At 68.6% G+C, this 56,921-nt stretch carries 52 protein-coding genes and 1 pseudogene (2 of these 53 only partly in view); 32 read left to right on the forward strand and 21 right to left on the reverse strand.

All coding sequences use genetic code 11. From position 1 onward, the window contains the following. Positions 1-717, reverse strand: the 5' portion of a protein-coding gene (locus tag U4012_RS04165) for a hypothetical protein (protein ID WP_321796414.1). Its footprint begins 1,596 nt before the window's first position; the window shows 717 of its 2,313 coding nt (coding positions 1-717); the start codon lies at positions 715-717; its stop codon lies beyond the left edge, outside the window. Positions 718-1,273: 556 nt separating this feature from the next. On the opposite strand from U4012_RS04165, the gene U4012_RS04170 reads away from it, so the two are divergent. The 8 genes and pseudogenes from U4012_RS04170 to U4012_RS04205 all read left to right on the forward strand — a co-directional run bounded on the left by U4012_RS04170 (position 1,274) and on the right by U4012_RS04205 (position 7,945). Beyond that, positions 1,274-1,627, forward strand: a complete 354-nt coding sequence (locus U4012_RS04170; RefSeq protein WP_321796416.1) for a DUF4148 domain-containing protein — start codon at positions 1,274-1,276, stop codon at positions 1,625-1,627. Positions 1,628-1,710: 83 nt separating this feature from the next. Continuing rightward, positions 1,711-2,502, forward strand: a complete 792-nt coding sequence (locus tag U4012_RS04175) for an alpha/beta fold hydrolase (protein WP_044849026.1) — start codon at positions 1,711-1,713, stop codon at positions 2,500-2,502. Positions 2,503-2,576: 74 nt separating this feature from the next. Then, positions 2,577-2,786: pseudogene (locus U4012_RS04180) on the forward strand (amidase); the annotation flags it as partial. Between the two features lie 427 nt (positions 2,787-3,213). Then, a complete protein-coding gene (locus U4012_RS04185) occupies positions 3,214-3,684 on the forward strand; it encodes a rhodanese-like domain-containing protein (protein WP_044849009.1) in 471 nt (156 codons plus the stop codon). A gap of 28 nt (positions 3,685-3,712) precedes the next feature. Next, positions 3,713-4,672, forward strand: coding sequence for a serine O-acetyltransferase EpsC (epsC, locus tag U4012_RS04190; RefSeq protein ID WP_044849008.1), 960 nt, complete (start codon positions 3,713-3,715; stop codon positions 4,670-4,672). Then, a complete protein-coding gene (locus tag U4012_RS04195) occupies positions 4,669-4,890 on the forward strand; it encodes a helix-turn-helix domain-containing protein (RefSeq protein WP_044849007.1) in 222 nt (73 codons plus the stop codon). Before epsC ends, U4012_RS04195 begins: the two co-directional genes overlap by 4 nt. A gap of 135 nt (positions 4,891-5,025) precedes the next feature. Continuing rightward, positions 5,026-5,958, forward strand: a complete 933-nt coding sequence (locus U4012_RS04200; protein WP_034205507.1) for a family 2A encapsulin nanocompartment shell protein — start codon at positions 5,026-5,028, stop codon at positions 5,956-5,958. Beyond that, the gene (locus tag U4012_RS04205) at positions 5,933-7,945 is read left to right on the forward strand and encodes a family 2A encapsulin nanocompartment cargo protein cysteine desulfurase (protein WP_321796423.1); all 2,013 of its coding nucleotides are present in this window, start codon (positions 5,933-5,935) and stop codon (positions 7,943-7,945) included. Before U4012_RS04200 ends, U4012_RS04205 begins: the two co-directional genes overlap by 26 nt. A gap of 93 nt (positions 7,946-8,038) precedes the next feature. Here U4012_RS04205 and U4012_RS04210 read toward each other — a convergent pair whose 3' ends face one another. Beyond that, positions 8,039-8,653, reverse strand: coding sequence for a LysE family translocator (locus U4012_RS04210; protein ID WP_044847315.1), 615 nt, complete (start codon positions 8,651-8,653; stop codon positions 8,039-8,041). Between the two features lie 259 nt (positions 8,654-8,912). Here U4012_RS04210 and U4012_RS04215 point away from each other — a divergent pair, with 259 nt between their 5' ends. After that, positions 8,913-10,064 carry a porin gene (locus U4012_RS04215; RefSeq protein ID WP_044847314.1) on the forward strand — a complete coding sequence of 384 codons (1,152 nt, stop codon included), beginning with the start codon at positions 8,913-8,915 and terminating at the stop codon, positions 10,062-10,064. Between the two features lie 109 nt (positions 10,065-10,173). On the opposite strand, the gene groL is transcribed toward U4012_RS04215, so the two are convergent. The 3 genes from groL to U4012_RS04230 form a co-directional block, all read right to left on the reverse strand. Continuing rightward, a complete protein-coding gene (gene groL / locus U4012_RS04220; protein WP_044847313.1) occupies positions 10,174-11,814 on the reverse strand; it encodes a chaperonin GroEL in 1,641 nt (546 codons plus the stop codon). Positions 11,815-11,827: 13 nt separating this feature from the next. Further along, positions 11,828-12,118: a co-chaperone GroES gene (locus tag U4012_RS04225; RefSeq protein ID WP_011356207.1), complete on the reverse strand. Its 291-nt coding sequence runs from the start codon at positions 12,116-12,118 to the stop codon at positions 11,828-11,830. Positions 12,119-12,242: 124 nt separating this feature from the next. Then, a complete protein-coding gene (locus U4012_RS04230) occupies positions 12,243-12,989 on the reverse strand; it encodes a hypothetical protein (RefSeq protein WP_321796428.1) in 747 nt (248 codons plus the stop codon). Between the two features lie 271 nt (positions 12,990-13,260). On the opposite strand from U4012_RS04230, the gene U4012_RS04235 reads away from it, so the two are divergent. The 5 genes from U4012_RS04235 to U4012_RS04255 all read left to right on the forward strand — a co-directional run bounded on the left by U4012_RS04235 (position 13,261) and on the right by U4012_RS04255 (position 18,454). Continuing rightward, complete coding sequence (locus U4012_RS04235) at positions 13,261-15,216, forward strand: arylsulfatase (RefSeq protein WP_321796430.1); 1,956 nt, start codon at positions 13,261-13,263, stop codon at positions 15,214-15,216. A gap of 10 nt (positions 15,217-15,226) precedes the next feature. Further along, positions 15,227-16,276, forward strand: coding sequence for a formylglycine-generating enzyme family protein (locus U4012_RS04240; protein ID WP_321796432.1), 1,050 nt, complete (start codon positions 15,227-15,229; stop codon positions 16,274-16,276). Next, a complete protein-coding gene (locus U4012_RS04245) occupies positions 16,273-17,082 on the forward strand; it encodes a MetQ/NlpA family lipoprotein (protein WP_321796434.1) in 810 nt (269 codons plus the stop codon). The genes U4012_RS04240 and U4012_RS04245 overlap by 4 nt, the downstream gene beginning before the upstream one ends. Beyond that, the gene (locus tag U4012_RS04250) at positions 17,076-18,062 is read left to right on the forward strand and encodes a YkgJ family cysteine cluster protein (protein WP_321796436.1); all 987 of its coding nucleotides are present in this window, start codon (positions 17,076-17,078) and stop codon (positions 18,060-18,062) included. The genes U4012_RS04245 and U4012_RS04250 overlap by 7 nt, the downstream gene beginning before the upstream one ends. A gap of 65 nt (positions 18,063-18,127) precedes the next feature. Further along, on the forward strand, positions 18,128-18,454 hold the full coding sequence (locus U4012_RS04255) for an antibiotic biosynthesis monooxygenase family protein (protein WP_321796438.1): 327 nt from the start codon (positions 18,128-18,130) through the stop codon (positions 18,452-18,454). 62 nt (positions 18,455-18,516) lie between these two features. Here U4012_RS04255 and U4012_RS04260 read toward each other — a convergent pair whose 3' ends face one another. Continuing rightward, the gene (locus U4012_RS04260; protein ID WP_044847290.1) at positions 18,517-19,449 is read right to left on the reverse strand and encodes a LysR family transcriptional regulator; all 933 of its coding nucleotides are present in this window, start codon (positions 19,447-19,449) and stop codon (positions 18,517-18,519) included. A gap of 203 nt (positions 19,450-19,652) precedes the next feature. Here U4012_RS04260 and U4012_RS04265 point away from each other — a divergent pair, with 203 nt between their 5' ends. The 4 genes from U4012_RS04265 to pdeR all read left to right on the forward strand — a co-directional run bounded on the left by U4012_RS04265 (position 19,653) and on the right by pdeR (position 28,447). Then, positions 19,653-20,426 (forward strand): putative hydro-lyase, encoded by a 774-nt coding sequence (locus U4012_RS04265; RefSeq protein ID WP_321796440.1) that lies wholly within the window; start codon positions 19,653-19,655, stop codon positions 20,424-20,426. Between the two features lie 273 nt (positions 20,427-20,699). After that, complete coding sequence (locus U4012_RS04270) at positions 20,700-22,004, forward strand: MFS transporter (protein WP_044847288.1); 1,305 nt, start codon at positions 20,700-20,702, stop codon at positions 22,002-22,004. Positions 22,005-22,134: 130 nt separating this feature from the next. Further along, complete coding sequence (locus U4012_RS04275) at positions 22,135-25,773, forward strand: hydantoinase B/oxoprolinase family protein (protein ID WP_321796442.1); 3,639 nt, start codon at positions 22,135-22,137, stop codon at positions 25,771-25,773. A 670-nt stretch (positions 25,774-26,443) separates the two neighbouring features. Beyond that, positions 26,444-28,447, forward strand: a complete 2,004-nt coding sequence (pdeR, locus tag U4012_RS04280; RefSeq protein WP_044847286.1) for a cyclic di-GMP phosphodiesterase — start codon at positions 26,444-26,446, stop codon at positions 28,445-28,447. 51 nt (positions 28,448-28,498) lie between these two features. On the opposite strand, the gene U4012_RS04285 is transcribed toward pdeR, so the two are convergent. Beyond that, on the reverse strand, positions 28,499-29,362 hold the full coding sequence (locus tag U4012_RS04285; protein ID WP_044847285.1) for a crotonase/enoyl-CoA hydratase family protein: 864 nt from the start codon (positions 29,360-29,362) through the stop codon (positions 28,499-28,501). A gap of 135 nt (positions 29,363-29,497) precedes the next feature. On the opposite strand from U4012_RS04285, the gene U4012_RS04290 reads away from it, so the two are divergent. The 4 genes from U4012_RS04290 to U4012_RS04305 all read left to right on the forward strand — a co-directional run bounded on the left by U4012_RS04290 (position 29,498) and on the right by U4012_RS04305 (position 33,255). Continuing rightward, on the forward strand, positions 29,498-29,815 hold the full coding sequence (locus U4012_RS04290) for a hypothetical protein (protein ID WP_321796446.1): 318 nt from the start codon (positions 29,498-29,500) through the stop codon (positions 29,813-29,815). A gap of 115 nt (positions 29,816-29,930) precedes the next feature. Then, positions 29,931-31,901, forward strand: a complete 1,971-nt coding sequence (locus U4012_RS04295; RefSeq protein ID WP_321796447.1) for an APC family permease — start codon at positions 29,931-29,933, stop codon at positions 31,899-31,901. A 168-nt stretch (positions 31,902-32,069) separates the two neighbouring features. After that, on the forward strand, positions 32,070-33,071 hold the full coding sequence (locus U4012_RS04300) for an OmpA family protein (protein WP_321796449.1): 1,002 nt from the start codon (positions 32,070-32,072) through the stop codon (positions 33,069-33,071). Between the two features lie 58 nt (positions 33,072-33,129). Further along, positions 33,130-33,255 carry a hypothetical protein gene (locus U4012_RS04305; RefSeq protein ID WP_321796664.1) on the forward strand — a complete coding sequence of 42 codons (126 nt, stop codon included), beginning with the start codon at positions 33,130-33,132 and terminating at the stop codon, positions 33,253-33,255. A 135-nt stretch (positions 33,256-33,390) separates the two neighbouring features. Here the strand turns inward: U4012_RS04305 and U4012_RS04310 are convergent, their stop codons facing one another. Both U4012_RS04310 and U4012_RS04315 read right to left on the reverse strand, forming a co-directional pair. Continuing rightward, positions 33,391-33,549 (reverse strand): hypothetical protein, encoded by a 159-nt coding sequence (locus U4012_RS04310; RefSeq protein ID WP_185500344.1) that lies wholly within the window; start codon positions 33,547-33,549, stop codon positions 33,391-33,393. 103 nt (positions 33,550-33,652) lie between these two features. Continuing rightward, complete coding sequence (locus tag U4012_RS04315; RefSeq protein ID WP_321796452.1) at positions 33,653-33,790, reverse strand: hypothetical protein; 138 nt, start codon at positions 33,788-33,790, stop codon at positions 33,653-33,655. A gap of 367 nt (positions 33,791-34,157) precedes the next feature. Between U4012_RS04315 and U4012_RS04320 the strand changes: the two genes are divergently transcribed. Both U4012_RS04320 and U4012_RS04325 read left to right on the forward strand, forming a co-directional pair. Beyond that, positions 34,158-36,068, forward strand: a complete 1,911-nt coding sequence (locus U4012_RS04320) for a DUF3857 and transglutaminase domain-containing protein (RefSeq protein WP_321796454.1) — start codon at positions 34,158-34,160, stop codon at positions 36,066-36,068. A 76-nt stretch (positions 36,069-36,144) separates the two neighbouring features. Then, positions 36,145-36,312 (forward strand): hypothetical protein, encoded by a 168-nt coding sequence (locus U4012_RS04325; RefSeq protein WP_185500345.1) that lies wholly within the window; start codon positions 36,145-36,147, stop codon positions 36,310-36,312. A gap of 93 nt (positions 36,313-36,405) precedes the next feature. On the opposite strand, the gene U4012_RS04330 is transcribed toward U4012_RS04325, so the two are convergent. Then, entirely contained in the window at positions 36,406-37,440 is a 1,035-nt protein-coding gene (locus U4012_RS04330; protein ID WP_257771008.1) for an AraC family transcriptional regulator, read from the reverse strand. A gap of 70 nt (positions 37,441-37,510) precedes the next feature. Between U4012_RS04330 and U4012_RS04335 the strand changes: the two genes are divergently transcribed. Both U4012_RS04335 and U4012_RS04340 read left to right on the forward strand, forming a co-directional pair. Beyond that, positions 37,511-38,722, forward strand: a complete 1,212-nt coding sequence (locus tag U4012_RS04335; RefSeq protein WP_321796459.1) for an MFS transporter — start codon at positions 37,511-37,513, stop codon at positions 38,720-38,722. Between the two features lie 158 nt (positions 38,723-38,880). Further along, entirely contained in the window at positions 38,881-39,075 is a 195-nt protein-coding gene (locus tag U4012_RS04340; protein ID WP_321796461.1) for a hypothetical protein, read from the forward strand. Between the two features lie 18 nt (positions 39,076-39,093). Here the strand turns inward: U4012_RS04340 and U4012_RS04345 are convergent, their stop codons facing one another. After that, a complete protein-coding gene (locus U4012_RS04345; RefSeq protein ID WP_321796463.1) occupies positions 39,094-39,561 on the reverse strand; it encodes a MarR family transcriptional regulator in 468 nt (155 codons plus the stop codon). Between the two features lie 82 nt (positions 39,562-39,643). On the opposite strand from U4012_RS04345, the gene U4012_RS04350 reads away from it, so the two are divergent. Together U4012_RS04350 and U4012_RS04355 are read left to right on the forward strand one after the other, a co-directional pair. Beyond that, a complete protein-coding gene (locus U4012_RS04350; RefSeq protein WP_321796465.1) occupies positions 39,644-40,012 on the forward strand; it encodes a hypothetical protein in 369 nt (122 codons plus the stop codon). 175 nt (positions 40,013-40,187) lie between these two features. Continuing rightward, positions 40,188-40,805 (forward strand): glutathione S-transferase family protein, encoded by a 618-nt coding sequence (locus U4012_RS04355; protein ID WP_321796467.1) that lies wholly within the window; start codon positions 40,188-40,190, stop codon positions 40,803-40,805. Positions 40,806-40,869: 64 nt separating this feature from the next. Here U4012_RS04355 and U4012_RS04360 read toward each other — a convergent pair whose 3' ends face one another. The 4 genes from U4012_RS04360 to U4012_RS04375 all read right to left on the reverse strand — a co-directional run bounded on the left by U4012_RS04360 (position 40,870) and on the right by U4012_RS04375 (position 44,942). Next, complete coding sequence (locus U4012_RS04360; protein WP_321796469.1) at positions 40,870-41,592, reverse strand: HAD-IA family hydrolase; 723 nt, start codon at positions 41,590-41,592, stop codon at positions 40,870-40,872. Positions 41,593-41,621: 29 nt separating this feature from the next. Beyond that, positions 41,622-42,593 carry an ornithine cyclodeaminase family protein gene (locus tag U4012_RS04365; RefSeq protein WP_321796656.1) on the reverse strand — a complete coding sequence of 324 codons (972 nt, stop codon included), beginning with the start codon at positions 42,591-42,593 and terminating at the stop codon, positions 41,622-41,624. Positions 42,594-42,768: 175 nt separating this feature from the next. Further along, entirely contained in the window at positions 42,769-43,902 is a 1,134-nt protein-coding gene (locus tag U4012_RS04370) for a DSD1 family PLP-dependent enzyme (protein ID WP_321796471.1), read from the reverse strand. A 113-nt stretch (positions 43,903-44,015) separates the two neighbouring features. Beyond that, positions 44,016-44,942 (reverse strand): LysR family transcriptional regulator, encoded by a 927-nt coding sequence (locus U4012_RS04375; protein WP_321796473.1) that lies wholly within the window; start codon positions 44,940-44,942, stop codon positions 44,016-44,018. Positions 44,943-45,378: 436 nt separating this feature from the next. Between U4012_RS04375 and U4012_RS04380 the strand changes: the two genes are divergently transcribed. Genes U4012_RS04380 through U4012_RS04390 form a run of 3 tightly spaced genes read left to right on the forward strand, consistent with a single transcriptional unit; the run spans position 45,379 to position 50,587 of the window. After that, positions 45,379-45,969 (forward strand): DUF2760 domain-containing protein, encoded by a 591-nt coding sequence (locus U4012_RS04380; RefSeq protein WP_044845391.1) that lies wholly within the window; start codon positions 45,379-45,381, stop codon positions 45,967-45,969. Beyond that, on the forward strand, positions 45,966-47,807 hold the full coding sequence (locus tag U4012_RS04385) for an Hsp70 family protein (protein WP_321796476.1): 1,842 nt from the start codon (positions 45,966-45,968) through the stop codon (positions 47,805-47,807). Before U4012_RS04380 ends, U4012_RS04385 begins: the two co-directional genes overlap by 4 nt. A gap of 5 nt (positions 47,808-47,812) precedes the next feature. After that, positions 47,813-50,587 (forward strand): Hsp70 family protein, encoded by a 2,775-nt coding sequence (locus U4012_RS04390; protein ID WP_321796478.1) that lies wholly within the window; start codon positions 47,813-47,815, stop codon positions 50,585-50,587. A 152-nt stretch (positions 50,588-50,739) separates the two neighbouring features. On the opposite strand, the gene ctlX is transcribed toward U4012_RS04390, so the two are convergent. Continuing rightward, the gene (gene ctlX, locus U4012_RS04395) at positions 50,740-51,741 is read right to left on the reverse strand and encodes a citrulline utilization hydrolase CtlX (RefSeq protein WP_321796480.1); all 1,002 of its coding nucleotides are present in this window, start codon (positions 51,739-51,741) and stop codon (positions 50,740-50,742) included. Between the two features lie 58 nt (positions 51,742-51,799). After that, positions 51,800-52,879, reverse strand: coding sequence for an ornithine cyclodeaminase (locus U4012_RS04400; RefSeq protein WP_321796482.1), 1,080 nt, complete (start codon positions 52,877-52,879; stop codon positions 51,800-51,802). A 296-nt stretch (positions 52,880-53,175) separates the two neighbouring features. On the opposite strand from U4012_RS04400, the gene U4012_RS04405 reads away from it, so the two are divergent. Then, entirely contained in the window at positions 53,176-53,607 is a 432-nt protein-coding gene (locus U4012_RS04405) for an Lrp/AsnC family transcriptional regulator (protein WP_044845386.1), read from the forward strand. A 60-nt stretch (positions 53,608-53,667) separates the two neighbouring features. On the opposite strand, the gene U4012_RS04410 is transcribed toward U4012_RS04405, so the two are convergent. The 4 genes in view from U4012_RS04410 to U4012_RS04425 are tightly spaced (at most 46 nt apart) and all read right to left on the reverse strand, a layout consistent with a single transcriptional unit that may run on beyond the window. Then, positions 53,668-54,261: a peroxidase-related enzyme gene (locus U4012_RS04410; RefSeq protein WP_124667066.1), complete on the reverse strand. Its 594-nt coding sequence runs from the start codon at positions 54,259-54,261 to the stop codon at positions 53,668-53,670. Beyond that, positions 54,258-54,788, reverse strand: coding sequence for a hypothetical protein (locus U4012_RS04415; RefSeq protein ID WP_321796486.1), 531 nt, complete (start codon positions 54,786-54,788; stop codon positions 54,258-54,260). Before U4012_RS04415 ends, U4012_RS04410 begins: the two co-directional genes overlap by 4 nt. Before the next feature lie 46 nt (positions 54,789-54,834). Then, complete coding sequence (locus U4012_RS04420) at positions 54,835-56,277, reverse strand: NAD(P)/FAD-dependent oxidoreductase (protein ID WP_321796488.1); 1,443 nt, start codon at positions 56,275-56,277, stop codon at positions 54,835-54,837. Beyond that, positions 56,274-56,921: the 3' portion of a LysR family transcriptional regulator gene (locus U4012_RS04425; RefSeq protein WP_321796490.1), read on the reverse strand. The gene runs 375 nt beyond the window's last position; 648 of the gene's 1,023 nt are visible here — the last part of the coding sequence; its start codon lies off the right edge, out of view — the gene reads right to left on this strand; its stop codon occupies positions 56,274-56,276. Before U4012_RS04425 ends, U4012_RS04420 begins: the two co-directional genes overlap by 4 nt.

Genomic DNA, 56,921 nt, shown 5'->3' on the forward strand with positions numbered 1-56,921 from the left:
GCGGATCGACTCGATCAGTCTGGCCAGTCGCAGCGCCGCGAGCACGCCATACGCACGCGGCGGCGCGCGATACAGCGGCCGATTGGTTGGGTTGACGCCTTGCACGGTCATCCACCCCATCGTTCGATCATCCAGCCCGCCGTGCCAAAGATCGGGCAGGCTGGCACAGCCGTTCGTGAACGGGCCGCCGCCCCAATAGTCCTTCTCGTTCAGGAAGATCTTGTCGCCGTACTCCTTCAATTCCGCAGCTGTCGCGCGATAGCCCCAGCGGAAATGAATGACGGGCGAGAACGACGGCTCGGGCTTGATGTAGTTGCCGGACCAGAGCTTCGGATTGAGAAACCCATCCGGCGTCACACTCTCCGTGTACTTCGCGGGCGTCAACTGTCCGGCATCGATACCGTGATACATCATCTGATCGTCCAGACGTCCGAGCCGGCGATTCAGACCGGCGCACAGCCCTTCCTCCGAGGCCTCGAACCATTCGCCCTCCGAGTTCACCCCATGCACGAAGATCACGATACCGGGCAAGGGCAATTGCTTGATGCAGATGAGCGGCGTGTTCTTCGCAAACATCGTCACGCCTTCGCCCCGGCCGACGACGATCGGCGGCGGTGCCGGCCGATATGCGGGCGCGTCCGGCGCAGCCGCGTGCGCGACGGGTTCGTCATTACGCGTTTTCGCTTCCGATCGAGAATCGAAAATTGAATCGGTCATCCAGACTCCTCAACATGCGGGATGCGTTCCACCACCATCGGACCGACACGGAGTGAAAAGATAAGTGTCCGAATCAAGAGGGAAACATGATCAGGCGGCGAGCATACTGAATCGGCGCGCGTGAAAGACGCGGTCGCCCGAAAACTCCGCGCGGAGGCCGTGATAACGGACACGGATTGTCAGAATGTGTTTCAGGCCCGAATCGGTCGCATGGCTTCGTTGTTGACGTAGTGCGTGGCCTTGCGATCCGCTGTCATCCGACAGGCGACCATCCGGCGAATCAGCCTCATGACACAGCTGCGCATGACATCGCGTCCGTACTTGGAAGCGCTCGAATCGCTATCGTCCGTATGTACGTGGCGATGCTGGCGAATTTGTATCGCACTGTATCTATCGAGGCTCCGGAAACATCGGATTGCACTGAAGGCGGGTTTCGGAAACAAGCCGGATACGTGAGCGGGTTCTACTGTCGACATGCAGCAAACGTTCGGTGCCAAGCGTTCGCACCGGATGCCGAGTGATCGATACCCCCCACCTTCCTTCAAGGAGCAATCTCATGAAAGCCGCTCGAATCCTCGCAGTTGCCGTACTCGCTTCGATCCCCGCCTTGTCGTTCGCCGATGCCGGCCACGGCCTCACGCGCGCCGATGTGCGCGCCGACCTCGTCCGGCTCGAGCAGGCCGGCTACAACCCGGCCGGCAGCGACGCGCACTACCCGGACGATATCGCCGCCGCACAGAACGTCATCGCAGCGCAGCAGGTCGCGCGCTCCGACCAGAACGGCCCGTCGAAGTCGCAGGACGACAACGTGGCTGCCGCGTCGGCGCCGGCCTCCCGCTACGCCGCGGCCGACCAGCGCGCCGCACGGAACGCGCGCACGGACGCGGACGATCTGTACGCGCACTCGTGATCCGCGGCCGCGCCCGGGAGACGAGCGGCGCGGCCGCATCGGAAACACTTCAGATGCACAACACGATGAAAAGGAGCATGACGATGGTCGGTTTGACGAAACGGGTTCTGGTGTCCGCGGCGGTGCTCGGCGGGCTGTTCGGTGCGGTCTCGGCGCAGGCGGCGCCCAAGGAAGACCTGAAGGGCACGAACGTCGTGCTGGTGCACGGCGCGTTCGCCGACGGGTCGAGCTGGAACCGCGTGATTCCGCTGCTCGAAGCGCGCGGCCTGCATGTCGTATCGGTGCAGAACCCGCTGAGCTCGCTCGCCGCCGACGCCGCCGCGACGAAGCGCGCGATCGACGAGCAGAAGGGGCCCGTCGTGCTGGTCGGCCATTCGTGGGCCGGTGTCGTGATCAGCGATGCAGGCAACGACGACAAGGTGAAGTCGCTCGTCTACGTCGCCGCGTTCGCGCCGGACAACGGCCAGTCGATCGCCGACGTCACGCAGGGGCTGCCGGCACCGTCGTGGGCCGGCGAGTTGCGCAACGATGCGGGCGGTTTCGCGACGCTGTCGGACAAGGCGATCGCACAGGATTTCGCGCCGGACCTGCCGCCCGCGCAGCAACGTGTCGTCGCGGCGACGCAGGGGCCGTGGTACGGTGGCTGCATTTCGGAGAAGGTCGCGCAGGCCGCGTGGCATGCGAAGCCGTCGTCGTTCGTCGTCGCGACGCAGGACCGGATGATCGATCCGAAGCTGCAGGAGGCGATGGCGAAGCGGATCGGCGCGACGGTCACGCGTGTGAACGGCAGCCACGTCGCGATGCTGAGCCAGCCGAAAGCCGTGGCCGACGCGATCATCGCGGCCGCGGAACGTGCGAAGCAGGATGCGCAGTGAGTGAAGGCGGCGGCGCGGCGTGCTTGACGCGCGGCGCCGTCGGTGATTGTGAAGTCCCTTGACGAGAAGAATTCATGACGCAGCAACTCTGGCAACTGTCGGCGACCGAAATCGCGCAGCGCGAGCAGCAACGTGAAGTGTCCGCGCGGGAAGTGGCGGATGCCGCGCTGGCCCGCCTCGAAGCGGTGAACCCGGCGATCAACGCGGTGGTCGAGCATCGTCCCGACGACGTGCGTCGGCAGGCCGACGAGGTGGGTCGCGCGATTGCCCGCGGCGACGATCCGGACCGCTGATGCGGTGACGGGCGTGGTGCGTCGGCGATGCACCGCGCCGGCCGCTTGCCATTCGCCGATTCATCGAAGCGTGCACCGTTCGACCCGGCGCACGATTCCATCGCGGATTCCATCACGACGTGCGGCGCGCGTCACATGCGGCATCGTCCCCGGCTTCGCCGCCGCCGATCCTTTCAAAAACCTTCGATGCGCGACATCGAACGGCCATCGCCCCCCGTCCTCCGCACGAATCCGCCCCAATTGCGCGCGTCTGCTATTGCATTTCACGCGCTGCTGATTAGGAAATGAATTTTTATTGGTTCTGCTTCCCCGAGCGCGCTCGCATAGTGGGGCTGACGGCTATAGACAGCACGCAAGCTGCACCGGCCGCATTCCCGGCATGTTTGATCATACGAATCTGCGAGAACAAGGAAGCGTGATGACGTTTGCATTGGAAGAACGAACCGCCGCCCAGCAGGCGCTCGAAGACGCCCGCGCGGCGGCCGCAGCGGCGGGCACGCCGTACGCGGGCGGCGTGGCGCCGGAAGCCGCGTGGGCGCTCTTTTCCGCCGGCGACGCGTTGCTGGTCGACGTGCGCACCGCGGAAGAACGGAAATTCGTCGGCCACGTGCCGGAGTCGCTGCACGTGCCGTGGGCGACCGGCACGAGCCTGACGCGCAACCCGCGCTTCGTGCGCGAACTGGAAGCAAAGACCGGCAAGGACGCGGTCGTGCTGCTGCTCTGCCGCAGCGGCAACCGCTCCGCGCAGGCGGCCGAGGCCGCGGCCAAAGGCGGCTTCACGCAGGTGTTCAACGTGCTCGAAGGGTTCGAGGGCGACCTCGACGAACAGCAGCATCGCGGCGGCAGCAACGGCTGGCGCCATCGCGGCCTGCCTTGGGCGCAGGACTGAGTCACGGCCGTTACGGGGAGAAGTCAGCATGGCCGCATTCGATATCGACGACATCGTCCAGTCGCTCCAGACCGTGCGCCGCGCGTGGCGCGAGAAGCAGCGCCGCTCGCTCGAACCGGGCGGGCGCGACCTGCCGGCGCGCGAGGCGCTCGCACAGATCATCGGCGCGCTCAAGGGCGTGCTGTTCCCGATGCGGCTCGGGCCGCCCGACCTGCGGCAGGAGAGCGAGAACTTCTATGTGGCCCACGCGCTCGACGCGGCGCTGAACGCGCTGCTTGCGCAGGTGACGCTCGAGCTGCGCTACGCGGCGCGGCAACGCAACGCCGACGCGCAGATCGACGAAGCGGCCGCCACCGCCGTGCAGGCCTTCGCGGCACGCCTGCCCGACATCCGCCGGCTGCTCGACAGCGACGTGCTGGCCGCGTTCCACGGCGATCCGGCGGCGGGCAGCGTCGACGAAGTGCTGCTGTGCTATCCCGGCATTCTCGCGATGATCCACCACCGGCTCGCGCACGAGCTGTACCGGCTCGGGCTGCCGCTGCTCGCGCGGATCATCGCCGAGCAGGCGCATGCGGAAACCGGCATCGACATTCACCCGGGCGCGCGGATCGGCGGCGGCTTCTTCATCGACCACGGCACGGGTGTCGTGATCGGCGAGACCGCGATCATCGGCGAGCGCGTGCGCGTGTACCAGGCCGTCACGCTCGGCGCGAAGCGCTTCCCGCGCGATGCCGCCGGTCATCTGGAGAAGGGGCTCGCGCGCCACCCGATCGTCGAGGACGACGTGGTGATCTATGCGGGCGCAACGATCCTCGGCCGTGTGACGATCGGCCGCGGCGCGGTGATCGGCGGCAACGTGTGGCTCACGCAGGACGTGCCGGCGGGCGCGAACATCACGCAGGCCGTGCTGCGCAGCGAGGCGAATGCCGCGCCGCGCGCGCGAAGCGAGCCGGCCGAGCCGGTGCCCGACGCGCAGGTGACGACATGAGCGACCTGATCCAGCACTTCGGCGCCAACGTGCGCAAGCTGCGCGAGGCGCGCACGTGGTCGCAGGAGCAGCTCGCCGAACACGCGGGGCTGAACCGCTCGTACGTCGGCGAGATTGAGCGCGGCGAGGCGATCGCCTCGATCGTCACCGCCGACAAGATCGCGCGCGCGTTCGACGTGTCGATCTCGACGCTGTTGCCCGGCGTGTCCGTCGCCTGACGCATTCCGCTTCCTTTCCCGTTCGGTGGTGCCGCGTGACGGCTATAGCATGTTGAGCCGGCAGGTGCGTGCTTCCGATAATCACCCAGCGTCATAAGCAATCCCGTTTTTCATCTTAAGAACCCGGAGCCACACATGTCGACCGTTGCAAGCGGCACGGCCGCGCTGAGCGATCACGCCGCCCGCCAACTAGCGAACGCTACCAAGACCGTCCCGCAGCTTTCCACGATTACGCCGCGCTGGCTGACCCATCTGCTGCAGTGGGTGCCGGTCGAGGCCGGCATCTATCGCCTGAACCAGGTGAAGAACCCGGAAGCCGTGCGCGCTGCGTGCACGCAGCTCGAGGACGAAAGCGTGCTGCCGCAGACCTTCGTGCCGTACGAGGAGCAGCCGCGCGAGTATTTCCTGAACGCGGTGAGCACGGTGCTCGACGTGCATACGCGGATCTCCGATCTCTATAGCAGTCCTCACGACCAGATCAAGGAACAGCTGCGCCTGACGATCGAGACGATCAAGGAACTGCAGGAAAGCCAGCTGATCAACAACCCGGACTACGGGCTGCTCGCGAACGTGACCGACGAACAGCGGATTTTCCCGCTGACGGGCGCGCCGACGCCGGACGACCTCGACGAACTGCTGACCAAGGTATGGAAGGAACCGGCGTTCTTCCTCACGCACCCGCTCGCGATTGCCGCGTTCGGCCGCGAATGCACGCGGCGCGGCGTGCCGCCGCCGACGGTCAGCCTGTTCGGCTCGCAGTTCCTCACGTGGCGCGGCATTCCGCTGATCCCGTCGGACAAGGTGCCGGTCGCCGACGGCAAGACCAAGATCCTGCTGCTGCGCGTCGGCGACAAGCGCCAGGGCGTGGTCGGCCTCTATCAGCCGGGCGTCGCGGGCGAGCAGGGGCCGGGCCTGTCGGTGCGCTTCATGGGGATCAACAACCAGGCGATCGCGTCGTACCTGATCTCGCTGTACTGCTCGCTCGCGGTCCATTCGCCGGATGCGCTGGCTGTCCTCGATGACGTCGAAATCGCCAAGTACCATGACTATCCCGACACCTACCGTTAATCCCGGCTCGGCCGGCAGCGACGCGCTCGCGTTGCCGCACGCGCCGCTGCCGGCCGGCCTGCCCGACCCGGCGGCGCTCGCGCGGCTCGCGTCCGAGTTCTTCGCGACGCCGCCCGGGCAGGCCACCGCGCCCGGGCTGTCGGCGGGCAGCGGGGCGGTCGGCGGCGTGCCGTCGGCGCTGCCGGCTGCCGCGCCGATCCTCGCGTCGGTGAGCAATCCGGCGCCGGGCGGCTCGCCGCTCGCGGGGCCGGGCGGCACGGGCACCGGCGTGCCGGGCCTCGCGCTGCCGCAAGGCAAGGCGCCCGGCACGAACCTCGCGCCGTCCGCGCCGACGCACGTGCTGTCGCTCGGCAATCGCGTGCCCGCGCTCGCGCCGCACGCGGCCGCGCAGAACGGGCTGCCCGACAACGCGGTGTCGATCGCGCCCGCGTTCGAGCCGCGCGTCGGCGGCGCGGCGCTCGGCGTGCCGCAGGCGCAGGCGGCGGTGTCGGAGGGCGCGGTGCAGGCCGCGCCGGCCGCGTCGCCGTTTTACTTCACCGACGGCTCGCGGCAGGGCTGGCAGGCGACGCCGCAGGACATCGTCGTGCCGTCGAACGGCCTCGCGTCGCCGGAAGCGTTCGGGCTTCCGGGGGACGATGCGCTGCGCGAACTGCTCGCCGTGCAGCGCGACGTGCCGGTGTCGCGCGCATCGGGCGGCGAGGTGCCGCGTTACTTCATCGACGATACGCGCGCGGCCGAGCCGCAAGGTCAGTTGTATCGCGGCGCACACCCGCCGTTCGACGTGAACGCGATCCGCCGCGATTTCCCGATCCTGCAGGAGCGCGTGAACGGCAAGCAGCTCGTCTGGTTCGACAACGCGGCGACGACGCACAAGCCGCAGGCCGTGATCGACCGACTCGCGTATTTCTATGCGCACGAGAACTCGAACATCCACCGCGCGGCGCATGCATTGGCCGGCCGAGCGACGGATGCGTACGAGCATGCGCGGGAAACGGTGCAGCGCTTTATCGGCGCGTCGTCGCCGGACGAGATCGTGTTCGTGCGCGGCACCACCGAGGCGATCAACCTGATCGCGAAGTCGTGGGGCGTGCAGAACGTCGGCGAAGGCGACGAGATCATCGTGTCGAACCTCGAGCATCACGCGAACATCGTGCCGTGGCAGCAGCTTGCCGCACTCAAAGGCGCGAAGCTGCGCGTGATTCCGGTCGACGATTCGGGGCAGGTGCTGCTCGACGAATACCGGAAGCTGCTCAACGACCGCACCAGGATCGTGTCCGTCACGCAGGTGTCGAACGCGCTCGGCACGGTCGTGCCGGTGAAGGAGATCGTCGAACTCGCGCATCGCGCGGGCGCGAAGGCGCTGGTCGACGGTGCGCAGTCGATCTCGCACATGCGCGTCGACGTGCAGGCGCTCGATGCGGACTTCTTCGTGTTCTCCGGACACAAGATCTACGGGCCGACCGGCATCGGCGTCGTGTACGGCAAGCGCGCGATCCTCGACGACATGCCGCCCTGGCAGGGCGGCGGCAACATGATCGCGGACGTGACGTTCGAGCGCACGGTGTTCCAGCCGCCGCCGAACCGCTTCGAGGCCGGCACCGGCAACATCGCGGATGCGGTGGGGCTCGGCGCGGCGCTCGACTACGTGAGCCGCGTCGGCATCGAGAACATCGCGCGTTACGAGCACGACCTGCTCGCGTATGCGACGAGCGTGCTCGCGCCGGTGCCGGGCGTGCGGCTCGTCGGCACCGCGCGCGACAAGGCGAGCGTGCTGTCGTTCGTGCTGAAGGGCTATGAGACCGAGGAAGTCGGGCAGGCGCTGAACGAAGAGGGCATCGCGGTGCGCTCCGGGCATCACTGCGCGCAGCCGATCCTGCGGCGCTTCGGGCTCGAGGCGACGGTGCGGCCGTCGCTGGCGTTCTACAACACGTGCGATGAGGTCGATGCGCTCGTGAGCGTCGTGAGAAGGCTGGCGGCACGGCGCTGAGGCGCGCGGCGTGCGGAAAGGCCGCTTGCGACTCCCGGCAACGGGGCGTCGCAAGCGGCCTTTTTTCGTGGCGATGCGGCAGCGCGACGGCGCTCAGCGCCCGGCCAGCATGCGCCCGCCGAGCCCCATCAGCAGCAGCCCGGCCGTCGTGTCGAGCACGGCCTTGCGCCGGATCAGCAGCCGGCGCACCGACGGATGCGATGCGAGCAGCGCCATCGCGCAGTACCACGCGCCCGAAATCCCGATCGACAGCACGACGACCGTGAGATCGAGCCACACCGGCGTATGCGCCGGCACCATCAACGCGAAGATGCTGCCGTAGAACGCGACGGATTTCGGGTTCGTCATGCTGACCACGTAGCCCTTCTTCGCGGCCTGCCAGCCGGAGGACGCGGGCGGCGCGGACACGGCGAGCGGCTTGCGTGCGCTCAGCACCATCTTCAGGCCGAGCCAGATCAGGTACGTGGCGCCTGCCAGTCGCAGCGCGGTGTGCACCCAGGCGACGTGGGTCACGAGCAGGCCAAGGCCGGCAATCGCGATCGCGGCCCAGGTGCCCGATGCGGCGGCGAGGCCGAGCCCGGTCATCACGCCGGCGCGGCGCTGTGCGAGCGCGGTGGACGTGACGATCACGAAGTTCGGGCCGGGGCTGGCCACGCTGAGCAGCAGGACGCCGGCGAGCGGCAGCAGGGTGTTGATGGTGGTCGACATGGCGCGGGCGGCGAAGCGGCGGAAGGAGCGTTCATCTTACCCCGGCGTGCCGTCGATGGCGCCGCGCGGTCGTTTCGGCACCGGCCGGCTAGCGTGCATCGCACGCCGCCGTCATTGTTGAGCGCGTTGGAAAGGTGCAATCCGGAATCGGCAATAGGTGTCGCGAATATGACCGATTATTCTCCCGAGCGCAGTACCGTCCGCCAGCCGCAAATGCTGTCGGACTGCTTACAAAATCAATCGCTCAGGGAGGCCTTTCATGAACCGCATCGTCGTATCCGGTGGTGTCGGCGCGGTGTTCGCCGTAGCAGCGGCATCACCCGCCTTTGCGCAGAGTTCCGTCACGTTGTATGGCCTCGTCGATACGGCGATCCGCTATCAGACTAACGCCGGCCCCGACGGCCGGGACCTGGTCGGCATGACGGTCGGCCCGGAAACGCACAGCCGCTGGGGCTTGCGCGGCAGCGAGGATCTCGGCGGCGGCCTCGCGGCGATCTTTCGTCTCGAGAACGGCTTCGAGCTCGGCGACGGCAGGCTGCACGTCGCGAACACGCTGTTCAGCCGGCAGGCGTACGTCGGCCTGGCGAGCGACCGGTACGGCTCGCTGACCTTCGGCAACCAGTACGCGCCGCTGTACGACACGATGGGCGACGTGTTCGACCCGATGACCGTCGGCGACTACTGGCAGGACAGCTGGGCGTACAACGGCATCGGCAACTACCTGACGGTGGCGAACTCGGTGAAGTACAAGTTCTCGACCAACGGCTTCAGCGTCGATGCGATCTACGGGTTCGGCAATCATGCCGGTGCGATGGGTCTCGACAGCACGTACGGTGTCGAGCTGACCTACGCGCAAGGGCCCGCGTCGATCAACGCCGGCTTCCAGCAGACCTCGGTATCGTCCGTGAACGGCAGCGCGGTCAACGGCGCGAAGGTGAACTTCCTGCACGTGAGCGGTGCGTACCAGGTCACGCCGTCCGTGCGCCTGCTGGCCGGCTGGCTGCACGGGCAGGACAAGACGGGCACGACCGACTTCAACATGCAGCAGGCCGGCGCGCCCACGCTCGGTGGCGGCAGCCCGAATCGTATCGACGATACGTTCTACGTCGGCGCGAACTGGCAGGCTACCGCGCCGCTGCTGATCACGGTGGCCGGCTATTACGGCCACGCGCGCAATGCGGAGCGGCTCGATGGCACGCTCGGCTCCGGGATCAACTACTCGGCGACCGTGCTGGCCGAATATGCGCTGTCGAAGCACACCGAGGTATACGGCACGGTCGATTTCGCGCGCGGCAACGGCGCGTTCGCGGCCGACTATCCGGGCGCCACCAACCGGCTCACCGGCAAGGTCGACCAGATCGGCAGGACCAACAACGTCGGGGCCGCGATCGGCCTGCGCCAGATGTTCTGACGACGGCGCGCGCGGCGTTCACACATGAAAAAACGCGTGGCGACCGGTGCCGCCACGCGTCGTGGATCGAAGCGCGGTTGCCCGGTTCGGGCGGCCGCGCACAGCGATGTCAGAAATCGAACCCGGGCCCGCCCGCACCCGGGCCGCCCGGCACCGCGGCCGGCGCCGCATCCTTCGGCGCTTCGAACACGGTCGCGTCGGTCGTCAGCAGCAGCCCCGCGACCGATGCCGCGTTCTGCAGCGCGGTGCGCGTGACCTTGGTCGGATCGAGCACGCCCGACTCGACGAGGTCGCCGTATTCGCCGGTCTGCGCGTTGTAGCCGAAGTTGCCCGTGCCTTCCGCGACCTTCGCGACGACCACGCTCGCTTCCTCACCCGCGTTCGTGACGATCTGGCGCAGCGGTTCCTCGAGCGCGCGCAGCACGATCTTGACGCCCGCGTCCTGGTCGGCGTTCGCGCCCTTGAGTGCGCGGATCGCTTGCCGCACGCGGATCAGCGCGACGCCGCCGCCCGGCACGATGCCTTCCTCGACGGCCGCGCGCGTCGCGTGCAGCGCGTCGTCGACGCGGTCCTTCTTCTCCTTCACTTCGATCTCGGTCGCGCCGCCGACCTTGATCACCGCGACGCCGCCCGCGAGCTTGGCCACGCGTTCCTGCAGCTTTTCACGATCGTAGTCGGAGGTCGCTTCCTCGATCTGCACGCGGATCTGCTTCACGCGCGCCTCGATGTTCTTCGCGTCGCCCGCGCCGTCGATCACGGTCGTGTTTTCCTTGCCGACCTCAATGCGCTTGGCCTGGCCGAGTTCGGCGAGCGTCGCCTTCTCGAGCGTGAGGCCCGTTTCCTCGGCGACGACCTGGCCGCCGGTCAGGATCGCGATGTCTTCCAGCAGCGCCTTGCGGCGATCGCCGAAGCCCGGCGCCTTGACCGCGACCGTCTTCAGGATGCCGCGGATGTTGTTCACGACGAGCGTCGCGAGCGCTTCGCCTTCGACGTCTTCCGCGATGATCAGCAGCGGCCGGCCCGACTTCGCGACCTGCTCCAGCACCGGCAGCAGGTCGCGGATGTTCGAGATCTTCTTGTCGTGCAGCAGGATGTACGGGTTCTCGATCTCGGCGATCTGCTTGTCGGCGTTGTTGATGAAGTACGGCGACAGGTAGCCGCGGTCGAACTGCAGCCCTTCGACGACGTCGAGCTCGTCGGCGAGCGACTTGCCGTCCTCGACGGTGATCACGCCTTCCTTGCCGACGCGGTCGATCGCCTCGGCGATGCGCTGGCCGATCGATTCCTCGCCGTTCGCGGAGATCGTCGCGACCTGCGCGATTTCCTTGCTGGTGGTGGTCGGCTTGCTGATCTTCTTCAGCTCGTCGACGGCCGCTGCCACCGCCTTGTCGATGCCGCGCTTCAGGTCGAGCGGATTGAGCCCTGCCGCGACGTATTTCTGGCCTTCACGCACGATCGCCTGCGCGAGCACGGTGGCCGTCGTCGTGCCGTCGCCGGCGGCGTCGCTGGTGCGCGACGCGACTTCCTTCACGAGCTGCGCACCGATGTTCTGCAGCTTGTCCGCGAGTTCGATTTCCTTCGCGACCGACACGCCGTCCTTGGTGACGACGGGTGCGCCGAAGCTGCGTTCGAGCACGACGTTGCGGCCCTTCGGCCCGAGCGTGACCTTCACCGCGTTCGCGAGAATGTTGACGCCTTCGGTCAGCTTCGCACGTGCGACGTCGCTGAAAATGATTTCCTTCGCTGCCATGATTTGCACTCCGTTATTGATTGACGACCGCGACGATGTCTTCCTCGCGCAGCACGAGGAATTCATTGCCGTCCACCTTGACCGCCTGGCCCGCGTACTTACCGAACAGCACGCGTTCGCCGACCTGCAGGTCGGGCACGATGCGCTGGCCGTCCGCGTCCTTGCGGCCGGGGCCGACGGCGATCACTTCGCCCTGGTCGGGCTTTTCCGCGGCGCTGTCGGGGATCACGATGCCCGAGGCGGTGGTGGTTTCCTGGTCGAGTCGTTTCACGATGACCCGGTCGTGCAAGGGGCGTAGGCTCATCTGTCCGTCCTGTTCTGTTGTGTCGAAATTGGCTGGCACTCTTTAGCAGAGAGTGCTGACGAGTATAAAAACGCGTGGCGGCGCGATCCAATAACGGATTCCGAAATGCATTTGCGTGGATGCGCTATGGACGATCACCCGAAAGCGCTGCTGAACGCTGTGTGTTCTTTTCCGCGTTCTCCAACGTTCGCCGCAACAGCGTCAGTTCGATTAGCTCGAGTTGGTAAGCGAAGCGCGACTGGACGCGCTTCAGCATCATCGAGCCGACGGACAGACCGAAAACCAGCGCGATACCCCAGAGAATCGCCGTATTGCTGAAGTTTCCGGAGACGAATCCGTTCGACAGCGTGTTCCGCAGCCACGGCAATCCGCCCGCATCTTTGATATTGGTGAGCGTGATGGCAAGAAGCGCATAGGCCGCCGTACCTCCGCCGAAGAATGAAACGACGCGTGAGTCGAGGCGCTTCACCTTGAGTTGCAGGCAATGCTGCGCGTATTTCAGTGTGTTGTCGGCATAGTTGTTCAGAAGCCGGGCGCTTTTCTCATCAGTCTCTATCTCGCGAATGAGCGTATCCAGCGCTTCCTGTTTCCAGCGAAACATCTGCATGACGCCGACGATGGGCTCAACGATGAGAGAGAGAAGGCTCAAGACCACGGTGAACGCATAGAGCGCGAAGGCCGGCGTCTTTTGCCACTCTGCAGGCGCCAGTTTGTGCCATGCCACCATCAAGAGGAGCAGCAGGAAACAAATGCCGCCGCCAGCAAGCAGAAGTATCGAGCCCTTCCGCGCTCGCTCAATCGACAATGCTTTTGCCGGCCGGTAAGGCTCGAGCGTAGAGAGGGTTTTCAGTAGTTCCTTGATTTTCAACATGAGGTCTCCGATGAACATTTCACGGTCGGGTGGCATACAGCGTTGTGCTTTCGACCGACAACGATATGCGGTCGCACGCTTTCATCGCGGTATGCGATCGGATTATGCGTTCGGGATTTCATTTCCTATCTCGATATCGGGGATGAGCAGCACGGGCCAGCGTGGGCCGCCGTGCATATTCCTGCTCCCCGTTAGCATGTGACGAATCCGACTTTGGGCGCCGCGCGAGCGCCGCTAAGATCGCCGATCCGTAGATCGAGCGTTCGACAAAATGAAAAAGTCCGCGTCGCCGTTGCATGCCTTCCGTTTCCGTGTCGTCTGCGCCGCGATTGCCGGCGCGTTGTCGCTCGCATCATGCGGGGGCGTCGACAGCGATGCGCCGTCGCAGTCCGCCGCGACACCGCCGCAGGCCGCGAAGCGCCCGAACATCCTGTACATCATGGCCGACGATCTCGGCTATTCCGACATCCACGCATTCGGCGGCGAGATCAACACGCCGAACCTCGACGCGCTCGTCGCGTCGGGCCGCATCCTGTCGAACCACCACACGGGCACCGTCTGCGCGATCACGCGCGCGATGCTGATTTCCGGCACCGATCACCACCTCGTCGGCGAAGGCACGATGGGCGTGCCGACCGACGAGCGGCGCGGGCTGCCCGGCTACGAGGGCTACCTGAACGATCGCGCGCTGTCGTTCGCACAACTACTGAAGGATGCCGGCTATCACACGTACATCGCGGGCAAGTGGCACATCGGATCGGGGATCGTCGGCAGTGCGACGGGCAGCGGGCAGACGCCCGACCAGTGGGGCTTCGAGCGCAGCTACGTGCTGCTCGGCGGCGCGGCGACGAACCATTTCGCGCACGAGCCGGCCGGCTCGTCGAACTACACGGAAGACGGCAGCTACGTGCAGCCGGGCCAGCCCGGACAGGCGGGCGGCGCGGGCGGCAATCCGGCCGTGTTCTACTCGACGGACTTCTATACGCAGAAGCTGATCTCGTACATCGATGCGAACAGGCAGGACGGCAAGCCGTTCTTCGCGTACGCGGCCTACACGTCGCCGCACTGGCCGCTGCAGGTGCCGGACCCGTGGCTGCACAAGTACGCGGGCGTATACGACGCCGGCTACGATGCGATCCGCAACGCGCGGATCGCGCGGCAGAAGGCGCTCGGCCTGATCCCCGCCGACTTCAAGCCGTTCGACGGCCTGCCCGAAACGACGGCCGCATCGCCGGCGACGGCGAACAACGGCACCGCGAACGCGAAGTACATCAGCGCCGTGCATTCCGCCGCCGACGGCTACAGCGACTACGGCACCGGCAAGGTCGACAAGCTGTGGGCGAGCCTGAGCCCGGCCGAGCGCCGCGCGCAGGCGCGCTACATGGAGATCTATGCGGGGATGGTCGAGAACCTCGACTACAACATCGGCCGCTTGATCCAGCACCTGAAGGACATCGGCGAATACGACAACACGTTCATCATGTTCCAGTCGGACAACGGCGCGGAAGGCTGGCCGATCGACTCCGGCGCGGACCCGACGGCGACCGACACCGCGAACGGGCAGGAGCCGGTCTATTCGACGCTCGGCACCGACAACGGCAAGCAGAACGCGCAACGGCTGCAGTACGGGCTGCGCTGGGCCGAAGTGAGCGCGACGCCGTTCCGGCTCACGAAGGGCTATTCGGCCGAAGGCGGCGTGTCGACGCCGACGATCGTGCGGCTGCCGGGGCAGACACGCCAGTTGCCGACGCTGCGCGCGTTCATGCACGTGACCGACAACACGGCGACCTTCCTCGCGGTCGCGGGCGTCACGCCGCCGTCGCAGCCGGCGCCGCCGCTCGTGAACACGCTGACGGGTGTCGACCAGAACAAGGGCAAGGTCGTCTACAACAACCGCTACGTCTATCCGCCGACGGGCCAGTCGCTGCTGCCGGTGCTCACCGGCTCGGCGACGGGCGAGGTGCATACCACGCCGTTCGGCGACGAAGCGTACGGCCGCGCATACCTGCGCAGCGCCGACGGCCGCTGGAAGGCGTTGTGGACCGAGCCGCCGCTCGGGCCGCTCGATGGCCACTGGCAGCTGTACGACCTTGCGGCGGATCGCGGCGAGACGACCGACGTGTCGGCGCAGAACCCGTCGGTCATCAGCACGCTCGTCGACCAGTGGAAGACGTACATGAGCAACGTCGGCGGGGTGGAACCGCTGCGTCCGCGCGGCTACTACTGAGGACGGCACGATGCGGTTCCGCTTCCGGACACTCGGCGCGGCGCTCGCGGCCACGCTCTTCGCGGCTGCGTTCGCCGTCGGCTACGCGAGCCCGTCGGCGTCGCCCGCCGGCGCCTTCGACGACGCGAATCGCGGCCGCCCGCTCGTGCCGCTCGGCTCGGAGCGGCAGTGCGAGCGCTACTCGGGCCTGCCCGCGAAGTGGCGCGACGACCCGAAGGCCGGGATGGTGCACCTGAGCGGCGGCGCGTTCGTGTTCGGCAGCACACGCGGCTATGCGGACGAGCGTCCGGCGGGCGACGGCAAGACGCGCGTCGGCGGCTTCTGGATCGACCAGACCGACGTGACGATCGCGCAGTTCGCCGCGTTCGTGCAGGCGACCGGCTACGTGACCGAGGCCGAGCAGCAGGGCGGCGCGGCCGTGTTTCACGTGCCGACGCGCGACGAGCTGAACGCGCGCGACCTCGCATGGTGGACCTGGGTGAAGGGCGCATCGTGGCGGCAGCCGCGCGGCCCCGGCAGCAGCGTCGACGGGCTCGGCAACCTGCCCGTCACGCTCGTCACGCAGCGCGACGCGCTCGCGTATGCGCGCCGGCTCGGCCGCGATCTGCCGACCGAAGCCGAATGGGAATATGCGGGCAAGGCCGGTCGCGACGACGCGTCGCTCGATGCGGCGCCGCGCGACGCGCAGGGTAAGCCGGCCGCGAACTACTGGCAGGGCGCGTTCCCGGTGCTCGATACGGCCGAGGACGGCCACGCGGGCCTGGCACCGGTCGGCTGTTATGCGGCGAACGGTTTCCACCTGTACGACATGATCGGCAACGCATGGGAATGGACGAAGGACACGTACACGGGCCCGCATCAATCGCACACGAACGGCGACACGGCGGCCGTCGCACCGCCGACGCGCCGGCACGACACGCCGATGGTGATCAAGGGCGGCTCGTTCCTGTGCTCGCGCGATTACTGCGTGCGCTATCGCGCGTCGTCGCGCGAACAGCAGGAAGCGGATCTCGGTGCATCGCATATCGGGTTCCGCACGATTCTGAGGGATGCGTCATGAAGCGGGTGATGCATTGCGTTGCCGCGTCGCTGATCGTTGCATGCGGTGTCGCCACTTCGGGCTGGATCGTTGCGGCCGAATCCGTCACGTCGACGATCCGCGTCGGCGTGACGCGCGGCGTGCATGCGGACATCCTGGACGAGGTGAAGCGTGTCGCCGCCACGCGCGGGCTGAGCGTCGACGTCGTCGAATTCGACGACGCGTCGCGCATCGATACTGCACTCGCCGACGGCAGGATCGACGCGGCGAGCTTCGAGGACGCGCAGCGCCTTGCCGCGACGCGCACGGCGAAAGGTCATGCACTGAACGCCGTCGCGCCGACCGTCACGCTGCCGATGGCGCTCTATTCGCGCAAGATCAGGAGTCTGAACGACCTGCAGCCCGGCTCGACGGTCGCGATCCCGGCCGATTCGCGCGGGATGGCTCGCGCGCTCGTGCTGCTGCAGAACGACACGCTGGTGACGCTGCGCGACCAGGCCGGCCTGCATGCGACGCTGCGCGACGTGACGGGCAACCGGCTCGCGCTGAAGTTCGTCGCGCTGCGCCGCGACCGGCTGCATGCGGCGCTCGACTCGGCCGCGTTCGTCGCGATCGACTACGAGGACGCCGCGCGCGCGGGGCTGCAGCCGGCGCGCGACAGCATCAATCTCGAGGATGCGCGCTCGCCGTATGCGAACGTGCTGACCGTGCGCGACGCCGACCGCACGAAGCCGTGGGTCGCGCAGCTCGTCGCCGCGTATCACTCGCACGACGTCGCGCATTTCATCCTGACGCGCTATCAGGACTCGGTGCGGCGGCCGTGGTAGACGACTATCGCCTCGCGTGCAATGCGTGCGGCCGCTGCTGCAACAGCGCGCCGACGCTGTCGTTGCGTGAACTGTTCCGGCATCGGCACCGCTTCGTCGGCGCGCTGACGATCCATCGTGTGCCGAAGCGGCGCATCGGTGAACGAACGCGCGCGGGCGGACGCGACCATGCGCTCGACGCGGACGACATCGCCGCCTGCGATGCGCTCGCGAACGCGTTGTTCCACCGCGCGCGCGGCGCGAGCGACGAATGGATTGCGCTGACGCTTCAGGGCTACGACTATCCGTCGCTCGGGCGCTGTCCGGCATTGGCCGACGACGGCCGCTGCAGCGTGCATGCGGACAAGCCTTCGATCTGCGGCGCCGTGCCGCTCGATCCGATGCTGCCGGACCGCCTGCAATCCCGCGTGCTCGCCGGGCGGCGCGACGAGACGGCGTGGCTCGGTGCGAATTGCATCGTCGGCGCGGACGGCGGCACGGCTTCCCTCGATATGGCGTCGGCGCTGCCGCTCGTGACGGCAGGGCAGGTCGCGGACCGCGCGGCGCTCGACACGTTTCGCGATGCGCTCGCGTTCGAGCGCGCGGTATGGCGCGACGCGGTATTCGCATCGCTGATCGACGGCGGACCGCAGGTGCGCGCGGCGTTGGCGCGGCTTGCGCCCGGCGGCTACTTGACGATGTCGATCGTGCCGGTGCTGCTGGCCGTCGCATCGGTGTCCGCGCATTGCCGCGCGTTGTGCATCGACTTCATCGACGCGCAGCGCGCGTTGATCGACGCACGTATCGAGGCGGCGCTCGCACGCCGTCGTCTCGACGATCGGCCGGCGACGGCCGAATTGCGCGGCTTTGCGCAGGCACTCGAACGTGCGGGGCACGCACTCGCCGCCATGCCGGCCGCCAAGGCGGGCACGCGCACCGACGCCCCGCGCATCGACGCGTGGCTCGACGATCGGCACGCTTCCACCGCGCTTACCGCGTGACACCGGCGGCACGCCGCGCGTGCCTTACACTTGGCGCTCTTTCAACCGTCTCCGATGGGGCGCGCATGTACGCATCGACCTTCATTTTCCGCGCGGGGGAATACGACGACGAATTCCACCGCCTCGACCGGCAGATCGCCGACATGGCGCGCGCGACGCCCGGCTACCTCGGCGAGGAGACGTGGGAGAACGCCGAGGCGGGGCTGATCCAGAACGTCTACTACTGGGAATCGGAGGCGGCGCTGCGGCAGTTGATGCAGCATCCCGCGCATCTGGAAGCGAAGGCGAAGCACGCGCGCTGGCTGGACGGCTATCGCGTGGTGATCTCGCAGGTGCTGCGCGAATACGGCGACGGCAAGCTTGCGCAGCCGCATGCGCGGCAGCCGGCGTAAGCCGATCGCCGAACGGGCGCGTCAGGCGCCGTGCGTGATCCGCCCGGCATCCCCACACCACATCAAAGCGCCTCGACCAGCAGCCGGTTGCTCTTCTCGCAATACTCGTGACACGCGGCGCGCGCCGCGATCGACGCGCCATGCACGAACTTCGGCGCGTCCGCCCGCCGCGACATCGACACGACGATCGACGGCGGCGACGGCTGCAGCGGCAGCTCGACGACCTCGCCGCTGGCGATCAGCGCATCCACGAACAGCACCGGAATCGCGGCGACGCCGAAGCCGTCGCGTACGAGCTGCACGATCACCGAGATCGACGGCGAGCCGGTGATGCGCGTCTCCGACAGCGGCACGCCATGCGCGTGCGCGAGCGTGCGCACGATGTCCTCGAGCGCGCGGTGCGGCGCGGTACCGCGCCCGTAGGTCAGGATCGGCTGGCGCAGCACCTGCCGCGCGAGGCCGGTGCGCGCAGTCGGCAGCAGCCCCGCGCGCGCGATCCAGCGCACCGGATAGTTCGCGAGCGCGTCACAGACGACCGACGCCTCGTCGCTTCCCTCCACGCGAATGATCAGGTCCAGTTCGCCGGCCATCAGCCGGCGCTGCAGCACGACGCTGACGTCGACGGTCAGGTCGATCTCCAGTTGCGGATAGTCGGCGGCGAGGCGGCGCAGGTAATGCGGCAGCCAGCTGTGCACGACCGTCTCGATCACGCCGAGCCGCAACTTGCCGCGCAGCGCGCTTTCGCCGGCCGCGGCGGCCTGCAGCTCGTGCGTCGCCTCGACGACGGCCTTCGCATAGCCGAGCAGGTACTCGCCGTTCGGCGTGAGCCGGAATTCGCGGCTGTCGCGGTCGACGAGCACGGTCTGCAATTCGTCCTCGAGCGCCTTCAGGCGCTGCGAGATCGCGGCCGGCGTCGCGTGCAGCGCGGCGGCCGTCGTGCGGAAGTTGCGCAGCTTCGCGAGCGTGACGAAGGTTTCGAGGAAACGCGTGTTCATGGCGGTCGGCAAGGCGTTGGGCGCGCAGCTTGCCCCGCTGAAAAAATGAACGGGACTGGGGAAAACCCGGCTTCGTGTAAAGAAATTCTATACACGCGGCGCAAAAAAACTCGTTGGCGACAAAATTTTTTCTTTTCTATTCTTCGCCGTATCCGCTGACGCAACCGTCATTCCGACGACCTATCGATCTGCCCGCGACCATCATGACGCCTTCCGAATTCCGCCAGTCCGTGCGCAACGGCACGTTCCGCAGCCCGACGGCCGGCCAGTGCGGCCCGTTCGCGCAAGCGAATCTCGCGATCCTGCCGAACGCGTACGCGCACGATTTCCTGCGCTTCTGCCAGGCGAACCCGAAGGCGTGCCCGCTGCTGGGCGTCGGGGAACCCGGCGCGTTCCGGCTCGACGTGCTCGGCGAGGATCTCGACATCCGCACCGACGTGCCGAGCTACAACGTCTACCGCGACGGGCGCCTGACCGAGCGGGTCGAATCGCTCGAAGCGCTGTGGCGCGACGATTTCGTCGTGTTCGCGATCGGCTGCTCGTTCTCGTTCGAGGACATGCTGGCGCGCGAAGGGATCGGGCTGCGCCACATCGAGGAGGGGCGCAACGTGCCGATGTACCGTACGACGATTCCGAACCGGCGCGCGGGAATCTTCGGCGGCCAGCTGGTCGTGTCGATGCGGCCGCTGCGCGGCGCCGATGCGATCCGCGCGGTGCAGATCACGAGCCGGTTCCCGGGCGTGCACGGCGCGCCGGTCCATATCGGCCATCCGCAGGAACTGGGCATCGCCGATCTCGGCGCGCCCGATTTCGGCGACGCGGTGACGGTGCGCGACGGCGAACTGCCGGTGTTCTGGGCGTGCGGCGTGACGCCGCAAACCGCGCTGATGGACGCGAAGCTGCCGCTCGCGATCGCGCATACGCCCGGCTACATGCTGATGACCGACATCACGAACGCGTCGCTGGCCGTGTTCTGACCCGACCGACGCCGGCGGCCCGCACGGGCGCCGGTCCGGCCCCGACGCGGCGGCATGCCGCGAGCGCAGACGATCCGCCCGGCCGGAGGGTGATGTGCAGCCGCAGCGCGACGCGCCCAAGCAACACACGACGCAAGCAACGCACGACGCCGACACACCACGCGAACACACGACGCAAGCAACACACGACGCAAGAAGCGCACGACAAACACGACACGCACCACCCGCACCACACGCACGGTCTCGACCGCATATTTCGACAGGAGCTTCACCATGGAAAGCAAGACCCTCGCGGCGCCCGCCGCCGACCCCGCGGGCCCCGCACGCAACGGCCTGTTCGGATGGTATGCGGACGCGCAGCCGCGCGAGCGCCGCGCGTTCTGGAGCTGCAAGGTCGGCTACATGCTCGACGGGATGGATACGCAGATGCTGTCGTTCGTGATCCCGACGCTCGTCGCGACCTGGGGCATCTCGCTCGCGGACGCCGGCTTCATCGGCACGATGACGCTGCTCGCGTCGGCGCTCGGCGGCTGGATCGCGGGCATCCTGTCCGACCGGATCGGCCGCGTGCGCACGCTGCAGCTGACGGTGCTGTGGTTCGCCGTGTTCACCGCGCTGTGCGGGCTCGCGCAGAACTATCACCAGCTGCTCGCGGCGCGCGCGCTGATGGGCTTCGGCTTCGGCGGCGAATGGACGGCCGGCGCGGTGCTGATCGGCGAAGTGATCCGCGCCCGCGATCGCGGCAAGGCGGTCGGCCTCGTGCAGTCGGGCTGGGCGATCGGCTGGGGGCTGTCGGCGCTGCTGTATGCGCTGCTGTTCTCGGTGTTGCCGGCCGAACAGGCCTGGCGCGCGCTGTTCCTCGTCGGCCTCGCGCCGGCGCTGCTGGTGGTCGTGATCCGCCGCTACGTGAAGGAGCCGGACGTCTACGAGAAGGAGAAGGCCACGCAGGCGAAGGTAGCCGACGCGCCGCGCCTCACCGAAATCTTCGCGCCGAAGCTGCTGTCGACGACGCTGCGCGCGGCGCTGCTGACCACCGGCGCGCAGGGCGGCTACTACGCGATCACGACCTGGCTGCCGACCTTCCTGAAGACCGAGCGGCACCTGACCGTGATGGGCACCGGCGGCTATCTCGCGATGATCATCTTCGGCTCGTGGGTCGGCTACCTGACGAGCGCGTACCTGACCGACCGGCTCGGCCGCAAGCCGAACTTCATCCTGTTCGCGCTCGGCTCGATGGTGATCGCGTTCGCCTACACGTCGCCGGTGCTGCACCTCACGAACGCGTCGATGCTGTGGCTCGGCTTCCCGCTCGGTTTCTTCGCATCGGGCATCTTCTCCGGGATGGGGGCGTTCCTCACCGAGCTGTTCCCGACGCGGGTGCGCGGCTCGGGCCAGGGCTTCTGCTACAACGTGGGCCGCGCGATCGGCGCCCTGTTCCCGTTCCTGATCGGCGCGCTGTCGAAGCACTACGGGCTCGGCGCGAGCATCGGGATCTTCGCGGTCGCCGCCTACGGCGTGTTGATCGTCGCCGCGCTGACGCTGCCCGAGACGCGCGGCCGCGAACTCGACGCCGCATAACGCCGCATGGGCGGGCGCCCGCCCGCCGCCTTTCTACCGCTCCCTTTTCATCGAAGCCCTCACGCGGCGCGCGACGCGCGCCGTGCGGCGGCGCTCGTCCTTCGTTCAACGACGCATCGAGTTCATCGCCATGACTGACCGACACACTTTCCCCGTTTCCTCCGACGCCGCGCGCTGGCAATTCTGGATCGACCGCGGCGGCACCTTCACCGACATCGTCGCGCGCCGGCCCGACGGCTCGCTCGTCACGCACAAGCTGCTGTCGGAGAATCCCGAGCAGTATCGCGATGCGGCCGTGGCCGGCATCCGCCACCTGCTCGGCCTCGCCGACGGCGAGCCGATCACGCCCGAGCGTGTCGACATGGTGAAGATGGGCACGACGGTCGCGACCAACGCGCTGCTCGAACGCAAGGGCGAACGCACCGCGCTCGCGACGACGCGCGGCTTTCGCGACGTGCTGCGCATCGCGTACCAGAACCGGCCGCGCCTGTTCGATCTCGACATCGTGCTGCCCGATGCGCTGTACGAGACCGTCGTCGAGGTGGACGAGCGGATCGGCGCGCACGGCGACGTCGTCGTGCCGCTCGACGCGCAACGCGCGGAAGCGGCGTTGCGCCGCGTGTTCGAATCGGGCGTGCAGGCGCTGGCCATCGTGCTGATCCACGGCTATCGCTACACCGCGCACGAGCGCGCGCTGGCGGATCTCGCGCGCCGGATCGGCTTCACGCAGGTGTCGGTGTCGCACGAGGTGTCGCCGCTGATGAAGATGGTGTCGCGCGGCGATACGACCGTGGTCGACGCCTACCTGTCGCCGATCCTGCGCCGCTACGTCGAGCAGGTCGCGCACGAGATGCCCGGCGTGAACCTGCAGTTCATGCAGAGCAGCGGCGGCCTGACACGCGCCGACGCGTTCCAGGGCAAGGACGCGATCCTGTCCGGCCCGGCCGGCGGCATCGTCGGGATGGTGCGCGCCGCGCGCGCGGCCGGCTTCGAGCGCGTGATCGGCTTCGACATGGGCGGCACGTCGACCGACGTGTCGCACTACAACGGCGAATTCGAGCGCGTGTTCGAGACGCAGGTCGCCGGCGTGCGGATGCGCGCGCCGATGATGAGCATCCACACGGTCGCGGCCGGCGGCGGTTCGGTGCTCGGCTTCGACGGCGCGCGGCTGCGCGTCGGGCCCGAATCGGCCGGCGCGAACCCGGGGCCGGCCGCCTACCGGCGCGGCGGCCCGCTGACGGTGACCGACTGCAACGTGATGCTCGGCAAGATCCAGCCCGATCACTTCCCGCGCGTGTTCGGCCCGCATGCGGACCAGCCGCTCGACCGCGACGGCGTGGCCGCGAAATTCGCGGCGCTCGCCGACGAGATTCACGCGGCGACCGGGCGGCGCGACACGCCCGAGGCGCTGGCCGAAGGGTTCCTGGAAATCGCGATCGGCAGCATGGCGAACGCGATCAAGAAGATCTCGGTGCAGCGCGGCCACGACGTGTCGCGCTACGTGCTGACGACGTTCGGCGGCGCGGGCGGCCAGCACGCGTGCGGCGTGGCCGACGCGCTCGGGATGACGCAGGTGTTCGCGCATCCGCTCGCGGGCGTGCTGTCCGCTTACGGGATGGGGCTCGCCGACCAGACCGCGATGCGCGAGCGCGCGGTGGAAGCCGTGTTGTCCGATGAATCGTTGCCGGCGCTGAACGCGGCGCTCGACCGGCTGGCCGACGACGCGGTCGGCGCGCTGCTCGAACAGGGCGTGGCGCCGGAGCGCATCGCGACCGAGCGGCGCGTGCACCTGCGCTACCAGGGCACCGATTCCGCGCTCGACGTGCCGGCCGGCAGCGTCGCCGCGATGCAGCAGGCGTTCGAGGCCGCGTACCGGCAGCGCTATGCGTTCCTGATGCCCGGCACGCCGCTGGTCGCCGAGCTGGCATCGGTCGAGGCGATCGGCCGCTCGGATGCGCCGGTCGAGATCGCGCCGCTCGTGCCGCGCGACGCGGGCGCGGCGCCGCGCGCGCACAGCGCCGTGCGTTTCCATTCCGGCGGGCAATGGAACGACGCGGCGCTGTACGTGCGCGACTCGCTGCTGGCCGGCGACACGATCGACGGCCCGGCGATCGTCGCGGAGAAGAATGGCACGACCGTCGTCGAACCCGGCTGGCGCGCGCAGATGACCGCGCAAGGCAACCTCGTGCTGACGCGCACGACGCCGCTGCCGACGCGCCGCTCGCTCGGCACCGATGCCGATCCGGTGCGGCTCGAGATCTTCAACAACCTGTTCATGTCGATCGCCGAGCAGATGGGGCTGCGGCTGCAGAACACCGCGTATTCGGTGAACATCAAGGAGCGGCTCGACTTCTCGTGCGCGATCTTCGACGGCGACGGCAACCTGATCGCGAACGCGCCGCACATGCCCGTGCATCTCGGCTCGATGGGCGAGAGCATCCGCACGGTGATCGAGCGCAACCGCGGCCGCATGCGCGACGGCGACGTGTTCATGCTGAACGACCCGTATCACGGCGGCACGCACCTGCCGGACGTCACCGTCATCACGCCGGTGTTCGCGGACGGCTCGGACACGCCGCTGTTCTACGTCGGCTCGCGCGGCCACCATGCGGACATCGGCGGCACGACGCCGGGCTCGATGCCGCCCGATTCGACGCACATCGACGAAGAAGGCGTGCTGATCGACAACTGGCAGCTCGTGTCGGCGGGCGTGCTGCGCGATGCCGACACGCGCGCGCTGCTCGCATCGGGCCGCTATCCGGCGCGCAACGTCGAGCAGAACATGGCCGACCTGCGCGCGCAGATCGCGGCGAACCAGAAGGGCGTCGACGAGCTGCGGCGGATGGTCGGGCAGTTCGGCCGCGACGTCGTGCTCGCGTTCATGGGGCACGTGCAGGACAACGCGGAAGAAGCGGTGCGGCGCGTGATCGGCGCGCTGCAGGACGGCGCGTATCGTTATCCGCTCGACAACGGCGCCGAGATTCGCGTCGCGATCCGCGTCGACCGCGCGGCGCGCCGCGCGGAGATCGACTTCACCGGCACGTCCGCGCAGCTCGACAACAACTTCAACGCGCCGAAGGCCGTCTGCATGGCCGCGGTGCTTTACGTGTTCCGCACGCTGGTCGGCGACGACATCCCGCTGAACGCCGGCTGCCTGAAGCCGCTGACGGTGATCGTGCCGGCGCGCTCGATGCTGAACCCCGAGTATCCGGCGGCCGTGGTATCGGGCAACGTCGAGACGTCGTCGGCGATCACCAACGCGCTGTACGGCGCGCTCGGCTGCGTCGCATCGAGCCAGGGGACGATGAACAACTTCACGTTCGGCAATGACCGCTACCAGTACTACGAGACCATCGCCGGCGGCAGCGGCGCGGGCGACGGCTTCGCGGGCGTCGGCGCGGTGCAGACGCACATGACGAACTCGCGGCTGACCGACCCGGAGGTGCTCGAATGGCGCTATCCGGTGCGGCTCGACTCGCATCGGCTGCGCGCGGGTTCCGGCGGCGCCGGGCGCTGGCGCGGCGGCGACGGCGCGGTGCGGCGGATCCGCTTCCTCGAGCCGATGACCGCGTCGATCCTGTCGAACAACCGGATCCACGCGCCGTTCGGCGCGGCGGGCGGCGGGGCCGGCGCGCTCGGCCGCAACACGATCGAGCGGGCGGACGGCACGGTCGAGACGCTCGAGCATATCGGCCGCGCGCAGATGGCGCCGGGCGACGTGTTCGTCGTCGAGACGCCGGGCGGCGGCGGGTACGGCGCGGCGGGCTGAGCGGCAAGGGGGCGCACGGAAAGCGGTGCGGCGGGGCGCTCGCCGCACCGCTTTCTATGGATTCCGGGCCGCGATCGCACCGGTTCCATGCATGCTGCTGCATCGGCTGCGCGGTCCGGCGATCTATTCGCTCGCATCGATAGACGCGATGTTGCAACAGCGCTGGGAATAAGGGCGCGCATTCACGCACGAACGGGCAACGAGAATCCCCGATTCCGCGCGCGGCGCAATGCGATCCGACCCCGCCGCAGCGCCGTGCCGACACATCGCTGCCGGGATGCCTCGATTTCCCGCAAACCGCCGTCCGGCGGGGCGCTCCGGCGATTCCACCGGCCGGGTTCTACGCGTTCGCCACCGGCTTCGCGCCTCCCGCCGATCGCGAAAAATCCGTCATGCCAATCGAGTTCCGATTCCTTGACACCTCGTTCCAAATGTGAGTGCCAATCTTCTTCGTCATTTGATAAGATGGGTTCCATCATTCGTTTGGAAAACCTGCGCGCGAGATGCGCGAACGCCGGTTCGCATTGGTTGGAAACAAGTACGGAACGAGGGCCACTGGCACGGTCATCACGACTGCCCCACCGGGTACGCGCACTGCGCGCGCGGGGATCGGGGGCGGCCGGCTCGCCTCCGTCTACACTGTGCGTTTTTTCTGGATCGGGGCGTGTCCATGGATGACGAAAACGATCGCGCCGTGCTCGAAGCGCATCTCGGTACGCATAGCCCGTGCTGGCGGCTCGGCAGCGACAGCAATGCACTCGAGCTGGCCGCCGTTCGCGGCCTGACCAATGTCGCGGTGGCGCTGACCGGCGAGCAGGCCGCGCGGATCCGCGCGCTCACCGGCGTCACGTCGCACCTCGTGCTCGAACTCGCGCTGTTCGGCGATCCGGTCAGCCTCCATCTGGTCGGCAGGAAGGTCGACACCGCCAATTGGGCCGGCACCGCCTCCGCCTATTCCGATACCGCGTCCGTCGCGGGCGACCTCGCGCACGGGCTCGCGTTCGCCGAGCAGGTCGTGTCCGAGGTGAATTCGCTCGTCGTGATCCTCGACCGCAACGGCATGGTGCAGCGCTTCAACCGCCTGTGCGAGGAAGTGACCGGCAAGCGCGAGGTCGACGTGATCGGCCGCAGCGCGTTCGAGCTGTTCATGAGCCCCGACCAGGGTGCGCAGTCGCGCAGCAACATCACCGGCTTTTTCGCGAGCAACCGGGCGTTCGAGGTCGAGCGCTACATCAACACGGTCAACGGCCCGCGCCTGTTCCAGTTTCGCAACAAGTTCGTGCAGAGCGGCAGCGGCGCCGACGAGCAGTTCCTGATCTGCTCGGGCGTCGACGTCACCGAGGAGCGCAACGCGCAGCAGCGGCTCAGCGAACTCGCGAATTCCGACGTGCTGACCGGCTTGCCGAACCGTCATGCAATCAGCGAGCGCATCCGCGTCGCGCTGGCCGCGGACCGCACCGACGTGCGCGGCCAGGTCGGCATCCTGTTCCTCGATCTCGACAACTTCAAGCGCGTCAACGACCACTACGGGCACATCACCGGCGACCGCCTGCTGCAGGACGTGTCCGCGGTCATCGGCGGCTGCCTGCCGTCCGGCGCGACGCTCGCGCGGCTCGGCGGCGACGAATTCCTGGTGCTGTTCGAGCACGGCACGCGGCCGCTGCTCGAGGCGACCGCGCAGATCATCCTCGAGCGGCTGCGTACGCCGATCCACCTCGGGCTGGTGGAGGTCTACACGAGCTGCTCGATCGGCATCGCGATGTATCCGCAGCACGGCGATTCGCTCGAAACGCTGATCCGCAGCGCCGACACCGCGATGTACGTCGCGAAGGAAGAGGGCAAGCATACGTACCGCGTATTCTCGCTGGAGATGAACCAGAAGGTCGCGAAGTACATGTGGCTCGACACGAACCTGCGCAAGGCGCTCGAGGAAGAGCAGTTCGTGCTGCACTACCAGCCGGTCGTCGACATCGCGACCGGCGACGTGCACGCCGTCGAGGCGCTGATCCGCTGGCAGTCGCCGGATCGCGGGCTCGTCGCGCCGATCGAGTTCATCCGCTTCGCCGAGGAATCGGGGCTGATCGCGCCGCTCGGGCGCTGGGTGATGCGCACCGCGGCCGCGCAGGCCGCCGCGTGGAAGGCGAAGGGACTCGACGTGCGGATCGCGGTGAACGTGTCCGCGCGGCAGTTGCAGGACATGAACATCGTCGATCAGTTCGCGTCGATCCTCGACAGCGCCGGGTTGAAGCCGAGCCTCGTCGACATCGAGCTCACCGAAAGCAGCTTCATCGAGGACGAAGAAGCGGCGCACGAGCTGATGAAGCAGTTCCGCCAGCTCGGCGCGGAGGTTCACCTCGACGATTTCGGCACCGGCTATTCGTCGCTGTCGCAACTGTCGCGGCTGCCGCTCGATTCGATCAAGCTCGATCGCAGCTTCATCACGGGCATCGACCGCAACCCGCGCTCGCAGGCGCTGGTGCGCTCGGTCGTGTCGCTCGCGCGGGCGCTGAGTTTCTCGGTGGTCGCCGAGGGCGTCGAGACGCACGCGGAAGCCGAATTCCTGAAGCAGATCAACGTCGACCACGCGCAGGGTTTCTACTTCGCGCGGCCGATGCCGGCCCAGGCCTTCGAGGCCTGGCTCGCGGAAACGAGAAAGCTCAGGCTGATCGCCTGAGCCTCCCCGCATGACGGGCGCCGCCGCTTGCGCGGCGGCGCGCCGCTCACGTCACACCGTGCGCAGCTTCGACACGCGCCGGTTCTGCAGCATCACCAGGCGCTCCATGTACGCGAGATCCTTCGGCTCGATCGTGAACGCCGCGTGCACCCATTCCTCGGTGATGTCCATCAGCTCGGAACGCGTGAGATGGAACACGCGTTCGCGGGCGCGCAGCATCGCGCGCACGCCGTTCAGCTTCGGCTTCATCACGTCGATGAAGGTGCGTGTCGCGAGATATGCGTCGCCCGCGTCGAACGTCTGGTCGACCAGCCCGCGATCCTCGTACCACTCGGCCGCATGCGCCTCGCCGGACGAGATCAGCGATTCCGCGAGCCCGCGGTCCGCCTTGCGCGCGACCAGCGAATAGCCGCCCATGCCCGGGAACAGGTTGAACGCGATCTCGGGGAAGCCGAGCTTCACGCCCTTCTGCGCGAGCATGTAGTGGTGCGCGAGGGCGGCCTCGAAGCCGCCGCCCAGCGCGCTGCCCTCGACCATCGCGATCGAGATCGCCCCGGTGCCGAAGCCCGTGTAGATCTCGTATACGCCGTCGATGCACGAGCGCGCGTAGGCCATCAGCTGGTCGCGGCGGCCGCTGCGGATCGCGTCGACGAAGAAGCTCAGGTCGCCGCCGACGTTGAACAGCTCGGGGACGAGCGAGCCCGTCACCCAGAAGTCGAACGGCAGGCCCGAGTCGCGAGCGACGCGCGCGAGATGGATGATGTCGGTGACGAGTTGCTGGTTGAAGCACGGCCGCGGCTCCGATCGCAGCATCATCCACATGACGTTGCGGCCTTCTTCGTAGAACGCGGTCAGTTGCGTGAGTTCGCCTGCTTCGTAAAACGGACGGCACGCCGGATGGGATTGGAGTTGCATGGTATGTCCTCGAGAGATGTGGTTTTTCAGAGACCGACGCGGCCGGCGACGTGGAAACCTGCCCCCGCACGGCGCCGGCCGCGAGGCACCGCCATTGTTGCGCGCGCACAAATGTCGAATTGCGGGGAACAACGCATGACGGGGGCGCGGGCGGGCATCGCGTCCGGCGCGAACCGTGCGGGTCATGCGGGCGATGCGAACGATGTGGTCGATGTGATCGCCCGGCGGGAGAACCGTGATGAGAGGTGGGCGGGATCGGGCCGGTGGTCGTCCGGGGCGGTGAAGGCGGTGAAGGCGGTGAAGGCGGCGAATGCGGCGAACGCGGCGAACGCGGCAAGGGCGGCTGCGATGACGATGCCGTGCGCGATCCGCGCGATCCGCGCGATCGGCCGGCGGGCGGTACGGGCACGCCGCTTCGGCCGACGCGCGGCGTGCCGGCCGCTTACGCGGTGAAAGCGACGCCGTGCCGCCGACCACGTCTCATGGATTGTGCGGACTGGTGCAGCGGCCGGGCGTCGGCTAGCTTTAGAAGATGACGCCGCCGCGCCCGGCGTCCCGGGAGGGGACCGTGACCGCATTCCAGAAGATGTGGCAGCTGCTCGTCGGAAAGCCGCTGGACCCGCTCGATCCGCGCACGCGCCATGCGATCGCGGTGACGCCGTTGCTGGCCTGGGTCGGACTCGGCGCGGACGGCCTGTCGTCGTCGTGCTACGGCCCGGAGGAGGCGTTCCTCGCGCTCGCGCACCACACGCCGCTTGCGCTGTTCCTCGCCTGCGCCACCGCGGCGACCGTATTCATCATCGCGCTCGGCTACAACCAGGTGATCGAGCTGTTCCCGACCGGCGGCGGCGGCTATCGCGTCGCGACCTCGCTGCTCGGGTCGAAGCCGGGGCTCGTGTCGGGCGCGGCGCTGCTGGTCGACTACGTGCTGACCGTCGCGACGTCGCTCGCGAGCGGTGTCGACGCGTTCTTCAGCCTGCTGCCGGTCAGTGCGCAGGCGTTCAAGCTCACGACCGAGATCGTGCTGATCCTGCTGATGACCGGGCTCAACTTCCGCGGGATGCGCGAATCGATCATGGTGCTGCTGCCGATCTTCATCGGCTTCGTCGTGCTGCATTTCGGGCTGATCGTGTACGGCGTCGCGGTGCACGGCAGCGCGCTGGCGACGATCGTGCCCGACGCGGTGCACGAGGCGCACGGGATGTCGCAATCGCTCGGCGTGTTCGTGATGCTCGCATTGCTGATGCGCGCGTTCTCGCTCGGCGGCGGCACCTATACCGGCCTCGAGGCCGTGTCGAACAACGTGAACATGCTCGCCGATCCGCGCGTGCCGAACGGCAAGGCGACGATGTGGTACATGTCGACGTCGCTCGCGTTCACGGCCGGCGGCATCATCCTGCTTTACATGCTGTGGCACGCACGGCCCATCGAAGGCGAGACGCTCAACGCGGTCGTGTTCGGCAGCGTGATCGATCATCTCGGGCTCGGCTCCGCGTTCGCGCGCCACGCGCTGCTCGCGGCGGTGCTCGCGTTCGAGGCAGGGCTGCTGCTGGTCGGCGCGCAGACGGGTTTTCTCGACGGGCCGGCGGTGCTGTCGAACATGGCGTCGGACTCGTGGGTGCCGCGCCATTTCCGCGACCTGTCGACGCGCCTCGTGCGGCAGAACGGCATCATCGTCGTCGGCCTGTCGGGCCTGCTGATCCTGCTGTGGACGCACGGCAGCGTCGACGTGCTCGTCGTGCTGTACAGCATCAACGTGTTCCTCACGTTCAGCATGTCGCTGCTGGGGCTATGCACGTACTGGTGGCGCCATCGCAGCGAGCGCGGCTGGTTCAAGCACTTCTTCCTGTCGGCGCTCGGGTTCAGCGTGACGTCGACGGTGCTCGTCATCACGCTGGTCGAGAAGTTCACGGCCGGCGGCTGGCTGACGGTGCTCGTGACGAGCGCGGTGATCGCGCTGTGCGTCATGATCAATCGCCACTACGCGTACACGCGCGCGCAGCTCGCGAAGGAAGACGCGCTGTTCTCGGGGCCGCCGCCGGCAGTCGACGAGGCGACGGCGCCGGGCAAGCCCGACCCGTCGCAGCCGACCGCGGTGCTGCTGGTCGGCAAGCATCGCGGCGCGAGCATGCATGCGCTGCTGTGGGTGAACCGGCTGTTTCCCGGACACTTCCGCAACGTGATCTTTCTCGCGGTGGGCGAGGTCGATGCGAAGGCGTACGACGGGCACGAGCATCTCGAGCGGCTGCGTCACACGATCACCGAAGCGCTCGACTATTACGTCGCGCACTGCCGCCGCAACGGCATCGCGGCCGACTACCGGATCGCGTTCGGCACGAACCCGGTCGTCGAATTCATGAACCTCGCGTCGTCGACGCTCGATGCCTATCCGAACGCGGTGTGCTTCGCGAGCAAGCTGATTTTCAGGCGCGTGAATTTCCTGACCGCGTGGCTGCACAACCAGACGCCGGTCGAGTTGCAGGCGCGGCTGCACGTCGAGGGGCGGCAGATGGTGCTGCTGCCGATGAACGTCGGGTAGCGATGCACGCGGGAGACACCCGCGCACGCTTGGAAACGATTCAACATGACGTGGTGCGTCAGAACGTTCAGTATCCGAAAGCTTTTGCCCGTTTTCCCGGAAAGATTTGATAAGATGCGCGCGCTTCGACGCCATCAACAGAACGACAAATCCTTTCCGAGGGGCTCAATGAAGAACGCAGCATCGTCCGTATTCCATGTCGCGCGCCGTGGCCGCAACGCACTGTTCGCCGCCGCGCTGCTGTCGCTTTCGTCGCTGGCGAGCGCCGGCGGCGACAAGCCGGGTGCGAAAGATCATCCGTTGCTCACGCGTTTCGCCGGCGCGACCATCACCGCATATTCGCAGACGCCGTTCGACGAGGCGTTCCTGCCGAACCAGCCGATCGACGACGAGAGGACCGCCAAGGGCCTGAATCTCGAAGGCAAGATCACGCGGATCTCGTACGCGATCGACGGCGGCCGGTCGACGCTGGAAGTCGAGCGCAACTATCTCGACGCGCTGCAGAAGGGCGGCTTCCAGATTCTGTTCCGCTGCACGGCGGAGCAGTGCGGAAAGAGCGGCGGCAGCGACTTCCAGAGCGTCGTGATCAATTCCGGCCGGCTGCGGCAGGCGGGCGGCGGCGACGCGAACTTCGGCGACAAGCACCGCACGATCCTCGCGAAGCTGCCGCGAGCGTCCGGCGATGCGTATGTGTTCCTGCACATCATGGACAGTTCGGCATCGAACAAGCGCACGCTCGTCTACGAGGAAGTCGTCGAAGTGAAGCCGATGCAGACCGGGCAAGTCAAGGTGCTCGATTCCGGTGCACTGCAGAAGGGCCTCGCCGCGACGGGGAAGATCGCGCTGTACGGCATCTACTTCGACACCGACAAGGCGCAGGTGAAGCCCGAGTCGAAGCCGCAGCTCGACGAGATGGCGAAGCTGCTGACGGCGAACCAGGCGCTGAAGGTGTACATCGTCGGCCATACCGACAATCAAGGGCAGTTCGCGCACAACGCCGACCTGTCGCAAAAGCGTGCGGAGGCCGTCGCGCAGGCACTGGCGACGACCTACAAGATCGCGCCGGCGCGGCTCGTCGCGAAGGGTGTCGGGTCGCTGTCGCCGGTTGCGTCCAACGGCGACGACGCCGGCCGCGCGCAGAACCGCCGCGTCGAACTCGTGCAGCAATAACGCACGCCGGACCGGACGCACGCGCTGCGCGAACGAACAGGGCCGCGGCAACGCGACCGTGACGGGCGATGTGACGCCGACGCGCTACGACCTCAACGGGCAATTGCACGGGCAGCATGCACAGGCCGGCGCATACACGCTCGCGTGGACGTGGCGCGGCAAGCACGTCGGCGATTGCCATTGAACGCAACGACGCTCGACGCGCAAGCAGCCGGACCGCGAGCGCCCTTCGGCGCCCGTTGATGTCCTCGAGAAACATGTGCCGCCATTCCGGGGCTGTACGCTTGAAGGGGCTCGACGTGCGCGGCGCGCTTTCCGCTTACGAATGGTGATGCGTATGCGAGCGTGCCGAGCGCTGCGACGAGCGGTGCAGCAGCCGGTCGCGCGTGCGGTCGCGGCTGCGCCGTTCCGCGAAGAACAGCACCGCGAACACGAGGACCGCGAGCATCAGGATGATCGCGACGATAGCGTTTTCCATGTCGCCTCCGGCAGGTAGGGGCCGGTGCTCGTCGTTCCGACCCCCGGCCGCGAACGCGCACGGCGCGGCGGAAACGGGGGCAAGAACGAAGGCCAGGCCGCGTTCACGTCAGCATCGGCATCGCTTCGATCAGCGCGATTCCGAGCCGCGCGCCGATCGCGGCGCCGACACGTTCAGGATGCCACCGTTCGAGATGCAGCGCACCGATCGGGATCACGCCCGGCAGCGCGAACGCGATCACGAGATAACCGATTTCGAATTCGTGTCGATCGGCACGATGTCTCCATCCCCATGTCGGCGTGTCGAATTCACCCGATCGTCATGCGTTTCAGCGACCTCGCACGCGCGCGTTACGCGCCCAAATAATATGTCGCGACATGACATAAATGGCGATCGCGCAGCCAGCAGGGCGCGAAAGTGCGACAGTCTGCCGGCGTGACGCATGCGCGCTTCCTCGTGCGCCCGGTGCATGGCGGCGCGGGCCGCCGCCCCGTGGCTTGACGCTCGCGGGCACGTCACCCACACTGGGTTGAACGACGGGGCGCGGCGCGCGCCAATGCGTGCCCGTTGCGTCCCGACCTGAACACGAACGCGCGGAGAGCTTCGACGTGGTGCGTTTTCCGTTCCGATCGACCGGCAGGCTGCCGGGTCGCGCCGCAACGCTCGCGGTTGCCGTGACCGCGATCGCGCTGGCGTTCGTGCGTCCCGCGTTCGCCGACGCGGGCGACGCCGCGCCCGTCACGCTCGTCAGCGACGTCCATGTATTCGTGATCCAGCACGACGGCTCGCTCGACGAGGACGACGATTCGACACTGCGCGCGAACGATGCGAACGGGATCGATGCGATCGCGCAGCGCTACGTGTGGTTCGACAAGAACCTCGAGAAGGTCGACCTGGTCGCGGCCGAGACGATCGATCGCGACGGTGTCGCGCATCCGGTCGGTCCGGAAGGCATCCGCGATGTGCAGGAGCCGCGCTCGGCCGGCGCGCCGACGTTCCAGGACGGGCTGCTGCGCGCCGTCGTGTTTCCCGGCGTCGAAGCCGGATCGAGCACGCGCATCGCGTTCCGCAAGTCGCGCACGAAGCCGGTCAACGCAGGTTACTTCGGCTACTACGTCGAACCGTCGCGCGAGCCGGTGGAGAACCAGCGGCTGATCTTCGACGTGCCGGCCGACATGCCGCTGCATGCGGACGCGCGCGGTTACGTCGCGCTGCCGCCGGTGACCGCGAACGGCCGCACGCGCTACGCATTCGAATACCGGCACGGTACGTACGACCGGATCGAGAGCGGCTCGGTCGGCTATCCGACCTACGGCGACCGGCTCGTGGTGTCCACGCTGCCCGACTACGCGGCGTTCGCCGCGCGCTACCGCAACGCGGCCGTCGACCCGGGCGCGAACGATCCGGCCGTCGTGCAACTGGCGCGCGCGCTCACCGCCGGCACCGCCGATCCGCGCGATCGCGCGCGCGTCCTGTACGACTGGGTGCAGGCGAACGTGCGTTACGTCGCGCTCTTTCTCGGCGAGACGGCCGCCGCGCCGCACCGCGTGACCGACATCCTGCGCAACCGCTACGGCGACTGCAAGGACCACGTCGCGCTGTTCGGCGCGTTGCTCGCGGCGGCCGGCATCCGCAGCGAAGCGGTGCTGATCAATCTCGGCTCCGTGTACACGCTGCCGTCGGTGCCCGGTTACGGCGGCGGCGCGATCAATCACGCGATCACGTGGCTGCCCGATCTCGGCGTCTACGCGGACACCACGACGGCCGGCATCGCGTTCGGCTACCTGCCGCCGATCGTGATGGACCGGCCGGCGCTGCTCGTCGACACCGGCGTGCTGTCGCGCACGCCGGCCACGCAGCCGAAGCACCGCGCCGCGCGCGTGGAGATCGATGCCGCGCAACCGGGCGCCGCGCGGTTTCATGCGCGCGTCGAGGACGACGGCTGGACCGCGGAACTCGAACGCACGCTGTTTCGCCGGGCGGCGCCCGACCGCATCCGGCAGCTCGCGAACGAACGCCTGCGGCAAAGCGGGCTGCGCGGCCGCGCGCAGATCGCGACGAGCGATCGCCGTGCGACGGACGGGCCGTTCGACGTCACGTATGCCGGCACGCTCGATCACTTCGTGTGGCCGGACGGCACGACCGCCGTGCCGGCGCTGTCGAGCCTCACGGGCGGCATCGCGACGCAGGTCGAGGGCTGGCTGGCCGAGCCCGTGCGCACGCAGCCGTGGGCATGCATCGGCGGCACGTTCGACGAGACCGGCCAGGTCGCGCTGCCGGCCGACGTCGCGGTGACCGACCTGCCGGCCGATACGGCCGTGCACGACCGTTTCGTCGAGTTCACGTCGCATTACGTATTCGATGCGGCCGCGCAGGTCGTGCAGGTCACGCGGAGGATGAAGGCCGAATTCGGCCGCCAGGTCTGCACGCCCGACGAGTTCACGGCACTGCGCGCGTCGCTCGAACGCATCGAACGCGACACGCAGGCGCAGATCGTCGTGCGGGCCAGGCAACGTTGAAGGTCGGGCGCGGCGCACGCGGCGCCCGGTGCAATCGCGCGTGCGGCCGAAGCCGGCCGGCGCGCAGGAGACGAACATGACGGAACGGGAACACGAGATCGCCGACCTGTCGAAGGAATTGCTGGGCCGGATCGTGCAGGGTGCGGTGACGAACGGCGCGCCGGTGGATGCGCAACAGTGCGCGGCGCTGGCCGTGAAGTGCGCGACGGCGCTGATCGACGAACTCGACGCGCGCAGCGGCTGAGCAGAATCGTCACGCGCGGCGGCCGATCGTGCGATGCCGGGGCGACCCGGCAGGCGTTCGCTGCGCCGTGCGTTGCGCGTGACGCGTTACACGTCACGCATCGGCGTGCGTGTCGCCTTCGGCACGCACCGCGCCCGGCGGCCGGCCGACCACGCGCTTGAACGCGCGGCTGAACGCGGCGAGCGACCCGTAGCCGAGCCGGTACGCCACCGCTTCGATCGTCTCGCCCTCGCGTGCGATCCACTGCGCGGCGAGCCGCATCCGCAACTCGGTCAGGTAACGCACCGGCGTCATCCCGGTGGCCGCGAGAAAGCGCTCGGCGAATACCGAGCGCGACACACCTGCTTCGGCGGCCAGTTCCGCGACGCTCCAGTTGCGCCCCGGATCGCGATGCAGCGCGACGATCGCGCGGCCGAGCTTCGGCTCGCGCAACGCCTGCACCCAGCCCGTCGCGTCGCCGCATCCGCACTCGACCCAGCCGCGCACGATGAACGCGGCGACCACGTCCGCGAGCCGCGCGAGGATGCCCGCGAAGCCCGCGCGCTCGGCGCACGATTCGCGCTCCATCGCGTCGAGCATCGGGCGGATTTCCGGGTAGCGCGCGAGCAGCGTGCCGACGTGCATGAATGCCGGCATCGTCCCGACGAGCGGCTGCATGCCGCCGAGATCGAGCTCCATGCACGCGCTGAAGATCAGCGCATCGCCGGCGGCCGGCTCCGTCGCGGCGCAGGTCGTCGCGCCCACCGACGCGACCGTGTCGCAGATCTTCGCGGCCGCGAAGCCGCCGATCTCGCGGCACGGCGCGTCCGGATCGGACACCAGCGCATGCGTGCGGCCGTGCGGCAGCAGGATCGCGTCGCCGGCCTCGAGCCGCACCGTCGTGCCGTCCGCGTCGCGCAGCAGCACGGGCCCGCGCCCGACGAAATGGAACTGCGCGCGGCCCGGCGCATGGCCGAAGCTCAGCCCGAACGGCCGCGGCACCTGGATCCGGCGGTACTGCACGCCGCTCAGGCGCATCCCCAGCAGCAACTCGCTGACGAGGTCGTGTACGTCGGGCACGGGGGGAAGCAAGGGCTCGGACATTGCGAGATTCGGACGATCGATCAACAAGAACGGATTGTATGTCATAGACCGTCCTGTCGCTGTTCCTTACGATACGCCCTCATCAGTACTTTCCCTAACCGACACGGAACCCCGCATGAATCCCGGAATCTCCTCGGCCGCTTCGACGGCGGCCCCCCGTGAACCGGCCTGGGGCGCGGTATTCGCGATGACGCTCGGCGTGTTCGGCCTCGTCACCGCCGAATTCCTGCCCGCGAGCCTGCTCACGCCGATGGCCGACAGCCTCGGCGTGACCGAAGGCGTGGCCGGCCAGGCCGTCACGGCCACCGCGACGGTCGCGCTCGTCACGAGCCTGCTGATCTCGGCGCTGACGCGCACGATCGACCGCCGGCGCGTGCTGCTCGCGTTCTCGGTGCTGCTCGTCGCGTCCAATCTCGCGGTCGCGTTCGCGCCCGACCTGACGACGCTGCTGATCGGCCGTGTCGTGCTCGGCGTCGCGCTCGGCGGTTTCTGGACGATGGCGACGGCCACCGCGATGCGGCTCGTGCCGACCGCGATGGTGCCGCGTGCGCTGTCGATCATCTTCAGCGGCGTGGCGGTCGCGACGATCGCGTCCGCGCCGATGGGCAGTTATTTCGGGCACCTGATCGGCTGGCGCAACGTGTTCCTGATCGCGGCCGGGCTCGGCGCGCTCGCGTTCGTGTCGCAGGTCATGACGCTGCCGTCGATGCCGCCGAGCGGCACCACGCGGCTGCGCACGCTCGTCGACGTGCTGCGCCGGCCGACCGTCGGCCTCGGGATGTTCGCGACGATCCTCGTGTTCACCGGGCATTTCGCGTTCTTCACGTATCTGCGGCCGTTCCTTGAACAGGTCGCGGGCGTCGGCGTGAACGGGCTGTCGGCGATCCTGCTCGGCTACGGGATCGCAAACTTCGTCGGCACGTCGCTCGCCGGGCGCGTGCTCGAGCACCGGCTGCGGCCGATGCTGATCGGGATGCCCGCGCTGATGGTCGTGCTCGGCGTCGCGCTCGTCGCGCTCGGCCGCGCGCCGATGATCGACGCGGTGCTCGTCGCGTTGTGGGGGATGGCGTTCGGCGGCGTGCCGGTCGCGTGGTCGACGTGGGTCACGCGCACCGTGCCCGACGAAGCCGAGAGCGCGGGCGGGCTGATCGTCGCGGCGATCCAGCTCGCGATCGCGACGGGCGCGGCGGCCGGCGGCGTCGTGTTCGACGCGAACGGCGCGGGCGGCGTGTTCCTGGGCGCGGCCGCGGTGCTGGCCGTCGCGGTCGCGACGATCGTGACCGGCGTGCCGAAGCGGGTCGGCGTGGCGCCGGCGTTGGCCGACTGACGGATTGCGGCACGCCGATGCGCGCGATCGCGCATCGGCTAGTGGCGCGGCGAGGTCGCGCACTAGCCGGCCCGAGTTATGCGGCGTGGCGTTGCCGAGTCGGTCGCGTCCGGCGGATAGCGGGACAGGACGCCGCCTGGGCGATGTGCGCCGCCGGCATGGCGGCGCGACACCCGAAGCGTGCTTTCGGCATCTGCTCGCTGTCGACGAAACCGCCGGAAACCTACGCACTGCGGCTCGCAACCGTCATCGACGGCGCGCTCAGCAGCGGGCAGGCACTGCATGCGCACGGGCCCGTGCGCTTCCTGCAGGAATGCGCGCAACTGCTGATGCCGAAGAAGGGCCGGAAGTGAATGACGTGACGCGCCGCTTCAGCCGCGCGTAGCCGGATCCTCCGACAGCGCGCGCAACTGGCCGCGCAACACATCGACTGCTTCCGGCGCGAACGGCCGTTCGATCTCGGTATGGGTCTGCTGCCAGAGCGGGAACGCTTCGGCCAGCAACTGATGACCGGCCGGCGTGAGTTCGAGCAGGCGGCTGCGCTTGTCGCCCGGATCCGTCGTGATCGTGAGCAGCCCGCGCCGCTCGAGCGGCTTGAGCGCGGCGGTCAGCGTGGTGCGATCCATCGCGAGCAATGACGCGACCGATTTCATCGCGGCCGGCTGCGGCCGGTTCAGCGACATCAGCAGCGAGAACTGGCCGTTGGTGAGATCCAGCGGACGCAGCACATCGTCGAAGATGCGCGCGAGATTGCGCGCCGCGCGCTGCATGTGCAGGCACAGGCAGCAATCGCGCACCATCAGCGTCGTTTCGAAAGGGAGCTTTTCTTTGCGTGCCATGTTGCAATTGTGTTGATATCAACCTATTGTGTCAAGGGCGAGGTGCGGCAGCCCGCCGTGCCCGCCATCGGACGGAGGAAGCATGAGTGCTCAACAGCAGTTGTATCTCGCGGTATTCCTCGGCAGCAAGGATAGCCCGGGGATGAAGGCGTGGATGGCGTTGCCGGAGGACGAGCGGCGCGCGCGGGAGCGCGAAGGGATCGCCGCGTGGCATGCGTGGGTCGAGCGGCATCGCGACGCGATCGTCGAGCCCGGCGGGCCGCTCGGCAAGACCAAGACGATCGGCAAGGGCGGCGTGACGGACACCGCCAATGCGATGAGCGGCTTCACGGTCGTGCGTGCCGCATCGCACGACGCGGCCGCCGCGCTGTTCGAGGGCCATCCGCATTTCACGCTGTTCCCGGGCGATGCGATCGACGTGATGCCGGTGCTCCCGGTACCCGGCATGTGAGCGGCGACAGGCGCTGCATGCGTGGGCGAAGCGGCCGAAGTGATCGAAGCGTTCGAAGCATTCACATCATTCGAAGCACTCGAAGCACTCGAAGCACTCGAAGCATTCGAAGCGGCCGATTGGCCGTCGCCTGCGCGCGGCGATTTTTCCCGACATTATCGATGGAGACATTGCGATGAAGCTTTACGGATTCGCCGGCACGCGCACGCAACGCGCGCTCTGGGGGCTCAAGGAACTGGACGCGGATTTCGAGTTCGTGTCGGTCAACCTGCTAAAAGGCGAGCACAAGCGGCCCGAATTCCTGCGCCTCAATCCGGCCGGAAAGGTGCCCGTGCTGGTGGACGGCGACCTCGTGATTCCCGAGTCGGCCGCGATCGTGCTGTATCTCGCGGACAAGTACCCGGAGAAGGCGCTGCTGCCCGTCGATCCCGCTTTGCGCGCGCAGGCCTATCGATGGGTCATGTTCGCGGTGACGGAGCTTGAGCAGCCGCTGTGGCGGATTACGCGCCATTCGTTCCTCTATCCGCCGGAAAAGCGCTCGCCGGCCGATATCGAGCTGGCACGCGAGGATTTCGCGACCATGGCCGCGATCCTCGACAGGCATCTCGAAGGGCGCGAATTCATCGTCGGCGACACGCTGACGGTGGCCGATTGCGTGACGGTCTACCTGATCGACTGGGCGAGCGAATGCCACCTGATCGAACCGTTCCCGCAATTGCGTGCGTACCTCGAGCGGCTTTATGCGCGGCCGAAGGCGCCGCAACGGATCGCGGACGCACGCAAGGCGGCGTGAAGCGGCGGTCGGTCATGTCGACGGGCGTGATCGACCGCGGCCGCGCGATCTTGCGGGCTTGCGGTTACGACACCGCATCAGGCGCACCCAGCGCGCGACACAGCACCGACAAGTCGCGAACGGTCAGATGCGGCGACGGGGCACGATGCGCAGCGTGCTCCGCTTGCGCCCCTGCGTGACGCACGACCCACGCTGCCTGAAGCCCCGCATTCAACGCGCCGACGATATCGAGGTGAAAGTCGTCGCCGACGTGCAGCAGCTCCGCCGCCGGCACGCCGAGCGTCGCGGCGGCTGCATGGAAGATTTCCGGCTCGGGCTTCGCGAACCCGAACGCACGCGCGCTGAGCGTTTCACGGAAGAACTCGCCGCCGCCGGTCAGTTGAAGGTCCGCATTGCCGTTCGTCACCGCGATCAGCGGAAACCGCGCGCTCAGCCACGCGAGCGCCGGCAATGCATCGTCGAAGAACTCGACCTGGTTTCGCGCCGAATAGAACACGTCGTAGGCGCGGTCGGTCAGTGAGACGTCTTCGTTCGCGCGCTGCAACGCCAGCCGGATCGATCCGATGCGCAACGCGCGATAGTCGCCGACGAGATCCGGCCGCGAGCGTTCGTATTCGTCGCGCAGTTGAGCCAGCGTCTGCGACGTAGGCAGCACGTTCGCGGTAACGGGTGCGTGCGCGATCAGCCACGCATGCAGCGACGCCTCGGCCCGTGCGACGGAAGGGCCGAACGGCCATAGCGTGTCGTCTAGATCGAACGAGATGGCGGAAACTTTGGATAGACGCATGGCGATGGAAGATATCACGCCGTTGCCGTTCACCACGGCCACGGGATCGAGCGTCCCGTGCCGCGCTCGACGGCCTGCCGATACAGGAAGCGCGCCACGGTCAGGTCCTGCAGCGCGAGCCCCGTCATGTCGAATACGGTGATCTCGCTCGGCGAGCGATCGACCGACACGGTCCCGGCGAGCACGTCGCCGATTTCGGTGCGCGGCAGATCGGGCGCCCATTGGCACTCGCCGATGCCGCGCGCCTGCTCGTGATCGTCCACGAAAATGCGCGCGCGCTGCAGCACGCCTTCGGGAAGCTCGCGCTTGCCCGCGGTGTCCGCGCCGACGCAGGTCAGGTGGGTGCCGGGCTGAACCGCGTCCGCATCGAACAGCGGGCCGCCGCCCGGCGTGGCCGTGATGACCACGTCGCTGTCGGCTACTGCATCGTTTCGGTCTCGTGCGACGCGGATGTCGCAGCGTTCGCGGAATGCCGATTCGAACACCGCGTCCGCTTCGCCGCGCGCGTTCACGTACTGCACCGCGCACCGTTGCGGCAGCAGCGTGAGCGCATGGTCGAGCTGGACGCGCGCCTGCACGCCGGTGCCGAACACGCAGATGCGCGTACTGTCGCGGCGGGCCAGCGCCTGCAGGCCCAGGCCGCCGGCCGCGCCGGTCCGGGCGGTGGTGATCGCGTTGCCGTCCATGATGCAGAGCGGGCGGCCGGTGGCCGGATCGAACAGCGCGATCGTCGCCTGGTGCGGCTCGCCGCCCCGGCTGCGATTGCCGGGCCAGAATCCGGCCGCCTTGAAACCGAGCAGATCCTGGCTCGCGACGTCGCCCGACTTGATGCCGAACACGCCGCCGGTATGCAGCTTCTCGCGCACGACCGGGAACACGCGGCCTGCGCGTTGGCTGTGCAGCACGAAGGCTTCGCGGACCGCCGCCATCACGTGTTCGGCTTGAAGGGCCGGTTCGACGACATCCCGGTCGAGAAGAAGGAGGTGGGCGTCTGTCGGCATGGTGGGGAGCCTGTGCAGGTGCAATGTGAATCGCGGCTTTATAGTTTGTATAGATTTGGACAAATAGTCAATGTCGGGAGGGCGGTCAGTCGGGCGCGCGCGGCGGCCGGTTGCGTCGCCGGACGTCGGCGTATCACTTCGCCGCACCGGCGAACGCCACCGCGCCGCCTCGTGCTTACCACCCGTAGAAGCGCGGCCAGTTCCGCACGGTGCCGTCATCGCCCACCGCGTGGTATTCCGGATGTTGCGCGCCGGTCGCGCACGCGTGGTTCGGCAGAATCCGCAAACGCGTCCCGATCGGAAACCGCTTCGCGATATCCGTGTCCGGCGTCCCGATGCGCGACACGATGCCGTGCTCCTGATTGGCCGCGCTCATCACGTATTCGCCGAGCACGTCGCCGTCTTCGCGACACACCTGCCCGTAGCCGAAATCCCGCGCCTGCCGCTGCGTGCCGCGATCGCGGCTCATCGCCATCCAGCCCGCGTCGACGATGACCCAGCCTTTTTCTTCCTGGTGCCCGATGACGGTGGTCAGCACCGACAGCGCGATGTCGGACAGCGCGCACACGCCGACGTTGTGCATCACGAGGTCGAACAGCACGTACACGCCCGCGCGGACTTCGGTCACGCCGTCGAGGCGCTCCGCGGACAGCGCGGTCGGCGTCGAACCGATGCTGACGACCGGGCAGGGCAGCCCGGCGGCCCTGAGGCGCTCCGCGGCGTGCACGGTCCGGCTGCGCTCCTGTTCGGCGATCGCGACCAGCGCGTCGCGGGTGTCGTATTCGTAGCTGGAGCCGGCGTGCGCGAGCACGCCGCCGAGCGTCATGCCGCCGTCGACCAGCGCGCGGCCGACGTCGATCAGCAGATCGTCGTCGGGGGCGATCCCCGAGCGATGGCCGTCGACATCGACCTCGATCCAGACTTCGAAGCGCTCGCCGTGCGCGCGCCCGAATTCGGCGATCGCGTGCGCGGCCGGCAGGCTGTCGGCGACGATCTTCAGGTCGCACCCCTGCCGGCGCAACGCGAGCGCCTGGCCGAGCTTCGCGGGAATCATGCCGACCGCGTAGACGATGTCGCGCACGCCGCCCGCGAAGAACTGCTCGGCTTCTTTCAGCGTCGACACCGTGATGCCTCGCGCACCGGCCGCGACCTGCGCGTCGACGACGTGCTGGCACTTGGTGGTCTTCACGTGCGGCCGGAACCGGACGCCGAGCGCGTCCAGATGCGCCTGCATGCGCGCGATGTTGTTACGCATGCGACCGACGTCGATCAATGCGGCGGGGGTGTTGAGAAGGAGGTGAGTGCCCATGATGCGTTGCCTCGGTGGATTGCCGACAGCGAACACAGTAGGGCGTTTGGCGCGCAGCGTGTTTAACGCGTGCCAAATCGAGCATTAAGCAGCATTTAATCCCGGGACCGCGCTCATGCCTTGCCGCGCCACGGCGGCGGAGCGAGGAATTGCGTCGCGGCTTCGAGGAAAACCCGCTGCCGCGCGGAGCGGCCCGTGCGTGACGGCAGCAGCGCGGTCACGGGCGCGGGCGGCAGATGCCAGTCGGGCAGCAGCCTGACCAGCTTGCCGTTCGCCAGCAGCGGCGCGACGTCCCACTCGGAGCGCTCGACGATGCCGAGCCCGGCCAGCGCCCAGTCGGTGATGACGGTGCCGTCGTTCGACGACAGCGCGCCCGTGACGCGAATCACCGCCGATCGTCTGGATTCACCCTTGCCGTCGCCGGCTTGCGAGAAGCGCCAGCGCGGCACGTCCTCGTCGTTCTCGCGCAGGCACAGGCAGTCGTAGCGCGCGAGGTCGGACGGATGGGCCAGTTGCTTGATGCGCCGCGCGTAACCGGGGCTCGCGCACAGGAAGCGCTCGTTGGGCGCGAGCGGATAGCCGATCCACGACGACGACTTCAGGCTGCCGACATGGATGACCACGTCGGCCCCCGACGCGCCGGTCAGCGGACTCTCCGACAGGTGCAGCGAGATTTCGAGCTTCGGATGCGCGCGTTGCACGTCGCGCACGATCCGCGCGACGTACTTGCGTCCGAAGCCGAACGGCGCGACGACGCGCAGCGTGCCCTGCACGTCGCCGTGATCGCCCGCGATGTTGTTCGGCAGCGCGTCCACGCGCTCGAGAATCTCCACGGCTTCCTGATAAAGCCGCTGACCTTCGTCGGTCAGCTCGATCCCTTTCGGCTGCCGCACGGCGAGCCGGACGTCCAGCCGCGCCTCCATCCGCTGCAGGCGGATCGTGACCGCGGGCGGGGTGAGGTCGAGCAGGCGCGCGGCGGATGCCAATGAACGCGACGCGCCGATCGCGCGCACGAGTCGAAGGTCGTCGAGGTCGAGCATTGCGTGTCCTTTAATGCTGGCGTTGCCGGGCATTAAACATCACATTGCATGAAGCATGTAGCGCTACGCCGCCGCGGTCCCCATGCGGGGGGCATGCGTTTCACGTCGCGCGCCCGAATTAGCGCGATTTCGGGTGAAGGCGGCACGCCGCCGCAAGCCGCGCTGACGCGCCGCAACATCGCGGCCGACGCCCGGCCGACACCCGATAGCCGGCAGTCCGATGCAATCCGGCGCCGCGCAAAACCCGCGCGTCGTTGTGTTCTGTCCCCCAACTTCTGCCCGGTTCGCCCGCCACAGGGCAAAATACGGGTTTTCCGCACCCGAGAGGGCGCGCCCGAATCGCGCGCCGGGCGGCGGCAGTGCGCAATCGCACGCCGCCGCCGGGCGCCCAGGCAAGCTGCTCGCCATGTCGCGAGCCCACAGGAGTCCAGACCCCATGCCCGAAACCAACCTGTCCTTCTTCGGCCGGCTATCGCTGGCCGTCGGCACGTTCTTCTCCGTGATCGGCAACCGCGAGTTCGCGGCCGGCGTGCTGCGCGTGCGCGACGGCGCCCCGGCACCGGTCGCGCCGGCGCCGGTTGCGCCGGCCCCCGCGGCGGCCCCGGCACCCGCGCCCGTGAAGGCGCCGGCCCCCGAGCTGCGCGAAGCGAGCCCGCAAGCCGCGCTGCAACTGCTCGGCCTGCTGCAGCGCGATGCGCGCTTCATCGATTTCGTCGAGGAAGACATCGCCGGCTATGCGGACGCCGACATCGGCGCCGCCGCCCGCCTCGTGCACGACGGCTGCCGCGCCGCGCTGCGCGAGCATTTCACGATCGTGCCGGTGCGCGATGAAGCCGAAGGCAGCCGCGTGACGCTGCCAGCCGGCTTCGACGCGACGGCCGTGCGCGTGACGGGCAACGTGGTCGGCGCCGCGCCGTTCACGGGCACGGTCAGCCACCGCGGCTGGCGCGTGGCCGACGTGCGCCTGCCGAAGCTGACCGGCAGCCACGACGCCTCGGTGGTCGCACCGGCGGAGGTGGAACTGTGAACGATCCGCGCTATTCGATCGGTATCGACCTCGGTACGACACACTGCGCGCTGTCGTACGTCGACAGCGCCGCGAGCGACGGCGAAACGATCGCGCAGCAGGTGCTGCCGATCGCGCAGCTGACCGCGCCCGGCGCGCTGGAGTCGCGCGACCTGCTGCCGTCGTTCCTCTATCTTCCGCATGAAAGCGAGCTGACGCAGGGCGACCTGACGCTGCCGTGGACGGCCTCGCGCGGCTTCGCGGTCGGCGAAATGGCGCGCACCCGCGGCGCGGGCACGCCGATCCGCCTCGTGTCGAGCGCGAAGAGCTGGCTGTGCCACCCGGGCGTGGATCGCCGCGCGGCGATCCTGCCGAGCGATGCGCCGCCCGAAGTGGCGCGCGTGTCGCCGCTGGAAAGCTCGATCCGCTACCTGACGCACCTGCGCGAAGCGTGGGACCACGCGCACCCCGACGCGCCGTTCGCCGACCAGGACGTGACGGTCACGATCCCCGCGTCGTTCGACCCTGCCGCGCGCGAGCTGACGGCGGAAGCCGCGCGTGCCGCCGGCTATTCGCGCATGACGCTGCTGGAAGAGCCGCAGGCGGCGCTCTACAGCTGGATCCAGAAGAGCGAAGGCGGCTGGCGCAAGCAGGTGCAGGTCGGCGACCTGATCCTGTGCGTGGACGTCGGCGGCGGCACCACCGACCTGTCGCTGATCGCGGTGGTCGAGCGCGACGGCAATCTCGAACTGCATCGCGTGGCGGTCGGCGAGCACATCCTGCTCGGCGGCGACAACATGGACCTCGCGCTCGCGCACGTGGTCGCGCGCAAGCTCGCGCAGCAGGGCACGCAGGCCGATCCGTGGCAACTGCGCGCGCTGACCTACGCGTGCCGCTCGGCGAAGGAAACCCTGCTGTCCGACCCGACGACCGACGCGGTGCCGCTCGTCGTGCCGAGCCGCGGCTCGAAGCTGATCGGCGGCTCGATCCGCACGGAACTGACGCGCGCGGAACTCACGCAGACGATCCTCGAAGGTTTCTTCCCGCAAGTCGACGCGGCCGCGCGCCCGGTGAGCCGCGCGCGCGTCGGCCTGACGCAGCTCGGCCTGCCGTATGCGCAGGACGCGGGCATCACGCGCCACCTCGCGGCGTTCCTCGGCCGCCAGGTCGCGGCGCTCGACGCGCTCGAAGGCGTGCAGCGTACGCTGCCGCAAGGTGCGACGTTCCTGCATCCGACCGCGGTGCTGTTCAACGGCGGCGTGTTCAAGTCGCCGCTGCTCACGCAGCGCGTGCTCGATACGCTCAATAGCTGGCTCGCCGCCGAAGGCGCGCCGGCCGCGCGCCTGCTCGAAGGCGCGGACCTCGATCTGGCGGTCGCGCGTGGCGCGGCGTATTACGGCTACGTGAAGCGCGGCCGCGGCGTGCGCATTCGCGGCGGCACGGCGCGTGCGTACTACGTCGCGATCGAGTCGGCGATGCCCGCGGTGCCGGGGCTGGAGCCGCCGGTGCAGGCGCTCTGCGTCGCGCCGTTCGGGATGGAGGAAGGCTCGGATGCGGCGTTGCCGCCGCAGGAGTTCGGCCTCGTCGTCGGCGAACCGGTGCAGTTCCGCTTCTTCGGGTCGTCGGTGCGTCGTCAGGACCAGGTCGGCACGCTGCTCGACTACTGGTCGCCGGAAGAGCTGCAGGAACTCGAGGAAATCCAGGCCACGCTGCCCGCCGAAGGGCGCACGGTCGGCGAGGTCGTGCCGGTGAAGCTGCATGCGCGCGTGACCGAAGCCGGCACGCTCGAGCTCGAGGCGATTCCGAGCGGCACGAACGAGCGCTGGAAGGTCGAGTTCGACGTGCGCGGCGCCGCCTGAGCGCGATGAAGCGCTATACGGTCGGCATCGACCTCGGCACGAGCAACACGGTCGTCGCATACGTCGAGGCCGGCTCCGACGCGATCCGCGTGTTCGACGTCGAGCAACTGGTCGGCCCCGGCGCGGTGGCGGCGCAGCCGCTGCTGCCGTCGGTGCGTTATCACCCGGCGGCGGGTGAACTGCCGCCGGACGCGCTGCGGTTGCCGTGGACGGCCGATTCGAAGGCAGGTGCGAAGGCTGATCCGAAGGCCAACGCGAATGCGGCCGGTGCACCGCCGGCCGTGATCGGCCGCTATGCGCGCACGCTCGGCGCGCAGGTGCCGGGGCGGCTCGTCACCAGCGCGAAGAGCTGGCTGTCGCACGCGTCGGTCGACCGGCTCGCGGCGATCCTGCCGTGGGGCGCGGCCGACGGCGTCGACAAGGTATCGCCGGTCGACGCGAGCGCGAGCTATCTCGCGCACGTGCGGGCCGCGTGGGATGCGCGTTTTCCCGATGCGCCGCTCGCGAAGCAGGACGTCATTCTGACGGTGCCGGCGTCGTTCGACGACGGCGCCCGCGCGTTGACGGTCGAGGCGGCCAAACGCGCGAAACTGCCGGCGCTGCGCTTGCTGGAAGAACCGCAGGCCGCGTTCTACGACTGGTTGTACGGCCAGCGCGCGACGTTGCGCGACACCTTCGCCGCACCGCGCCGCGTGCTGATCTGCGATGTCGGCGGCGGCACGACCGACCTCACGCTGGTCGACGTCGCGCCGGGCGACGACGGCGAACCGGCCTTCACGCGCGTCGGCGTCGGCAATCACCTGATGCTCGGCGGCGACAACATGGACCTCGCGCTCGCGCGCCTGGTCGAGACCCGGCTGACCGAGCCCGGCACGCGGCTGTCGGCCGCGAGCCTGTCGCAGCTCGTCGAACGCTGCCGCGCGGCGAAGGAGCGGCTGCTCGGCGACGACGCGCCGGCCTCCGTCACCGTGACGCTGCTCGGCGCGGGCAGCAAGCTCGTCGGCGGCGCGCGCTCGGCCGAGCTGACGCGTCAGGAAGTCGAGCAGATCGTCGTCGACGGCTTCTTTCCGCAGGTCGAGGCCGGCGAGCTGCCGCGCCGCGCGCGGGCCGCGATCGTCGAATTCGGCTTGCCGTATGCGAGCGACCCGGCCGTCACGCGCCACGTCGCCGCGTTCCTGAATCGTCATGCGGAAGGCCCGCTGCCCGACACGCTGCTGCTCAACGGCGGCGTGTTCCGCGCGGGGGCGCTGGCCGGCCGTCTCGCGCAGACGCTCGGCGCGTGGCGCGGCGCGCCGCTCGACGTGCTGCACAACGCACATCCGGACGTGGCGGTCGCGCGCGGCGCGGTGGCCTATGGCCTGGCGCGGGCGGGGCATGCGCCGCGCATCGGCGGCGGTTCCGCGCGCAGTTATTTCCTCGTGCTCGACGATGGCGAGGGCGCCACGGCGGCGCGCGGCGTCTGCCTGCTGCCGCGCGGTGCCGAGGAAGGCCGCGAGATCCGGCTCGAGGAACGCACGTTCGCGCTGCAGCTCGGGCAGCCGGTGCGTTTCCACCTCGTGTCGACGGTCGCCGACACTGCTTACCAGCCGGGCGATCTGGTCGAGCTGGACGGCGGCGACTTCGTGCGGCTGCCGCCGATCGCGACGGTCGTCGACGCGAAGGCCGGTAGCGATGCGCGCGAAACGCCGGTGAAACTCACCGCGTCGCTGACCGAGGTCGGCACGCTCGAAATGCACTGCATCGCGACCGACGATGCAGCGCGCCGCTGGCGGCTCGAATTCCAGTTGCGCGGCGATGCGCCCGCGCAAGGCGACGATGCCGCGTTCGCGCGCCATCCGCGCGTCGATCACGCGATCGAGCTGATCGACCGCTCGTTCGGCAGCAAGGCCGCGGACGTTGCGCCGAAGGACACGCGACGGTTGCGCGCGCAACTTGAACAGGTGCTCGGCCCGCGCGACGAGTGGGACGTCGCGCTCGCGCGCGAGCTGTTCGACGCGTTGCTTGCGCGCGCGCGTCGCCGGCGGCGCTCGGCCGATCACGAACGCGCGTGGCTGAACCTCGCCGGCTATTGCCTGCGCCCGGGCTTCGGCCATCCGCTCGATGCGTGGCGCATCGAGCAGCTGTGGCCGCTGTTCGACGACGGGATCCAGTACGTGAACGACGCGCAGGTGTGGTCCGAGTGGTGGACGTTGTGGCGGCGCGTGGCCGGCGGCCTCGACGACGACGCGCAGACGCAGGTGCGCGATGCGATCGCGTTCCTCGAACCGTCCGACGACAAGCGCCGCAAGCTGCCGTTCGACCCGGCCAAGGTCGGCCCGGCCGACATGACGCGCTTGTCGGCATCGCTCGAACGATTGCCGGTCGAGCGCAAGGTGGAACTGGCCGAGCGGTTGATCGTGCAATTGCAGAAGCCGGCCGAGCGCACGCTGTGCGCGTGGGCGCTCGGGCGCATCGGTGCGCGCCGGCCGTTCTACGGCAGCGCGCACAGTGTCGTGCCGGCCGACGTCGCGAACCGCTGGCTCGACGCGCTGTTCGCGCTCGACTGGAAGCAGGTCGAGCCTGCGGCGTTCGCGGTCGCGCAAATCGCGCGGATGACGGGCGACCGCGAACGTGATTTGCCGGATGAAACGCGTGAGGCGGTGATCAAGCGCCTGTCTTCCGCGAATGTGTCGGCCGCGTGGATCGACATGGTGCGCGAGGCGATTGCGTTCGACGAAGCCGACACCGCACGTGTGTTCGGCGAAACGCTGCCGGCCGGGTTGAAGCTGCTGGCGGGGTGAGCCGCGCGGCGGGCTCCGGTATCGTTCGGATGCCGGAGCATTCTGCGGCGTTGACGATGCGGGCCGACGCTCGCCGATTCAATCCCCTTCGAACAAACAGTGGCTTCCGTTGCATCGCATCGGCAGCCATTTGCGCTTTGTGAGCCTGCCGGTCAGATTTGCGGCGTCGTCTCGCGTGGCACTGCGGCCGATTCCACGGCGATCGCATCCGGCGCGGTTGCCCGCCGCGCGAGATGAATCCCCGCGAGCATGCAGCGCACCGAGCCGCCGGCCAGTTCGATCGTCGGCACGTCGAGCGGCAGCAGCCGCGCGGAGCGTTCGATCGTCGCGCGCTGGCCGCCGGTGAGGCAGTCGAACGCGCGCCGCGACAGCGCGAGCACGCGCCCGTCCTTGCCCGACAGCTCCAGCGTATTGCCCGCGAAGTTCGCGATCTGCGCATGATCGAGCGCGATCACGGTGCGGCCCGTTTCGGTCAGGCGTTGAGCGATTTCGTCGCGGCGCCGGCGCTCGGCGATCAGGTCGAGGCCGATCATCGCGAACTCGGTGGCGACGCTCATCATCACGTTCGTGTGATAGATCGGCTTGCCGTTCGCATCGGCCGTGTCGAAGCAGATTGGCTCGAAGTTGAAGTTCGTGCAGAAACGCTCGAGCGCGACCGGATCGGCACGGCGCGAACGCGCGGTGTACGCGATTCGTGCGACGTGGTCGAGCACCATCGCGCCGGTGCCTTCCAGGAACACGTCGTCGTATTCGAGCCCCGAGTAGTCGATCACGTCCTGCACGCGGTATTCCGCTTTTAGCATCTCGACGATGTCCGCGCGTCGCTCGCGGCGGCGGTTCGGGCTATGCATCGGAAACAGCGCGATATGCCCGCCCGGATGGGTCGAGAACCAGTTGTTCGGGAACACGGAGTCGGGCGTGTCGCGCTCGCCGTGATCGTCGAACACGTGCACGCGCACGCCTGCATCGGCGAGTGTGCGCGCGGCGGCCGTGACTTCGTCGCGCGCGGCGGCCGACACCGACAGCGTGTCGTGCGCGCCGCCGACGGCCGTGCGCTGGAACGCGTTGTCGGCCGCGGTCTGCGGATTCGGCAGGAAGCGGTGCGGCCGGATCATCACGACGGCGGCCGGCGCCTGGATCGATACGAGATTCATGAACGTTTGAAGAGACAGGCGGAGAATCGGGCGGCGCGCCGGCCGCCCGGGATGACGATCAGCGTGCGAACGCGGCGACGGCTTCGGTCACGAACGCTGCGTGACCCTGCGCGATCGCGGCCGGATCGTCGATCAGCGCGAACAGGTTCTTCGGATCGACGGCCGGTGGAATCAGCGCGATCTCGACGCCCGCGTTGTGCTGCTGAGCGAGCGCATACAGGTAGCGCAGCGCCGAGTAGTCTTCGAGCGCGAAGCCGACCGAGTCGAACACCGTGATTTCGTCCGCGCGTTCGCGGCCGGTCGTCTCGCCCTGCAGCACGCGCCACAGTTCGGTCACCGGGAAGTCGGCCGGCATCTGCTGGATCTCGCCCTCGATGCGCGACTGCGGCTCGAATTCGACGAACACGCGGCCCGCCTGCAGCACGCCCGCGTCGAGCTCGGTCTTGCCCGGGCAATCGCCGCCGACCGCGTTCAGGTGCATGCCGGGCTCGATCATGTCGGCCGTGACGATCGTCGCATACGCCTTGTCGGCGGTGACGGTCGTCACGATGTCGGCGCCACGCACGGCGTCGGCGGTCGACGCGGCGCGCACGACGCGCAATTCAGGGTAAGCGGCGAGGTTCTTCACGAGCTTGTCGGTCGCGAGCGGATCGACGTCGAACACGCGGATCTCGTCGATGCCGAGCAGCGTATGGAATGCGATCGCCTGGAATTCGCTCTGCGCGCCGTTGCCGATCAGCGCCATCGTGCGCGCGTCGGGGCGGGCGAGCGCCTGCGCGGCCAGCACCGACGTCGCGGCGGTGCGCAACGCGGTGGTCAGCGTGAGTTCGGCGAGCAGCAGCGGGTAGCCGGTGTCGACTTCGGCGAGCGCGCCGAACGCCATCACGGTGTGCATCCCGCGCGCGGCGTTGACGGGGTGGCCGTTCACGTACTTGAACGCGAACAGCGACGCGTTCGCGACGGGCATCAGCTCGATCACGCCGTCGCGCGAGTGGCAGGCGACGCGCGGCGACTTGTCGAAGTCGGCCCAGTGCAGGTAATCGGCGCGCAGCGTGTCGACGAGCGCGCGCAGGAACGGCGTGACGCCGGTCTGGGCGATCAGTCGGGCGGTGGCGGGAACGTCGAGGAAGCGGGTCATCGGTCTGTCTCCATTTTGTTGCCCGGACGCGTGTCCAGGCGCTCTGGTCGGCCGGGGCGGGCGTGTCGGCCCGGGCCCCGGCTCCGTCAAAAGCGGCGTCGCGGCCCATGCGGCCGGTCGATGGAGTCATTATTTCCGTGAGTCGAGCCAACAAAAAGACGGCAAAAATGGCAGATTTCTCGATAGACTTGGCAGATTGCTGGCCGGATATGGCAGTTTGTTCAAATCATGCTGGTCGAAATGCGTGCCGTCCGGCACGCTGGCGGCCGTGTCACGTTCAACAGGAAGGTCCGTTCATGATTACGCTCGACGACGTCGACCGGCAGCTCATCGCGCTGCTGCGCGACAACGCGCGGATGCCCGTCGTCGCCCTTGCGAAGGCGTTGCGCGTCGCGCGCGCGACCGTGCAGAACCGGCTGACGCGGCTGGAGAAGAACGGCGTGATCGTCGGCTATACGGTGCGGCTCAAGCCGGCCGCCGAGCGGCACCGGATCCGCGCGCTGATGTCGATCGCGGTGCAGGGCAATCGCGGCGCGGAAGTGGTGAAGGTGCTGCGCGGGCATCCGAACGTCGCGTCGATCCACAGTACCAACGGGCGCTGGGATCTGGTCGCCGAGCTGCACGCCGATTCGCTCGAGCATTTCGATCGCGTGCTCGGCGCGATCCGGTTGATCGACGGGATCGCGAATACGGAGACGAGCATTCTGTTGTCGACGCACAAGGCGTGACGCGCGGCGGCGCGCGTCGGCCGGTGTGGTCGCCTGCGCCAGCGCCGGCGCGGCGGCGTGTCAGTTGCCCGCTGCGGATTCGGGAAACACCGGTTCGCCCAGCGTCAGCATCAGCCGGTTCGCCCATGCGAAGATCGCGACGGCGTGCGACAGGTCGAGAATTTCTTCGTGGGTGAGCCCTTCGGCTTCGAGCGCGGCGATGTCGCGCTCGTCCACCGTGTCGGGCCGCTCGGTCAGCGCGACCGCATAGCGGATGATCGCGCGTTCGCGCGCGGTCGTGCCGGCTGTCGACGGATCGTCGAACACCTGGTCGATCGCATCGGTGCGTTTCGCGAGCTGCGCGAAGCGCTGCGCATGCACCGATGCGCAATACACGCAGCCGTTCACGCGCGACACGGCCGTGCTTGCCAGCTCGCGTTCCGCGCGCGACAGTCCGCCCGGACCATACATGATCGCGTTGAACACGCCGGAACGCTGCCGCAGGATGTCGGGCAGGTGGACGAGCAGCAGGTAGTAGTCCGACGTTTTCGCTTGCGGATGGCTCGCTTCGAGCACCGCGAGCTGGTCGGCCGTGGCGCGTTCGAGCGGCACCGTGTCGAGCCATGCACGCCAGCCGAGCGTGGCGGACGTGAAACCGTGCGTGGCCATCGTCATGCGGCCTCCCGGGCGGCACGCGCCTGCAACGCTTGCGCCGCTGCCGCGACACGCAGCTGATACGAGACGAAGGCGACGAGCTGCGACAGCGCGACGATCGCGGGTGTCGTGAACCCGGCCGACTTCAGTGCGTCGAGATCGGACGGGCGTGCGTCGGCGGGCGAGCGCGTCAGGCGCCGCGCATGCGCGAGGAGCGCGCCGAGGCGCGTGGGCAGTGCGTCGAACGCATCGGCGTCCGCGCGGGCGATGTCGTCGGGCGTGCCGCCTGCATCGATCAGTCGTGTTTGGTAGACCGCGGCCAGTGCGTGCGCATTCGAGCGCTGCGCGACATAGCGTGCCGCATGCAATCGTTCGATCAACGAAAGATCGGGCAGCGCGGTGTCGAACAACGCGGCTTCGCTGAGCCGCGTATGGAGCAGCACCTTGTCGCGTGCGCGACGCAGCGTGGCCACGGCATCGCCTTCGCGCAGGCCGGCGACGGCGTCGATCGTATCCGGCGCGGCGGCCGGCGGGATGGGTTCGGTCATCGTGATGGATTCCAGTCGTCGTGAGTAGCGTGGATCGCGGCGGCGCTCATGCGTCGGCGTCGCGCCATTCGTCGCCCTGCAGCTCCGCGGTCGCGAATGCGACGAGCGCGTCGTAGTGGCGGTCGCGATCGGCGTCGAACAGCCGGCTCGCGATGCCGCGTGCGAGCCGCTCGGCGCCCGCGCTGATCGCGGGGATGTCGCCCGACAGCTTGCCGTGGCTAAGGCTCGCCGCATGGTTGAAGCAATGGATGCGCGTGACGGCCGGGCAGGCGCCGCGCTCGCGTTCCTGGAACGCGAACGCGGGGCCGAGATCGGGCGACTCGGCGAGCTCGTCGAGCCATGTGCCCGGTTCCGGTTGATAGCGATCCTTCCAGCGCCGCACATGCGGCCCGAACGACGCGAATTCCGCGCGTGTCGTCCAGTCGGAATGAAAGCCCGTCGCGAAGATCAGGAAGTCGACCGTGTAGCGGCCGCGCGGCGTGACGACGTCGAGGCCGTCCGCGTGTTCGACCAGCGTTTCGATCGGGCTGGCTGCATGGAAGTGTGCGTGAGCATGCCGCGACACGCGCAGCACGCTGTCGCGCGGCGGCGGTGTCTGCGACGTCAGCGCGTAGTGCATGAAGCGCCACTTCGTCGCATCGTCGAGGTCGGCATAACCGTGCACGAGGCCCGGGCTGCCGATGCCCGTCAGCTTGTTGATGCGCGGAATGTCCGCGCGACGGAAGAACAGGTCGACGCGCGCGGCGCCCGCTTCGAGCGCGGTGCCCGCATTGTCGAACGCGGACGCGCCCGCGCCGACCACGCCGACGCGCTTGCCGGCGAGCGAAGCGAAATCGATCGGCTCGGACGAATGGGCCCAACGCGTGCGCGGCGCGCGTTGCGCGACGGGCGGCACGTACGGGCCGCCGAGCCCGTCGCGGCCGGTCGCCAGCACGACGTGTCGCGCGAGCACGGTCCGCGCGTGGCCGTTCGCGCGCAGGTCGAGCGCGAGCAGGCCGTCGTCGCGCGGACGCAGTGCCACGAGCGCGGTGTCGTTGCGCACCGGCAGGTCGAGCACGCGGCGATACCAGCGCAGGTATTCCATCCATTGCGTGCGCGGAATCTTGTAGAGCGCATCCCACGCGTCGCGGCCGTATCGTGCTTCGAACCACGCGCGGAACGTCAGCGCGGGCAGGCCGAGCGCGGGGCCGGTGAGCTGCTTCGGCGAGCGCAGCGTCTCCATCCGCGCGAACGTGATCCACGGGCCTTCGTAGCCGGCCGGTGCGCGGTCGATCACGCACTGGTTGTCGATGCCGAGCAGGCGCAGTTCGGCGGATGCCGCGAGCCCCGCCATTCCGCCGCCGACGATCGCGACGTCGAGCACGCGCGTGCCGTCGACGTCGCGCGGCGGCACCCACGATGGCGCGGGCAGGTCGAGCCAGCGCAGGTCCTGGGCGAGGCGGGCTTCGAGTGCATCGAGCGTGTCGGGTGTGTCGGGCGTCGCCGTCATGCGGCCTCCGGGCGGGTACCGCGTGTGCGTGCGGTTCGTGTGGCGCGCGTCGCGCGAGGCGGGCGATCGATGCGCAACCGGTCGCCTCGCAGCAGCGCGTCGTGCACGGATGCATCGTGAAAGGTCACGTCGTCGAGCAGCGCTTGCGTCGTGTTCTGCAGCGCGTCGAGCAGCGCCTCGACGGCGGCCGTGCGCGTCTTGCCGGCGGGCGTCGCGACACCGAACGCGAACGGGATGTCGACATCGAGCGGTCGTGCGACGACGCCGTCCACCGGCAGTGCCACGCCGGTCGCCGGGTCGACGATGCCGATCCCGACGCCCGCGCGCGCGGCCATCACCGCGTTCAGCGATGCATTGGTCTCGATGAACACGTGCGCGTCGACGCGTGCGGCCGCGAATGCCGCATCGATCCGCTGGCGCAGCCGGTGCCGGTTCGCGACCGTCACGATGCGGCGGCCCGCGAGATCGCGCAGCGCGATGCGCGGCTTGCCCGCGAGCGGATCGTCGGCCGGCAGCACGGCGACGCAGGGCGTTTGCGCGATCCAGTGCACGTCGAGCCCCGCATGCGCCATCGGCAGCGTGACGACGCCGATATCGGCCGTGCCGGCGAGCACTTCGTGCACGACGTGTTCGGCCGACTCGCT

The sequence above is a fragment of the Burkholderia sp. BCC1988 genome (genome assembly GCF_905339895.1).
Classification (GTDB): domain Bacteria; phylum Pseudomonadota; class Gammaproteobacteria; order Burkholderiales; family Burkholderiaceae; genus Burkholderia.

Coding starts and splice junctions, on each gene's coding strand:
- U4012_RS04170 (WP_321796416.1), top strand. CDS start 1,274: ATGAAAGCCGCTCGAATCCTCGCAGTTGCCGTACTCGCTTCGATCCCC.
- U4012_RS04175 (WP_044849026.1), top strand. CDS start 1,711: ATGGTCGGTTTGACGAAACGGGTTCTGGTGTCCGCGGCGGTGCTCGGC.
- U4012_RS04185 (WP_044849009.1), top strand. CDS start 3,214: ATGACGTTTGCATTGGAAGAACGAACCGCCGCCCAGCAGGCGCTCGAA.
- epsC (WP_044849008.1), top strand. CDS start 3,713: ATGGCCGCATTCGATATCGACGACATCGTCCAGTCGCTCCAGACCGTG.
- U4012_RS04195 (WP_044849007.1), top strand. CDS start 4,669: ATGAGCGACCTGATCCAGCACTTCGGCGCCAACGTGCGCAAGCTGCGC.
- U4012_RS04200 (WP_034205507.1), top strand. CDS start 5,026: ATGTCGACCGTTGCAAGCGGCACGGCCGCGCTGAGCGATCACGCCGCC.
- U4012_RS04205 (WP_321796423.1), top strand. CDS start 5,933: ATGACTATCCCGACACCTACCGTTAATCCCGGCTCGGCCGGCAGCGAC.
- U4012_RS04210 (WP_044847315.1), bottom strand. CDS start 8,653: ATGTCGACCACCATCAACACCCTGCTGCCGCTCGCCGGCGTCCTGCTG.
- U4012_RS04215 (WP_044847314.1), top strand. CDS start 8,913: ATGAACCGCATCGTCGTATCCGGTGGTGTCGGCGCGGTGTTCGCCGTA.
- groL (WP_044847313.1), bottom strand. CDS start 11,814: ATGGCAGCGAAGGAAATCATTTTCAGCGACGTCGCACGTGCGAAGCTG.
- U4012_RS04225 (WP_011356207.1), bottom strand. CDS start 12,118: ATGAGCCTACGCCCCTTGCACGACCGGGTCATCGTGAAACGACTCGAC.
- U4012_RS04230 (WP_321796428.1), bottom strand. CDS start 12,989: ATGTTGAAAATCAAGGAACTACTGAAAACCCTCTCTACGCTCGAGCCT.
- U4012_RS04235 (WP_321796430.1), top strand. CDS start 13,261: ATGAAAAAGTCCGCGTCGCCGTTGCATGCCTTCCGTTTCCGTGTCGTC.
- U4012_RS04240 (WP_321796432.1), top strand. CDS start 15,227: ATGCGGTTCCGCTTCCGGACACTCGGCGCGGCGCTCGCGGCCACGCTC.
- U4012_RS04245 (WP_321796434.1), top strand. CDS start 16,273: ATGAAGCGGGTGATGCATTGCGTTGCCGCGTCGCTGATCGTTGCATGC.
- U4012_RS04255 (WP_321796438.1), top strand. CDS start 18,128: ATGTACGCATCGACCTTCATTTTCCGCGCGGGGGAATACGACGACGAA.
- U4012_RS04260 (WP_044847290.1), bottom strand. CDS start 19,449: ATGAACACGCGTTTCCTCGAAACCTTCGTCACGCTCGCGAAGCTGCGC.
- U4012_RS04265 (WP_321796440.1), top strand. CDS start 19,653: ATGACGCCTTCCGAATTCCGCCAGTCCGTGCGCAACGGCACGTTCCGC.
- U4012_RS04270 (WP_044847288.1), top strand. CDS start 20,700: ATGGAAAGCAAGACCCTCGCGGCGCCCGCCGCCGACCCCGCGGGCCCC.
- U4012_RS04275 (WP_321796442.1), top strand. CDS start 22,135: ATGACTGACCGACACACTTTCCCCGTTTCCTCCGACGCCGCGCGCTGG.
- pdeR (WP_044847286.1), top strand. CDS start 26,444: ATGGATGACGAAAACGATCGCGCCGTGCTCGAAGCGCATCTCGGTACG.
- U4012_RS04285 (WP_044847285.1), bottom strand. CDS start 29,362: ATGCAACTCCAATCCCATCCGGCGTGCCGTCCGTTTTACGAAGCAGGC.
- U4012_RS04290 (WP_321796446.1), top strand. CDS start 29,498: ATGACGGGGGCGCGGGCGGGCATCGCGTCCGGCGCGAACCGTGCGGGT.
- U4012_RS04300 (WP_321796449.1), top strand. CDS start 32,070: ATGAAGAACGCAGCATCGTCCGTATTCCATGTCGCGCGCCGTGGCCGC.
- U4012_RS04310 (WP_185500344.1), bottom strand. CDS start 33,549: ATGGAAAACGCTATCGTCGCGATCATCCTGATGCTCGCGGTCCTCGTG.
- U4012_RS04325 (WP_185500345.1), top strand. CDS start 36,145: ATGACGGAACGGGAACACGAGATCGCCGACCTGTCGAAGGAATTGCTG.
- U4012_RS04330 (WP_257771008.1), bottom strand. CDS start 37,440: ATGACATACAATCCGTTCTTGTTGATCGATCGTCCGAATCTCGCAATG.
- U4012_RS04335 (WP_321796459.1), top strand. CDS start 37,511: ATGAATCCCGGAATCTCCTCGGCCGCTTCGACGGCGGCCCCCCGTGAA.
- U4012_RS04340 (WP_321796461.1), top strand. CDS start 38,881: ATGGCGGCGCGACACCCGAAGCGTGCTTTCGGCATCTGCTCGCTGTCG.
- U4012_RS04345 (WP_321796463.1), bottom strand. CDS start 39,561: ATGGCACGCAAAGAAAAGCTCCCTTTCGAAACGACGCTGATGGTGCGC.
- U4012_RS04350 (WP_321796465.1), top strand. CDS start 39,644: ATGAGTGCTCAACAGCAGTTGTATCTCGCGGTATTCCTCGGCAGCAAG.
- U4012_RS04355 (WP_321796467.1), top strand. CDS start 40,188: ATGAAGCTTTACGGATTCGCCGGCACGCGCACGCAACGCGCGCTCTGG.
- U4012_RS04360 (WP_321796469.1), bottom strand. CDS start 41,592: ATGCGTCTATCCAAAGTTTCCGCCATCTCGTTCGATCTAGACGACACG.
- U4012_RS04365 (WP_321796656.1), bottom strand. CDS start 42,593: ATGCCGACAGACGCCCACCTCCTTCTTCTCGACCGGGATGTCGTCGAA.
- U4012_RS04370 (WP_321796471.1), bottom strand. CDS start 43,902: ATGGGCACTCACCTCCTTCTCAACACCCCCGCCGCATTGATCGACGTC.
- U4012_RS04375 (WP_321796473.1), bottom strand. CDS start 44,942: ATGCTCGACCTCGACGACCTTCGACTCGTGCGCGCGATCGGCGCGTCG.
- U4012_RS04380 (WP_044845391.1), top strand. CDS start 45,379: ATGCCCGAAACCAACCTGTCCTTCTTCGGCCGGCTATCGCTGGCCGTC.
- U4012_RS04390 (WP_321796478.1), top strand. CDS start 47,813: ATGAAGCGCTATACGGTCGGCATCGACCTCGGCACGAGCAACACGGTC.
- ctlX (WP_321796480.1), bottom strand. CDS start 51,741: ATGAATCTCGTATCGATCCAGGCGCCGGCCGCCGTCGTGATGATCCGG.
- U4012_RS04400 (WP_321796482.1), bottom strand. CDS start 52,879: ATGACCCGCTTCCTCGACGTTCCCGCCACCGCCCGACTGATCGCCCAG.
- U4012_RS04405 (WP_044845386.1), top strand. CDS start 53,176: ATGATTACGCTCGACGACGTCGACCGGCAGCTCATCGCGCTGCTGCGC.
- U4012_RS04410 (WP_124667066.1), bottom strand. CDS start 54,261: ATGACGATGGCCACGCACGGTTTCACGTCCGCCACGCTCGGCTGGCGT.
- U4012_RS04415 (WP_321796486.1), bottom strand. CDS start 54,788: ATGACCGAACCCATCCCGCCGGCCGCCGCGCCGGATACGATCGACGCC.
- U4012_RS04420 (WP_321796488.1), bottom strand. CDS start 56,277: ATGACGGCGACGCCCGACACACCCGACACGCTCGATGCACTCGAAGCC.